This window comes from Arthrobacter sp. AIWTK1, from assembly GCF_056680535.1.
On record NZ_CM155287.1, the window covers coordinates 1,532,153 to 1,588,298 of the forward strand.

At 66.6% G+C, this 56,146-nt stretch carries 54 protein-coding genes (1 of these 54 only partly in view); 39 read left to right on the forward strand and 15 right to left on the reverse strand.

The genetic code is table 11. The annotated features are described in order from the left end of the window. Window positions 1-60 precede the first annotated feature (60 nt). Both AC1MDG_RS06995 and AC1MDG_RS07000 read right to left on the reverse strand, forming a co-directional pair. Window positions 61-945 (reverse strand): hypothetical protein, encoded by an 885-nt coding sequence (locus tag AC1MDG_RS06995; RefSeq protein WP_479808346.1) that lies wholly within the window; start codon window positions 943-945, stop codon window positions 61-63. 120 nt (window positions 946-1,065) lie between these two features. Beyond that, a complete protein-coding gene (locus AC1MDG_RS07000; RefSeq protein ID WP_043480040.1) occupies window positions 1,066-1,539 on the reverse strand; it encodes an Lrp/AsnC family transcriptional regulator in 474 nt (157 codons plus the stop codon). A gap of 196 nt (window positions 1,540-1,735) precedes the next feature. Between AC1MDG_RS07000 and pdhA the strand changes: the two genes are divergently transcribed. Genes pdhA through AC1MDG_RS07015 form a run of 3 tightly spaced genes read left to right on the forward strand, consistent with a single transcriptional unit; the run spans window position 1,736 to window position 5,309 of the window. After that, entirely contained in the window at window positions 1,736-2,914 is a 1,179-nt protein-coding gene (pdhA, locus tag AC1MDG_RS07005; protein WP_479808347.1) for a pyruvate dehydrogenase (acetyl-transferring) E1 component subunit alpha, read from the forward strand. After that, on the forward strand, window positions 2,914-3,924 hold the full coding sequence (locus tag AC1MDG_RS07010) for an alpha-ketoacid dehydrogenase subunit beta (protein WP_390250876.1): 1,011 nt from the start codon (window positions 2,914-2,916) through the stop codon (window positions 3,922-3,924). The genes pdhA and AC1MDG_RS07010 overlap by 1 nt, the downstream gene beginning before the upstream one ends. A gap of 8 nt (window positions 3,925-3,932) precedes the next feature. Then, on the forward strand, window positions 3,933-5,309 hold the full coding sequence (locus AC1MDG_RS07015; protein WP_479808348.1) for a dihydrolipoamide acetyltransferase family protein: 1,377 nt from the start codon (window positions 3,933-3,935) through the stop codon (window positions 5,307-5,309). A gap of 70 nt (window positions 5,310-5,379) precedes the next feature. Here the strand turns inward: AC1MDG_RS07015 and AC1MDG_RS07020 are convergent, their stop codons facing one another. Continuing rightward, window positions 5,380-6,057: an SACE_7040 family transcriptional regulator gene (locus AC1MDG_RS07020; RefSeq protein ID WP_479809038.1), complete on the reverse strand. Its 678-nt coding sequence runs from the start codon at window positions 6,055-6,057 to the stop codon at window positions 5,380-5,382. Window positions 6,058-6,213: 156 nt separating this feature from the next. On the opposite strand from AC1MDG_RS07020, the gene AC1MDG_RS07025 reads away from it, so the two are divergent. The 7 genes from AC1MDG_RS07025 (at window position 6,214) to AC1MDG_RS07055 (ending at window position 14,393) form a co-directional block, all read left to right on the forward strand. After that, window positions 6,214-7,821: a carboxyl transferase domain-containing protein gene (locus AC1MDG_RS07025; RefSeq protein ID WP_479808349.1), complete on the forward strand. Its 1,608-nt coding sequence runs from the start codon at window positions 6,214-6,216 to the stop codon at window positions 7,819-7,821. Between the two features lie 6 nt (window positions 7,822-7,827). Next, entirely contained in the window at window positions 7,828-10,065 is a 2,238-nt protein-coding gene (locus AC1MDG_RS07030; RefSeq protein ID WP_479808350.1) for an acetyl/propionyl/methylcrotonyl-CoA carboxylase subunit alpha, read from the forward strand. A 66-nt stretch (window positions 10,066-10,131) separates the two neighbouring features. Then, window positions 10,132-11,295 (forward strand): acyl-CoA dehydrogenase family protein, encoded by a 1,164-nt coding sequence (locus AC1MDG_RS07035; protein WP_479808351.1) that lies wholly within the window; start codon window positions 10,132-10,134, stop codon window positions 11,293-11,295. 71 nt (window positions 11,296-11,366) lie between these two features. Continuing rightward, the gene (locus AC1MDG_RS07040) at window positions 11,367-12,206 is read left to right on the forward strand and encodes a CoA transferase subunit A (protein WP_479808352.1); all 840 of its coding nucleotides are present in this window, start codon (window positions 11,367-11,369) and stop codon (window positions 12,204-12,206) included. 2 nt (window positions 12,207-12,208) lie between these two features. Then, complete coding sequence (locus AC1MDG_RS07045) at window positions 12,209-12,976, forward strand: CoA transferase subunit B (protein WP_479808353.1); 768 nt, start codon at window positions 12,209-12,211, stop codon at window positions 12,974-12,976. Beyond that, window positions 12,973-13,563 carry a MaoC family dehydratase gene (locus AC1MDG_RS07050; RefSeq protein WP_479808354.1) on the forward strand — a complete coding sequence of 197 codons (591 nt, stop codon included), beginning with the start codon at window positions 12,973-12,975 and terminating at the stop codon, window positions 13,561-13,563. Before AC1MDG_RS07045 ends, AC1MDG_RS07050 begins: the two co-directional genes overlap by 4 nt. Continuing rightward, on the forward strand, window positions 13,560-14,393 hold the full coding sequence (locus AC1MDG_RS07055) for an HpcH/HpaI aldolase/citrate lyase family protein (protein WP_479808355.1): 834 nt from the start codon (window positions 13,560-13,562) through the stop codon (window positions 14,391-14,393). Before AC1MDG_RS07050 ends, AC1MDG_RS07055 begins: the two co-directional genes overlap by 4 nt. A 97-nt stretch (window positions 14,394-14,490) precedes the next feature. Here the strand turns inward: AC1MDG_RS07055 and AC1MDG_RS07060 are convergent, their stop codons facing one another. From AC1MDG_RS07060 to AC1MDG_RS07075, 4 genes are read right to left on the reverse strand one after another with little or no spacing between them, the layout of a single operon-like run. Continuing rightward, window positions 14,491-14,883: a universal stress protein gene (locus tag AC1MDG_RS07060; protein WP_479808356.1), complete on the reverse strand. Its 393-nt coding sequence runs from the start codon at window positions 14,881-14,883 to the stop codon at window positions 14,491-14,493. 58 nt (window positions 14,884-14,941) lie between these two features. Beyond that, entirely contained in the window at window positions 14,942-16,561 is a 1,620-nt protein-coding gene (locus AC1MDG_RS07065) for a tripartite tricarboxylate transporter permease (protein ID WP_479808357.1), read from the reverse strand. Continuing rightward, a complete protein-coding gene (locus AC1MDG_RS07070; RefSeq protein ID WP_479808358.1) occupies window positions 16,561-17,073 on the reverse strand; it encodes a tripartite tricarboxylate transporter TctB family protein in 513 nt (170 codons plus the stop codon). The genes AC1MDG_RS07065 and AC1MDG_RS07070 overlap by 1 nt, the downstream gene beginning before the upstream one ends. Then, the gene (locus AC1MDG_RS07075) at window positions 17,070-18,077 is read right to left on the reverse strand and encodes a Bug family tripartite tricarboxylate transporter substrate binding protein (protein ID WP_043480059.1); all 1,008 of its coding nucleotides are present in this window, start codon (window positions 18,075-18,077) and stop codon (window positions 17,070-17,072) included. The genes AC1MDG_RS07070 and AC1MDG_RS07075 overlap by 4 nt, the downstream gene beginning before the upstream one ends. Window positions 18,078-18,344: 267 nt before the next feature. Here AC1MDG_RS07075 and AC1MDG_RS07080 point away from each other — a divergent pair, with 267 nt between their 5' ends. Both AC1MDG_RS07080 and AC1MDG_RS07085 read left to right on the forward strand, forming a co-directional pair. Next, window positions 18,345-19,925: a sensor histidine kinase gene (locus tag AC1MDG_RS07080; protein ID WP_479809039.1), complete on the forward strand. Its 1,581-nt coding sequence runs from the start codon at window positions 18,345-18,347 to the stop codon at window positions 19,923-19,925. Next, window positions 19,922-20,608 carry a response regulator gene (locus tag AC1MDG_RS07085; protein ID WP_479808359.1) on the forward strand — a complete coding sequence of 229 codons (687 nt, stop codon included), beginning with the start codon at window positions 19,922-19,924 and terminating at the stop codon, window positions 20,606-20,608. The genes AC1MDG_RS07080 and AC1MDG_RS07085 overlap by 4 nt, the downstream gene beginning before the upstream one ends. Here the strand turns inward: AC1MDG_RS07085 and AC1MDG_RS07090 are convergent. After that, window positions 20,600-22,072 (reverse strand): lipase maturation factor family protein, encoded by a 1,473-nt coding sequence (locus AC1MDG_RS07090; protein WP_479809040.1) that lies wholly within the window; start codon window positions 22,070-22,072, stop codon window positions 20,600-20,602. The genes AC1MDG_RS07085 and AC1MDG_RS07090 overlap by 9 nt on opposite strands. Before the next feature lie 88 nt (window positions 22,073-22,160). Between AC1MDG_RS07090 and dxr the strand changes: the two genes are divergently transcribed. The 11 genes from dxr to AC1MDG_RS07145 all read left to right on the forward strand — a co-directional run bounded on the left by dxr (window position 22,161) and on the right by AC1MDG_RS07145 (window position 33,774). Further along, window positions 22,161-23,345 (forward strand): 1-deoxy-D-xylulose-5-phosphate reductoisomerase, encoded by a 1,185-nt coding sequence (gene dxr, locus AC1MDG_RS07095; RefSeq protein WP_043480064.1) that lies wholly within the window; start codon window positions 22,161-22,163, stop codon window positions 23,343-23,345. An 18-nt stretch (window positions 23,346-23,363) separates the two neighbouring features. Continuing rightward, window positions 23,364-24,695 (forward strand): M50 family metallopeptidase, encoded by a 1,332-nt coding sequence (locus AC1MDG_RS07100; RefSeq protein WP_479808360.1) that lies wholly within the window; start codon window positions 23,364-23,366, stop codon window positions 24,693-24,695. Between the two features lie 105 nt (window positions 24,696-24,800). Continuing rightward, window positions 24,801-25,475 (forward strand): hypothetical protein, encoded by a 675-nt coding sequence (locus tag AC1MDG_RS07105; protein WP_043480068.1) that lies wholly within the window; start codon window positions 24,801-24,803, stop codon window positions 25,473-25,475. Beyond that, a complete protein-coding gene (locus AC1MDG_RS07110) occupies window positions 25,472-26,020 on the forward strand; it encodes a hypothetical protein (protein WP_479808361.1) in 549 nt (182 codons plus the stop codon). The genes AC1MDG_RS07105 and AC1MDG_RS07110 overlap by 4 nt, the downstream gene beginning before the upstream one ends. 42 nt (window positions 26,021-26,062) lie before the next feature. Beyond that, window positions 26,063-26,356 carry a YciI family protein gene (locus tag AC1MDG_RS07115; protein WP_043480071.1) on the forward strand — a complete coding sequence of 98 codons (294 nt, stop codon included), beginning with the start codon at window positions 26,063-26,065 and terminating at the stop codon, window positions 26,354-26,356. Window positions 26,357-26,403: 47 nt separating this feature from the next. Then, window positions 26,404-27,570, forward strand: coding sequence for a flavodoxin-dependent (E)-4-hydroxy-3-methylbut-2-enyl-diphosphate synthase (ispG, locus tag AC1MDG_RS07120; RefSeq protein WP_011691265.1), 1,167 nt, complete (start codon window positions 26,404-26,406; stop codon window positions 27,568-27,570). Continuing rightward, window positions 27,533-28,420 (forward strand): GNAT family N-acetyltransferase, encoded by an 888-nt coding sequence (locus tag AC1MDG_RS07125; protein ID WP_043480072.1) that lies wholly within the window; start codon window positions 27,533-27,535, stop codon window positions 28,418-28,420. Before ispG ends, AC1MDG_RS07125 begins: the two co-directional genes overlap by 38 nt. A gap of 41 nt (window positions 28,421-28,461) precedes the next feature. Next, complete coding sequence (locus tag AC1MDG_RS07130) at window positions 28,462-29,220, forward strand: hypothetical protein (protein WP_479808362.1); 759 nt, start codon at window positions 28,462-28,464, stop codon at window positions 29,218-29,220. 438 nt (window positions 29,221-29,658) lie between these two features. Further along, a complete protein-coding gene (locus AC1MDG_RS07135) occupies window positions 29,659-31,470 on the forward strand; it encodes a proline--tRNA ligase (protein WP_479808363.1) in 1,812 nt (603 codons plus the stop codon). An 18-nt stretch (window positions 31,471-31,488) separates the two neighbouring features. Continuing rightward, window positions 31,489-32,283 (forward strand): sulfite exporter TauE/SafE family protein, encoded by a 795-nt coding sequence (locus tag AC1MDG_RS07140; RefSeq protein WP_043480077.1) that lies wholly within the window; start codon window positions 31,489-31,491, stop codon window positions 32,281-32,283. A gap of 66 nt (window positions 32,284-32,349) precedes the next feature. Continuing rightward, window positions 32,350-33,774, forward strand: coding sequence for a pyridoxal phosphate-dependent decarboxylase family protein (locus AC1MDG_RS07145; protein WP_479808364.1), 1,425 nt, complete (start codon window positions 32,350-32,352; stop codon window positions 33,772-33,774). Here the strand turns inward: AC1MDG_RS07145 and AC1MDG_RS07150 are convergent. From AC1MDG_RS07150 to AC1MDG_RS07160, 3 genes are all read right to left on the reverse strand, one after another. Continuing rightward, window positions 33,771-34,817 carry an aminoglycoside phosphotransferase family protein gene (locus tag AC1MDG_RS07150; protein WP_479808365.1) on the reverse strand — a complete coding sequence of 349 codons (1,047 nt, stop codon included), beginning with the start codon at window positions 34,815-34,817 and terminating at the stop codon, window positions 33,771-33,773. The genes AC1MDG_RS07145 and AC1MDG_RS07150 overlap by 4 nt on opposite strands. Window positions 34,818-34,860: 43 nt before the next feature. Beyond that, window positions 34,861-35,592: a VIT1/CCC1 transporter family protein gene (locus tag AC1MDG_RS07155; protein ID WP_479808366.1), complete on the reverse strand. Its 732-nt coding sequence runs from the start codon at window positions 35,590-35,592 to the stop codon at window positions 34,861-34,863. Window positions 35,593-35,674: 82 nt separating this feature from the next. Further along, on the reverse strand, window positions 35,675-36,955 hold the full coding sequence (locus tag AC1MDG_RS07160) for a ferritin-like domain-containing protein (protein WP_479808367.1): 1,281 nt from the start codon (window positions 36,953-36,955) through the stop codon (window positions 35,675-35,677). A gap of 87 nt (window positions 36,956-37,042) precedes the next feature. On the opposite strand from AC1MDG_RS07160, the gene rimP reads away from it, so the two are divergent. The 5 genes from rimP to rbfA all read left to right on the forward strand — a co-directional run bounded on the left by rimP (window position 37,043) and on the right by rbfA (window position 43,027). Continuing rightward, entirely contained in the window at window positions 37,043-37,660 is a 618-nt protein-coding gene (rimP, locus tag AC1MDG_RS07165; protein ID WP_043480085.1) for a ribosome maturation factor RimP, read from the forward strand. After that, a complete protein-coding gene (gene nusA, locus AC1MDG_RS07170; protein WP_043480087.1) occupies window positions 37,660-38,640 on the forward strand; it encodes a transcription termination factor NusA in 981 nt (326 codons plus the stop codon). Before rimP ends, nusA begins: the two co-directional genes overlap by 1 nt. Window positions 38,641-38,868: 228 nt before the next feature. Then, window positions 38,869-39,210, forward strand: a complete 342-nt coding sequence (locus AC1MDG_RS07175; protein WP_200890971.1) for a YlxR family protein — start codon at window positions 38,869-38,871, stop codon at window positions 39,208-39,210. A 152-nt stretch (window positions 39,211-39,362) separates the two neighbouring features. Continuing rightward, window positions 39,363-42,269 (forward strand): translation initiation factor IF-2, encoded by a 2,907-nt coding sequence (infB, locus tag AC1MDG_RS07180; protein ID WP_479808368.1) that lies wholly within the window; start codon window positions 39,363-39,365, stop codon window positions 42,267-42,269. 248 nt (window positions 42,270-42,517) lie between these two features. Beyond that, window positions 42,518-43,027, forward strand: coding sequence for a 30S ribosome-binding factor RbfA (gene rbfA, locus AC1MDG_RS07185; RefSeq protein ID WP_479808369.1), 510 nt, complete (start codon window positions 42,518-42,520; stop codon window positions 43,025-43,027). Between the two features lie 67 nt (window positions 43,028-43,094). Here the strand turns inward: rbfA and AC1MDG_RS07190 are convergent, their stop codons facing one another. After that, window positions 43,095-44,207, reverse strand: a complete 1,113-nt coding sequence (locus tag AC1MDG_RS07190; RefSeq protein ID WP_479808370.1) for a ScyD/ScyE family protein — start codon at window positions 44,205-44,207, stop codon at window positions 43,095-43,097. A gap of 185 nt (window positions 44,208-44,392) precedes the next feature. Here AC1MDG_RS07190 and AC1MDG_RS07195 point away from each other — a divergent pair, with 185 nt between their 5' ends. The 3 genes from AC1MDG_RS07195 to AC1MDG_RS07205 all read left to right on the forward strand — a co-directional run bounded on the left by AC1MDG_RS07195 (window position 44,393) and on the right by AC1MDG_RS07205 (window position 45,841). Beyond that, on the forward strand, window positions 44,393-44,878 hold the full coding sequence (locus AC1MDG_RS07195) for a nucleoside deaminase (RefSeq protein ID WP_479808371.1): 486 nt from the start codon (window positions 44,393-44,395) through the stop codon (window positions 44,876-44,878). A gap of 85 nt (window positions 44,879-44,963) precedes the next feature. After that, window positions 44,964-45,437 (forward strand): thioredoxin, encoded by a 474-nt coding sequence (gene trxA / locus AC1MDG_RS07200; RefSeq protein ID WP_043480095.1) that lies wholly within the window; start codon window positions 44,964-44,966, stop codon window positions 45,435-45,437. Between the two features lie 65 nt (window positions 45,438-45,502). Next, a complete protein-coding gene (locus tag AC1MDG_RS07205; RefSeq protein WP_043480098.1) occupies window positions 45,503-45,841 on the forward strand; it encodes a CU044_2847 family protein in 339 nt (112 codons plus the stop codon). 50 nt (window positions 45,842-45,891) lie between these two features. Here the strand turns inward: AC1MDG_RS07205 and AC1MDG_RS07210 are convergent, their stop codons facing one another. Both AC1MDG_RS07210 and AC1MDG_RS07215 read right to left on the reverse strand, forming a co-directional pair. After that, window positions 45,892-46,101, reverse strand: a complete 210-nt coding sequence (locus AC1MDG_RS07210) for a hypothetical protein (RefSeq protein ID WP_043480100.1) — start codon at window positions 46,099-46,101, stop codon at window positions 45,892-45,894. A gap of 151 nt (window positions 46,102-46,252) precedes the next feature. Further along, window positions 46,253-47,407, reverse strand: a complete 1,155-nt coding sequence (locus tag AC1MDG_RS07215) for a pyridoxal phosphate-dependent aminotransferase (RefSeq protein WP_479808372.1) — start codon at window positions 47,405-47,407, stop codon at window positions 46,253-46,255. Between the two features lie 125 nt (window positions 47,408-47,532). On the opposite strand from AC1MDG_RS07215, the gene truB reads away from it, so the two are divergent. From truB to AC1MDG_RS07240, 5 genes are all read left to right on the forward strand, one after another. Continuing rightward, window positions 47,533-48,453 (forward strand): tRNA pseudouridine(55) synthase TruB, encoded by a 921-nt coding sequence (gene truB / locus AC1MDG_RS07220; RefSeq protein WP_479808373.1) that lies wholly within the window; start codon window positions 47,533-47,535, stop codon window positions 48,451-48,453. A 1-nt stretch (window position 48,454) separates the two neighbouring features. After that, complete coding sequence (locus tag AC1MDG_RS07225) at window positions 48,455-48,808, forward strand: hypothetical protein (protein ID WP_043480105.1); 354 nt, start codon at window positions 48,455-48,457, stop codon at window positions 48,806-48,808. 18 nt (window positions 48,809-48,826) lie between these two features. Further along, window positions 48,827-49,282 (forward strand): hypothetical protein, encoded by a 456-nt coding sequence (locus tag AC1MDG_RS07230; RefSeq protein ID WP_479808374.1) that lies wholly within the window; start codon window positions 48,827-48,829, stop codon window positions 49,280-49,282. A gap of 53 nt (window positions 49,283-49,335) precedes the next feature. Next, a complete protein-coding gene (locus AC1MDG_RS07235) occupies window positions 49,336-51,171 on the forward strand; it encodes an HNH endonuclease signature motif containing protein (RefSeq protein ID WP_479808375.1) in 1,836 nt (611 codons plus the stop codon). A gap of 261 nt (window positions 51,172-51,432) precedes the next feature. Beyond that, entirely contained in the window at window positions 51,433-52,026 is a 594-nt protein-coding gene (locus AC1MDG_RS07240) for a P-loop NTPase family protein (protein WP_479808376.1), read from the forward strand. An 18-nt stretch (window positions 52,027-52,044) separates the two neighbouring features. Here the strand turns inward: AC1MDG_RS07240 and AC1MDG_RS07245 are convergent, their stop codons facing one another. Beyond that, on the reverse strand, window positions 52,045-52,866 hold the full coding sequence (locus AC1MDG_RS07245; RefSeq protein ID WP_479808377.1) for a DUF937 domain-containing protein: 822 nt from the start codon (window positions 52,864-52,866) through the stop codon (window positions 52,045-52,047). Between the two features lie 232 nt (window positions 52,867-53,098). Here AC1MDG_RS07245 and AC1MDG_RS07250 point away from each other — a divergent pair, with 232 nt between their 5' ends. The 3 genes in view from AC1MDG_RS07250 to kynU are tightly spaced (at most 29 nt apart) and all read left to right on the forward strand, a layout consistent with a single transcriptional unit that may run on beyond the window. Beyond that, complete coding sequence (locus AC1MDG_RS07250; protein ID WP_479808378.1) at window positions 53,099-54,082, forward strand: bifunctional riboflavin kinase/FAD synthetase; 984 nt, start codon at window positions 53,099-53,101, stop codon at window positions 54,080-54,082. Between the two features lie 29 nt (window positions 54,083-54,111). Next, entirely contained in the window at window positions 54,112-54,966 is an 855-nt protein-coding gene (kynA, locus tag AC1MDG_RS07255; protein WP_479808379.1) for a tryptophan 2,3-dioxygenase, read from the forward strand. Then, window positions 54,963-56,146, forward strand: partial view of a kynureninase gene (gene kynU, locus AC1MDG_RS07260; RefSeq protein WP_479808380.1) — the 5' portion only. 61 nt of this gene lie beyond the right edge of the window; only the first 1,184 of its 1,245 coding nucleotides appear in the window; it begins with the start codon at window positions 54,963-54,965; its stop codon lies beyond the right edge, outside the window. Before kynA ends, kynU begins: the two co-directional genes overlap by 4 nt.

Sequence of the window (56,146 nt, forward strand, 5' to 3'; positions counted from 1 at the left end):
GGAGCTCCCGTGAATCACGGGAGCTCCTCTTGTGTCCTGCTGTTCTCAGGTAGCCGGCGTTCAGGCCCTCGGCCGCAGTTTGATGTTGATCATCTTCATGTCCTTGTTGCCGTCGAAACGGTAAGCCAGGTCTACTTCCTTGCTCGGGCAGCTGATGATCCCGGCGACGTCGGCAGCGTTGTTGCCGTTCTCGCTGCTCACCTTGAAGTCGTTGTACGTCGGCTTGCAAGTTTCGTCCAGTTCGAGGCTTTGGACTCCGGCGGCGAATTCCTCTTTGGAGAGCTTCTGCTGCAGGGCCGGGTCGAGGAAGTCGTCATATGCGGTGTCGGTGTCCCCGGCAATGACGAGCCGGGTGAAATCCTCCGCCAGACCCTTGGCTTTGGCCGTTGCGCCGCCCACCACGTTGACCAGCAGCACCACTCCCACGACGGCGAGCAGCGCCACTCCACCCACAATGCCCAGAATGATCCACAGTTTCTTGCGGCTCCTGGCCGGTGGCCGCTGGCCGGGAACGCCATAGGGCCCTGGGACGGCCGGCGCGCCGTAGGGCGCCCCGCCGTACTGCGGGTGGCCGAGCTGCGGCTGGCCGTTCTGCGGGATTCCTTGCTGCGGGTATCCTGTGCCGGGATCCGCGGACGGGGGAGGGCCGTACTGTGGCTGCCCGTGCTGTGGCTGCCCATACTGCGGTTCGCCGTAGTGGGGGCCCGCCGGCTGTCCGGGAACCCCGTGTCCGGGAACTCCGTGTCCCGGGACTTCCTGTCCGGGGGAGCCATAGTGCGGAGCGGGCGGCTGCTGGCCCGAGGGTTCATACGCCGGGAGCGGCGGCTGTTCCGGGACTCCCGGTTGAGGGGCCGCGTTCGGCGGGACGGGAGGAGGCTGCTGCCGCCGGCGCCGTTCGCCCGCGCCCGGTTCGGCAGGCTGGTACGGTTCCTGAGGATTGCTCAAGATCAAGCCTTTCCGGCAGCCGGCCTGGCCACTGCCTGATTGCACGGGCCGTTCTGGGCCGCGATTCGTTCAACTCGACCCAGCCTATAACCCCGGCGCCCCTCAGCCGGCCGCGAAACCCTACCCCTCCGCGGGGCCGCGCTCGAGCAGCGGCTGGATCCGGAACGGGATCAGCTCTCCCATGGCGAGCGCCGTATCCGTCCGGTCCACTCCTTCGCAGGCCAAAATCTTGCCATTGATGCGGAAAAGATCTTCGGCGTCCAGCGCCACCACACGCAGGAGGAGGTCCGCGGAGCCGGTCAGTCCGTAACCTTCCAGGATTTCCGGGATGCCGGCCAGGTCCACGGCAAGCTGGCCGAGTTTCTGCTGCTGGACGTGGACCGAGATGAATGCCATCAGCGGATATCCAAGGGCTGCCGGACTGATCCGCCGTTCAAAGGAGAGGAAGACGTGCTTTTTTTCCAGTTGGGCCATCCGGGCCTGCACGGTATTGCGGGAGAGCCCAAGCTTCTGCGCCAGCGCCACCACCGTCCGTTTCGGGTCCTTCGCGAGGGCGGAAAGGAGCCGAGTGTCAGTGCCATCCAAAGCTTGCATAATGCGCAAGGCTAGCACGACAGCTGACCCTAGGACAGTGCATTTTGCTCAGTTTTTTCTGGAGTGGTTGTACCCAATGAGCATTGTGAGTATGGTCACAATTATCCGGGGCAACGGCGCCCGGGCGGCTGGCGTGCACGGGGATCACGAGTTCCTGGAGCGCCGGTGACACGACGTATGAAGGTTGCGTGCAACTGTGTTTACAGACGAGTTGGGTCAGGGCGGCAACGTCACCGATGGCCCGGACAACAGTGCAGGACATCACGGCGGGGCGAGGGAGAACCTGGTCCAACTGATCACACCCGGTGGTGAGCGCGTCAGCCACCCGCAGTACGACGCCTGGGTCCGCGACGTCAGTGATGAACAGCTCGGGTCCCTGTACGAGGACCTGGTGGTCATCCGGCGGATCGACACCGAGGCCACCGCTCTCCAGCGCCAGGGCGAGCTCGGCCTCTGGCCGCCGCTGCTGGGCCAGGAGGCCGCGCAGATAGGTTCCGCGAGGGCGCTCCGCGACGACGACTTCGTGTTTTCCAGCTACCGCGAGAACGGCGTCGCGTACTGCCGCGGCGTGGACCTCAGCGACATCCTCAAGGTGTGGCGTGGCAACGCGTCGGCGGGCTGGGACCCCTACACCGTCAACATGGCCACACCGCAGATCATCATCGGAGCCCAAACCCTTCACGCGACCGGCTATGCCATGGGCATCCAAAATGACGGGGCAGACTCGGTGGCCATCACCTATTTCGGCGACGGCGCCACGAGCGAGGGCGACGTCAACGAGGCCATGGTCTTCGCCGCCAGCTTCCAGTCCCCGGTGATCTTCTTCTGCCAGAACAACCACTGGGCCATTTCCGAGCCGGTCCGCCTGCAGTCCCACATCAGGATCGCCGACCGCGCTGCGGGGTTCGGGATTCCCGGCATCCGGGTGGACGGCAATGACGTCCTCGCAGTCATGGCGGCCACACGCGAGGCACTGGAACGGGCCCGCCACGGCGGCGGCCCCACCTTCATAGAGGCAGTCACCTACAGGATGGGCCCGCACACCACTGCCGACGACCCCACCCGGTACCGGGATGCCAACGAACTGGAGGACTGGGCCGCCAAGGATCCGATTGCCCGGGTCAGGGGCCTGCTGGAACGCAAGGGCCTGCTGACGGAGGAGCTTGAGGCCAGGGTGGCCGCCAAAGCGGACGCCGTGGCCAGGGACATGCGGGCCGGCTGCATCAACATGCCGGACCCGCAACCGCTGGACATCTTCAAGCACGTCTACAGCACCCCCAACTCCTGGCTGGACCGCCAGGAGGACCACTACTCCCGCTACCTGGCGTCCTTCGGCGATCCCGCAGCCGCCAACTCAGAAGAAGGTGCTCGCTGATGACGCAGATGACCTTTGCCCGGGCCATCAACTCCGGCCTCCGCAAATCCCTTGAAAACGACCCCAAGGTCATCCTGATGGGCGAGGACATCGGCACGCTCGGCGGGGTCTTCCGCGTGACCGACGGCCTGCAAAAGGACTTCGGCAAGCACCGTGTTGTGGACACCCCGCTCGCCGAGTCCGGCATCATGGGCACCGCCGTCGGCCTGGCCTACCGCGGCTACCGGCCCGTGGTGGAAATCCAGTTCGACGGGTTCATCTATCCGGCCTTCGACCAGATCGTGTCCCAGGTGGCCAAGCTCCACTACCGCACCCAGGGCGCCGTCAAGATGCCCATCACCGTACGCGTCCCCTTCGGCGGCGGCATCGGATCCCCGGAGCACCATTCAGAGTCTCCTGAGGCGTACTTCACCCACACGTCCGGCCTGCGGGTGGTCAGCGTGTCAAACCCGCAGGATGCCCACACCATGATCCAGCAGGCGATTGCCTCGGACGATCCCGTACTGTATTTCGAACCCAAGCGCCGCTACCACGATAAAGGCGAGGTGGATGAGTCGATCGATCCAGCCACCGCCCTGTCCATGGAAAAGGCCCGCGTGGTCACCGAGGGCAAGGACGTGACGCTCGTCGCCTACGGCCCGCTGGTCAAAACCGCCAAGGACGCTGCCCTGGCAGCCGCCGATGAAGGCGTCTCCGTCGAGGTCATCGACCTGCGCTCGCTGGCCCCGGTGGACTTCGCCACCCTGGAGGCCTCGGTGCGCAAGACGGGACGGCTGGTGATCACACACGAGGCCGGCCAGTCGGGCGGGCTCGGAGCCGAAGTGGCCGCCAGCATCACCGAACGCTGCTTCTACCACTTGGAAGCGGCCCCCGTCCGGATCACCGGTTTCGACATCCCTTACCCCTATTCGAAACTTGAAATGCACCACTTGCCGGGCCTGGACAGAATTCTCGACGGTGTGGACCGTGCCCTGGGCCGTCCCAACTCCCTCAGCGGGCTGGAAGGATGAGCGCCGCCATGATCAAGGAATTCAGGCTCCCGGACCTCGGCGAAGGGCTCACGGAATCGGAAATCCTCAGCTGGAAAGTTGCTGTGGGCGACACCGTGGCCTTGAACCAGGTCATTGCGGAAGTGGAAACGGCCAAGGCCGTCGTCGAACTGCCGTCGCCGTTCGCCGGTGTGATCACGGCCCTCCACGAGCAGCCGGGAACCGTGGTGGAGGTCGGCAAGCCGATCGTTTCCTTCGAGGTTGAAGGCGACGACGGCGCCCCCTCCGCAGGAGGTCCGGCTCCGGTGGAGACCGCCAAGAGGGAACCCAACCTCGTGGGGTACGGCGCCGTCGTCGAAGGTTCGGGCCGACCGGCGAGGCGTGCGCGCACATTCGCTGCCCCGGTTGCGCCGGTGGCTGAGCCTGTCGAAACCCGGTCGCCGGTTGCGCCGGTGGCTGAGCCTGTCGAAACCCGGACCCCGGCCCCCGCACCTGCCGCCGAGCGCCCGCGGTCCACGCCGCCCGTGCGGAAGCTGGCCAAGGACCTTGGGGTTGAACTCACGGCGGTGACCGGTACCGGCGCCGGCGGGCTGATCACCCGCGACGATGTGCGGAACTTCGTGGGCGGGGGAGACCTGCCAACCGCGGCCCGGGCCCTGGCCGGCGCGGAGGCAGCGGGCAGCACCGCCAGCGCAACGCCGGAACAACGCGAAACGCGCACACCCATCAAGGGCGTCCGAAAGCTGACCGCCGCCGCCATGGTGTCCAGCGCTTTCACCGCGCCGCACGCCACCGAATTCCTGACCATCGACGTCACGCCCACCATGGAGCTGCTGGCCCGGCTCAAGGCCGGCCGCGCATTTGAGGGCTTCAAGCTGACGCCGCTGACACTCGTGGCCAAGGCTTTGTTGGTCGCCCTCCGCCGCCAGCCGTCGCTGAACTCGCGGTGGGACGACGCCAACCAGGAGATCGTGCAGTACAACTATGTGAACCTGGGCATTGCCGCGGCCACTCCCCGGGGATTGACCGTGCCGAACATCAAGGACGCCCACAGCATGTCCCTGACGGAGCTGTCCGCGGCGCTGACGGCCCTGACCGAGACTGCCCGCGCCGGCAAGACCAGCCCGGCCGAGCTCTCCGGCGGCACCATCTCCATCACAAACATCGGAGTGTTCGGCATCGACGCCGGCACACCGATCCTCAACCCCGGCGAAGCCGCCATCCTCGCCATGGGTGCCGTGCGGAAGATGCCCTGGGAGTACAAGGACGAGGTGGCACTCCGCCAGGTCATGACCCTCAGCCTCTCCTTCGACCACCGGCTGGTGGATGGGGAACAGGGGTCGCGCTTCCTGGCGGACATTGGCGCGATCCTGGCCGACCCGGGAATGGTGCTGGCAATGGTCTAGGCGGACCATTGCACCAAAACTGCCGGCTGTCCGTTCTGAGGGAACGGGCAGCCGGCAGCTTTGTCCCGGCCTACCCGCCGGGAACGGGGCTGGCCGTCACCATGAGGGCGGCGAGGGCCATGCTCTCCAGCAGCGGGCGGGCCGACTTGACCGCGACCTTCCGGCCGTGGCTTCGGACCGAGTGCGGGGTGGAGTTGATGAGGCCGAAGGCGGCGTGGGCGCGCATCCGCAGCTCGGCGGCATCCGTACCCGCATGCAGCTCCTGCAGCACCTCCACCCAAAGCTCCACGTAGTTCCGCTGCAGGGTGCGCACTGCAGCCTGGTCGTCATCGGAGAGGTTGCTGAAGTCGCGGTCCTGGACGCGGATGACGTCGGGATTGCTCAGGGCGAAGTCAACATGGAACTGAACCAGGCGGGCCAGCGCTGCGGCGGGATCACCGGCGTCCGCCACCACCCGGCGGCCGCCGTCGAGCAGTTCCTGGCTGACGCTGAGCAACAGTGCGCCCAAAACGGCTTGCTTGCCGGCGAAGTGGCGGTAGACGGCGGGGCCGCTGACGCCTGCCGCGGCGCCCAGGTCCTCCAACGAAACGCGGTTGAAGCCGTTGAGCGCGAAGAGGGCGGCCGCTGAGGACAGCAACGCCTGGCGCCGGCTCTCCTTGGCCTGGCTGCGCTGGGTCGCCTGGCTGCGTTCGGTTGCCTGGGCCCGCTGGCCCGCCGGGCTGTTTTGGGGTGTCGGGTCGCGCTCGATGATCGGCACATTTCCTCCTTGGAACTGCAAATCCTAGCAATGCAAGCGCGTGTTGGACATCACAGTTAATAGAGACTAACCTAAATCTCAGTTATGCGGTACTAACCGAATCGCTCAGGACGGCCTCGCCAAGGCGTCCGGGAACGGAAGCAGTCAATGGAGACAATCGCCAGCCAGGTGGACGCGTCAAGCGACGCCTTCGCCGCGAACCGCGAGGCCCAGCTGAGGCTGGCCAGCGAGCTGAAGGAGCGCCTCGCTACCGCCGCGCTCGGCGGTCCGGAGAAGTCCCGGGAACGGCACGTGGCGCGTGGCAAACTCCTGCCGCGCAAGCGCATCGACCAGCTGCTCGACGACGGCAGTCCCTTCCTGGAGATCGCGCCACTCGCCGCCAACGGCATGTACAACGACGACTCGCCCGGGGCCGGCGTCATTGCCGGGATCGGCCTGGTCCACGGCCGCCAGGTGCTGGTGATCTCCAACGACGCAACGGTCAAGGGCGGCACCTATTACCCGATGACGGTGAAGAAGCATCTTCGGGCGCAGGAAATCGCGCTGGAGAACCGGCTGCCCTGCATCTACCTGGTGGACTCCGGCGGGGCCTTCCTGCCGAAGCAGGACGAAGTCTTCCCGGACAAGGAGCACTTCGGCCGGATTTTCTTCAACCAGGCGAAGATGTCCGCGGCAGGAATCCCGCAGATCGCCTCCGTGATGGGCTCGTGCACCGCCGGCGGCGCCTACGTGCCGGCCATGAGCGATGAGACAGTGATCGTCCGCAACCAGGGCACCATCTTCCTGGGCGGCCCGCCGCTTGTTAAAGCCGCGATCGGCGAGATCGTCACGGCGGAGGAACTCGGCGGCGGCGAGGTGCACTCGAAAATTTCAGGCGTCACTGACCACCTGGCCGAGAACGACGAACATGCCCTGCAGATCGTCAGGGACATCGTTTCCACCCTGCCGCGGCCGGCCGGTCCCGCCTGGGAGGTGGACACCGCCGTCGAGCCCGTTGCGGACCAGGGCGAGCTGTACGGTGCCGTTCCCACGGACGTGAACGCCCAGTACGACGTCCGGGAAGTGATCGCCCGGCTGGTGGACGGCAGCCGCTTCCACGAGTTCAAGAAGAACTACGGCACCACCCTGGTCACCGGCTTCGCGAAGCTGCACGGCCACCCGGTGGGCATCGTGGCCAACAACGGCGTGCTGTTCAGCGAATCTTCCCTGAAGGGCGCCCACTTCATCGAACTCTGCGATCAGCGCGGCATCCCGCTGATCTTCCTGCAGAATCTCTCCGGTTTTATGGTCGGCAAGGACTACGAGCAGGGCGGCATCGCCAAGAACGGTGCCAAGATGGTCACCGCTGTCGCCACGGCGCGCGTGCCCAAGCTGACAGTGGTGATCGGCGGATCCTTCGGTGCAGGCAACTACTCGATGTGCGGGCGGGCCTACTCGCCGCGATTCCTGTGGATGTGGCCGGCGTCGCGGATCTCCGTGATGGGCGGCAACCAGGCTTCCGGCGTGCTCGCCACGGTCAAGCGGGACCAGTACGAGGCCCGCGGCGAGGAATGGTCCGCTGCCGACGAGGAAGCTTTCAAGGCACCCATCAGACAGCAGTACGAGGACCAGGGCAGCCCGTACTACTCCACCGCCCGCCTCTGGGACGACGGCGTGATCGACCCCGCGGACACCCGCACTGTTCTGGGACTGGCGCTCGACGTCGTCTCCCGCACCCCGCTGCCGGAGACCTCCTTCGGCCTGTTCCGGATGTGAGCCCCTGTGACTACTTCTTCTCCGACAACGCCTTCCCCGAAGCCGCTGTTCGGCGCCGTACTCGTCGCCAACCGCGGCGAGATCGCCTGCCGCGTGATCCGCACCCTGCGCTCCCTCGGCATCCGGTCAGTGGCCGTCTATAGTGACGCCGACGCCGGTGCCCGCCACGTGCGCGAAGCGGACCTTGCCGTCCGGATCGGCCCGGCGGCCGCGGCCGAAAGCTACCTCAAGATCGAGGCCATCATCCAGGCGTGCCGTGAGACCGGCGCCGAGGCCGTGCACCCGGGCTACGGCTTCCTGAGCGAGAACGTCGACTTCGCCCGCGCCCTGGAACAAGCGGGGATCACCTTCATCGGCCCGGGCGTCGAGTCGCTCAATGTCATGGGGGACAAGATCCGGTCCAAGAACCACGTGACCGGCTACGGCGTTCCCGTGGTGCCGGGCATCGCCCAACCCGGCATGACGGACGCTCAGCTGATTGAGGCCGCCGTCGGCTTCCCGCTGCTGATCAAGCCTTCCGCCGGGGGCGGCGGCAAGGGCATGCATATTGTCGAGCGTCCCGAGGAGCTGGAAGCCACCTTGGCCACGGCCCGCCGGGTCGCAGCCAGCGCCTTCGGCGACGACACCCTGTTCCTTGAGCGGCTCGTCAGCACCCCGCGGCACATCGAGGTCCAGGTCCTGGCGGACAACCATGGAAACGTCATCCACCTGGGGGAGCGCGAGTGCTCCCTGCAGCGCCGCCACCAGAAGGTCATCGAGGAAGCACCGTCCCCGCTGCTGGAATCCCTGCCCGACGGCGCCGCCGTCCGAGCGAGGATCGGCGAGGCGGCCTGCAACGCTGCCCGCAGCGTCAACTACAGCGGCGCAGGCACCGTGGAGTTCCTGGTCTCGGACAACGCCCCCGACGAGTTCTTTTTTATGGAAATGAACACGCGACTTCAGGTGGAGCACCCGGTCACCGAGATGGTCACCGGAATCGACCTCGTCGAATGGCAGGTCCGGATCGCCGCCGGTGAGGAACTCACCGTCCGCCAGGACGACGTCGTGCTTAACGGACACTCAGTGGAAGCGCGCGTCTACGCAGAAATTCCGGAACGGAACTTCCTGCCGTCCACGGGGACAGTGCTCCAGCTCGACGAAGTTCCGGGCCCAAAGCAGCGGCCCAGCGCCCCCGCCCGCAATGAAGTCGAGACGGCAGGCGGCCGCGTGCGCGTCGATTCGGCTCTTGTTCAGGGCCTTGAGATCTCCTCAAGCTATGACCCGATGATTTCCAAGGTGATCGCCTGGGGCAAGGACCGAACTGCCGCCCTGGACACCCTGGACGGGGCGCTCGCCGGGTACACCGCGCTAGGCATCGATACCAACGTCGAATACCTGCGCCTGCTCATCAACGACGCCGACGTCCGGGCCGGGCGCCTCGACACCGGGCTGATCGAACGCAAGATGCCGGACTTCAGCTTCCGGCGGGTGGGCGATTTCGAGCTCGCGGCGGCCGGACTGTACGCCGTGGCTATGGATGCGCAGAACAATCCGCTCGAGTCGGCGGGACCCTGGCAGCGCCGTGACGGTTGGCGTCTCGGCACGCATGCGCCTCGGATGGTCAGCCTGGGAACCTCCGATGGCGGCATCGGAACTGTGGGCGTGACCGGCCGCGTGGCCGAGGGGCCGGTCTTCGTATCCCTCGGCGATGGGCGTCACTGCACGGCGTCGCTGAAGTTCCTCGCGCGAAGCTACGTCGAGGTGACCCTCGACGGTGAAGTGCGCGGCTACTCCCTGGCACCGGTCTACACCGGTCCCGTCACCCCGGGCTGGGACAACCCAACCCCCGGGGCGCCCACAGAGCTCTTCCTCGGCAACGAGGGCTGGTCCTGCCGCCTCGAAGTGCTCAGCCGCGAGGCCCGGCTGGCCCGGGTCCTGGCGGCGATCGAGCGCGAGGAGGGCGCCACTGACCCGGCCGTGCGCTCGCCGATGCCCGGCACCGTGGTGTCCGTCAACGTCGGCAACGGCGCCACCGTGCAGGCCGGCCAGGTCCTGCTCTCAGTGGAGGCCATGAAGATGGAACACCAGCTCACGGCGCCGCTCGACGGCACGGTCCACATCAGCGTCCGGTCCGGCGACCTGGTCAAGGCAGACCAGGTGCTTGCCACCGTCCACCCCGCCACCGCGGCCGAACTGCCTACGGCGGAGAACGCAGCGGAGGACGCGGTGGAGGAATCCGTCATCGCCATGGGCGCGGCGGAATAGCATCCCCGCGGCAACACCCAATACATCAAACAGACCGTTACAGCGTTAAGACAAGGAAGTCCCAACATGGCTGATTTTGAGCTCAGCGAGGAATACCAGGACCTCAGCAACACCGTCCGCGAATTCGCCGACGAAGTGGTGGCCCCCGTGTCCGCAAGACACGACGCGGAACACAGCTTCCCCTACGAGGTCGTCTCCCAGATGGCGGACATGGGGCTCTTCGGCCTGCCGTTCCCGGAAGAGTTCGGCGGCATGGGCGGGGACTACTTCGCGCTGGCGCTGGCCTTGGAGCAGCTGGGCCGGGTGGACCAGTCCGTGGCCATCACACTGGAAGCCGGCGTCTCCCTTGGCGCCATGCCCGTTTACCGGTTCGGCACCGACGCCCAGAAGGAGGAATGGCTGCCCTCGCTGGCTTCCGGCAAGGCGCTCGCCGGCTTCGGCCTGACAGAACCCGAGGCCGGCTCCGACGCGGGCGGAACCAAGACCACCGCCCGGCTCGAGGGCGGTGAGTGGATCATCAACGGCAACAAGGAATTCATCACCAACTCCGGGACGGACATCACCCGCCTGGTCACCGTGACTGCTGTAACCGCCAAGCACGAGCGGCAGGACGGCAGCGTCAAGAAGGAGATCTCCACCATCCTGGTACCCACCAACACGCCCGGGTTCAAGGCGGAGAAGGCCTACAACAAGGTGGGCTGGAACGCCTCGGACACCCACCCGCTCACCCTCAAGGACGTCCATGTGCCGGAGGCGAACCTCCTCGGCGAGCAGGGCCGCGGCTACGCAAACTTCCTGTCCATCCTGGACGAGGGCCGCATCGCCATCGCGGCGCTTGCCACGGGAGCGGCACAGGGCTGCGTGGACCTGTCCGTGAAATACGCCAAGGAACGCAGCGCATTCGGGCAGAACATCGGCAAGTACCAGGCCATCGCGTTCAAGATCGCCCGCATGGAAGCACGGGCCCACACCGCCCGGCTGGCCTACTACGACGCCGCCGCCAGGATGCTGGCCGGCAAGCCGTTCAAGACCCAGGCGGCCATCGCTAAGATGGTCGCAGGTGAGGCAGCCATGGACAACGCGCGGGACGCCACCCAGGTGTTCGGCGGCTATGGCTTCATCAACGAATTCACCGTGGCACGGCACTACCGCGACTCCAAGATCCTTGAAGTGGGGGAGGGCACCACGGAGGTCCAGCTGATGCTGATCGCCCGCGAACTCGGCCTTTAGCTTCCCGCCAAAGAGCCCCGCAGGGAGCAAAACAGGGAGCGAAACAGGGAGCAAACCAGGAAGGATCGACGATGATTGACAAGGTTGTTGCCAGTGCCGAGGCCGCGGTTGCCGACATCCCCGACGGTGCCTCGCTCGCCGTCGGAGGTTTTGGACTGTGCGGCATCCCGGTTGCCCTGATCGATGCCCTCCACCGGCACGGAACCACTGGCCTGGAAACCGTTAGCAACAACTGCGGCGTGGACGACTGGGGGCTCGGGATCCTGCTGAAGGACGGCAGGATCCGCCGCACCATCAGCTCCTACGTCGGGGAAAACAAGGAATTTGCCCGGCAGTACCTCTCCGGGGAACTCGAGGTGGTCCTCACCCCGCAGGGCACGCTCGCCGAGAAACTCCGCGCCGGCGGCGCCGGCATCCCGGCGTTCTACACGCCTGCCGGTGTGGGAACCCAGGTGTCCGACGGCGGCCTGCCGCAGAAGTACGACGCCGATGGCACCATCGCCATCGCTTCGGCGCCCAAGGAGGTCCGCACCTTCAACGGCGCCGACTACGTGCTGGAGGAATCGCTGACCCCGGATTTCGGCCTGGTCCACGCCTGGAAGGGCGACCGGCACGGGAACCTTGTCTTCCACGCCACGGCCATGAACTTCAACCCGCTGTGCGCCATGGCAGGGCGAATCACCATCGCCGAGGTTGAAGAACTGGTGGAGCCGGGCGAGCTGGATCCCGAGCATGTTCACGTTCCCGGCATCTTCGTCCAGCGGGTTGTCCTCGCACCCCAAGGCGAGAAGCGCATCGAAAAGCGGACGGTCGCGGTGTCCGCCGACGGCAACCCGTCCCGAGGGTCCGGACAGCAAGCAACTGCCCAGCAAGCAACTGACCACCAAGCATCCCACCAGACAGGAGCATAGCCGTGGAATCGAACAGCACCCCGGGTGCCCCGCCCCGCCCCGAAGCCGTCCGCCACGAATACCGGCGGTCCGCCGTCGGACATCCCGAGGGCACCAGCCCCGAAACGAAGGGCTGGACCCGGAATGAGCTGGCCGCCCGGGTGGCCCGCGAACTCCGGAACGGCCAGTACGTCAACCTCGGCATCGGGATGCCCACGCTGATCCCCAACTACATCCCGGCGGACATCGAAGTGGTGCTGCACTCGGAGAACGGCATCCTGGGCGTGGGGCCGTACCCCGGCGAGGACCAGGTGGATCCGGACCTGATCAACGCCGGCAAGGAGACCGTCACCGTGAACAAGGGCGCCGCGTTCTTTGACTCCGCCGCCTCGTTCGGCATGATCCGCGGCGGCCATGTGGACGTTGCCGTGCTCGGTGCCATGGAAGTGGCCCAGAACGGGGACCTCGCCAACTGGATGATTCCGGGAAAGATGGTCAAGGGCATGGGCGGCGCCATGGACCTGGTCTTCGGCGCCAAGAGGGTGATCGTGATGATGGAGCACGTGGATCGCAACGGAAAACCCAAGATCGTGCAGCAGTGCACCCTGCCCCTCACCGGGAAGGGGTGCGTGGACCGGATCATCACCGACCTCGCCGTGATCGACGTCGTCACCGAAGGCGGTTCCTCCCGGCTCGTCCTGCGCGAACTGGCCCCGAACGTGACGGCCGAGGAAGTCGCCGCGGCCACGGGTGCGGAACTGTTCGAAGAGGACCAGGAACTGACCGTATGACCACTGCCGACGGGGTTTCGACGGACTCACCCACCGGCAGCCCCCGCGTCGTTGAACAGCGGGGCCTCTACTTCGACGAGCTGGAGGAAGGAGTGGTCTACGCCCACCGCCCGGGCCGGACGGTGACCGAGACGGACAACGTCCTGTTCACCACCATGACCATGAACACGCAGGCGCTGCACCTCGACGCTGCCTGGAGCGCCGGCCAGCCGTTCGGACAGAGGCTGGTGAACTCGATGTTCACCCTGGCAACGGTGGTGGGGCAGTCCGTTCCGCAGCTCACCCAAGGCACCATCATCGCGCAGCTGGGACTGACCGACGTGTCCTTTCCGCATCCGCTGTACCACGGCGACACCCTCTATACGGAGACGGTCATCACCGGTAAGCGGATGTCGGCGTCGCGGCCGGGGCAGGGAATCGTGACCATGCAGCATACGGGCCGGAACCAGGACGGCGTGGTGGTGGCCCTGGCGTCGCGGAGCTGCCTGATGTGGACGCGCGAGGCGCACGCTGCCGCGCAGAAAGATGCCGCGCAGAAAGAAACCGCGCAGAAAGAAACCGCCGAAAAGGGGACAATCAAAGCATGACTTTCCTGATGGGTCCCGCCCTACTCTTCTGCCCCGCCGACCGTCCCGAGCGATACCAAAAGGCCGCGGAGCGTTCCGACGCCGTGATCGTGGACCTGGAAGACGCCGTCGCTCCTGCCGACAAGCAACGCGCCCGCGGCGCCATCCTGGCCCAGCTCGGCGCCACCGGCGACGTTCCGGAGCTGGACCCCAGCCGGACGATCATCCGGATCAACCCGGCCGGCACGGAAGAGTTCGAGAAGGACCTGCACTGCCTCAAGCACACCCCGTACCGCCACGTGATGCTGGCCAAGGCCGAAAACGCCGGCCAGCTCAAGGCGCTGGAGGACTACAGCGTCATAGCGTTGTGCGAAACCGCGTTGGGGATGGTGAACGCCGCAGCCATCGCCGCCGAACCCAACGTGGTGGGCCTGATGTGGGGTGCCGAGGACCTGCTCGCGTCGCTGGGCGGGACCTCCAGCAGGAACGACGACGGCGGCTACCGGGCGGTGGCGCTGCATGCCCGGTCCACGGTGCTGCTCGCGGCCGGGGCCTTCGGCAAGGAAGCCATCGATGCGGTGTACGTCAACATTCCGGACCTTGACGGGCTGGCAGCTGAATCACGCGACGCCGTCGCCTCGGGATTCGGTTCAAAGGCCTGCATCCACCCCAGCCAGGTGTCCGTGGTCCGGGAAGCGTACGCCCCTGCGGAGTCGGACGTCGCCGCGGCCAGGGAACTCCTGGCGGCCGCCGCTGCTGCCGGCAGCGGCGTGTTCCAGTTCAACGGAAAGATGATTGACGGCCCCATCCTCAAGCACGCGGAATCCACCCTGCGGCGGGCCGGCCGCTAGCAACGCGTTTCGAGACGAAAAGCCGCAGGCCGGGAGTCGTTGGACTCCCGGCCTGCGGCTTTTCCGTGCTGCTCCGGTCATGGACTGCCGTCAGGCGTTACCCGGCCTTCACTGCCAGCACCGGGCAGTCCGCCTCAAGCAGTATCCGTTGGGACGTGCTCCCCAGGATCAGCTTGCCTACCGGCGTGCGGCGGCGCAGGCCAATCACAATCAGATCGGCATGGTGCTCCTCCGCGGCATCCAGTACCTCCAGGGCCGCATCATGGCCCCGAACGGGCTGCGTGATCACGTGGTCAATGCCCTGGTTAGCGAGCCGGTCCTCGATGCTCTGGATCTCAGGTTCCTGTGCGTACCGGTTATCCACCAGCGCATCACCCTTCGAGGAGTTGATGACCAGCAGCCTGCTGTTGCTTTTCCGCGCCTCGGCGATGGCCTGGGCCAGCGCTGCTTCGCCCTCGGGTGTCGGGACGTATCCCACCACGATCGTCATGGTTGCTCCTTGTTAGCTGTACTTGTTTGTCACTGGGTCATCGTGTGGCCGGGCCCGACTAACCGTCGCCGTGGCCGTCGCTGTGGCCGTCGCCGGACGAACCGTCGGCACGGTGGCTGGCGTGGCTGACGCTGCCGCTAACTTCCCGCGGTTCGGTTGCGCCGGAAGTGGCGGGAAGCAGTGAGCTGCGCGCCGGGCGGTTCCGGCGGATCAGCTTGAGCAGCAGCGGCCAGAGGAGGATGATCGCCACGATGACCCAGATCCCGACGGCAATCGCTTCGCTCCACAGACCGGCCGGATTGCCGGCGCTGAGCTGGAGGGTCTTGCGTAGCTGGCCTTCGAGGCGCGGCCCCAGGATCACGCCCAGGATCAGCGGCAGCACGGGCAGTCCGAAGCGCCTCATCATGAAGCCCAGCGCGCCAAGCACCAGCAGGATGACCAGGTCAAACGCCTGCAGGTTCACCGAATAGGCGCCCAGCGTGGCAAAGAACAGGATCCCGGCATAGAGGTACGGCCGCGGGAGCTGCAGGAGCTTCGCCCAGACCGGTGCCAGCGGAAGGTTGATGATCAGGAGCAGGAAGTTGCCGATGAAGAGGCTGGCAATCAGCGCCCAGACCAGCGGCCCCTCGCTGGCGAACAGCTGCGGCCCGGGCTGGATGCCGTAGGACGTGAATGCTGCCAGCATGACGGCGGCCGTGGCGTTGGTGGGAAGGCCCAGGGCAAGCATGGGGGTCAGCGTGCCCGCTGCCGCGGCGTTGTTGGCGGCTTCCGGTCCGGCAACGCCCTCAATGGCCCCGTGGCCGAATTCCTCGGGGTGCTTGGAGAGCCGTTTCTCCGTGACGTAGGACAGGAAGGTGGGGATCTCGGCGCCGCCCGCGGGGAGTGCTCCGAAGGGGAAACCGAATGCTGTACCGCGGAGCCAGGGTTTCCAGGACCGCTTCCAGTCGTCTTTGCCCATCCAGGGTTGTCCGACAGGGATGATGTTCATCGGAGTGCGGCGCAGGTGAGCCGCCACCCACAGTGCCTCTCCGACGGCGAAGATGGCTACGGCCACCACCACGATGTCAAGGCCGTCGGCCAGGAGCGGCATCCCGAAAGTGAGGCGTTGCTGGCCGGTGACCGAATCCATGCCCACAAGGCCGATTGCCAGGCCCAGGCCCAGGGACGCGAACCCGCGCAGCCGGGAGGACCCCAGCACGGCGGTGACGGCCAGCAGGGCGAGCACCATGATCGCGAAGTAGCTGGGTGAGCCCAGGCTGACGGCGAACTGGACCACGATCGGCGCGCAGACGGCGAGCAGCGTGGTACCGATGGTGCCGGCCACAAAGGAACCGATGGCGGCTGTGGCCAAAGCCTGTGCCGCCCGCCCGGCTTTCGCCATCTTGTTGCCTTCGATGGCGGTGACCACCGATGACGACTCGCCGGGTGTGTTGAGCAGGATGGAGGTGGTGGAGCCGCCGTACATGCCGCCGTAGTAGATGCCGGCGAACATGATGAAGGCGCTGGTGGGCTCCAGGGCGTAGGTGACCGGAAGCAAAAGGGCCACGGTCATGGCCGGGCCAAGGCCCGGGAGGACTCCCACGGCGGTGCCGAGGACCACGCCGATGACGGCGTAGAGGAAATTCATGGGGGTCAGCGCGGTGGCGAAACCGTCCATGAGGGAGGAGAAGACGTCCATTAGAGAATCCCTTCCAGCAAGCCCGCGGGCAATGCGATGCCAAGGCCCAGGAAGAAGCCGTAGAAGGTCAGGATGGACATGGCCAGGGAAATGAGGCCGTCGCGGACGTAGTGCCGTCCGCCGAGGGCCCATACGCTGCCCCAGAACAGCACGGTTCCGGAAATCACCCAGCCGGCCCAGTCGATGAGCAGGATGTTCGCGACGAAGGCGCCCACCAGGGGGAGTACGGTCTTCCAGTCCGCTGGGTGCGCCAGGTCAACGTCCTCGCCGCCTTCCGCCTCGCCCTTGCCGCCGCGCAGTACATTCACTGCCAGCAGCACGGCGCAGACGACGAGCAGGCCGGCCACGATGAAGGGAACCGTTTTGGGACCCACAGGGTCCGACTTGGAATAGGGTGTCGCCAGGCCGTAGGCGTCGAGGAAGACCAGGACCCCGGCCGCCCCGAGCAGGAGGGCGACCCCCAGCTCGGAGCGGCCTTTGAGCCGTGAGGCCACCGTTGGTGAGGAACTCACGCCAAGCCAAGCTTCGTGAGGACGTCCGCCACCCGCTTGTCCTGCTCCGTCAGGAAGGTCTTGAATTCGTCACCGGTGACAAAAGCGTCGGTCCAGCTGTGCGTCTTCAGCGTCTCCTTCCAGGCAGCGGTACCGTGCATCTTCTCGATGGCTGCGATGAGGGCTGCCTTGTCGGCGTCGCTGATGCCCGGAGGGGCAACGATGCCGCGCCAGTTCGTGAAGACCAGGTCGATGTTGGATTCCTTAAGGGTGGGGGCGTCAACGCCGTCCAGCCGCTCCGCGCCGCTGGTAGCCAGCACACGGACCTCGCCCGATTCAATCTGCTTCAGGTACTCACCGGCCCCCGAGGCAGCAAAGCCGAGCTTGTTGCCGAGGATGGCCGGGAGCAGGTCGCCACCGCCGTCGTAGGAAACAAAGTTGACCTTGGTGGCGTCGATCCCCACGGCTCCTGCGAGCTGCATGGGCAGCAGGTGGTCCGGGCCGCCCGGTGAGGAGCCGCCGCCGACGGCGATGGAACCCGGGTCGGCCTTCCAGGCCTTCACGAGGTCGTCGATGGTCTTGTAGGGCGAATCCTTGCTGACCATGATGGCGCCGGGCTCTTCAATGAGCTTGGCCAGCGGTGTGGTGTCCGTCAGCTTGGACGCGGACTTGTTGGTGTAGCTGGCGCCCACCACGCCCAGGCCCATCAGCATGGTGAGGTCGCCGTTGCCCTTTTCGTTGACCACGCGGGCCAGGCCAACGGTGCCGCCGGCACCGGCGAGGTTGAAGACTTCGGTGTTGGTGGCGATCTTCTCGTCGTCGAGAACCTTCGCGGCGGCACGCGCGGTGGTGTCGTAGCCGCCGCCGGGCGTGTTCGGGACCAGGATCTGCAGCCCGGTGACGGGGCCGGCAGCGGCGCTGGAGCTGCCGCTCGTGGAGCTTTTGCCGGTGGCACCGCAACCGGTGGCCATCAGGGCGATGCCGGCGGCGACGGCGGCAATTCGCAATGCGCGGTTCTGGCGCATGGTGTTCCTCTTCTCAGTAAAGTTCTTGGTAACGCTAGTCAGCAAAACTGACCGGTGCTCTGATGCTAGGCGTGGAAGTGACAGGCATCACTCTTGTGTACGCAGAGAAAGTTAAGTTCATTTCGTTCACGTTTCCGCTGTCTTACCGGACGCTCCGGACGCCGTCCCGGGGGAGCGGCTGCGCGTCCGTCCGGCAGGGTGCGCTGGGGTATAGTTCCGGTACCCCACCCACCAGAGGAAAGAACCACAGTGACTCGACGAAGAGGAATGTCCCTCGCCGGGCAGTACCTGGTCCTGCAGTTGCTGATTGTCCTGGCTGTCCTCGTCGCCGTCGTCGCCATATCCCTGGCCCAGTCGGCCGCCGCGTTTGAGCGGATCGAGGGGCGCCGCGCATTGTCCGCGGCTGAGGCGCTGGGCAGCAATCCCGCCGTCCGCGCGCTGCTTCCCTCGGCCGAACCGCGCGGAAGTGCGGCACTGTCCGCCGTCGCCGAGTCGGTACGCACCGTTTCCGGGTCCGCGCAGGTGGCACTCGCCCGGTCTGACCGCACCGTGGTGGCGTCGTCGGACCCCGGACTGCTGGGCCGGCCCCTGGAACTCGGTGCGAGCCGGGTGATGGAAGGCCGGGCCTGGACCGGCGTGGTGGGCGGAACGGCCACGCCCGTGCTTTCAGCCCACGTCCCGGTCCTTGACGACTCCGGGACCATGATCGGGATTGCGTCCATCAGCCGGAACTACCCGTCCACGTGGGAGCGGCTGGGGGATGCCGTCCCCAACCTGTTGACCTATCTGGGGGTGGCCAGCGTCCTGGGGGTTGCCGGCTCCCTGCTTCTGTCGCGCAGGGTTAAGCGCCAGACCCTCGGCATGGAGCCCAGCGAAATCTCGGGCCTGGTGGAGAACCGCGAGGCGATGCTGCACGGACTCAAGGAAGGCGTGGTGGCGCTGGACCTCCACGGACGGATCACCGTGGCCAACGACAGTGCCCGGGCGCTGCTGGGCCTGCCGGCCGACTGCGTGGGCAAGGATCTGGCCGGACTGCCCGTGGAACCGGCGCTTAAGGAAGTCCTCACCGGCGAGCAGCCCGGGCAGGACCAGATGGTGCTGGTGGGGGAGCGCCTGGTGGTGCTGAACCGGGTGCCGATCCGTTCCAGGGGCAGGGTGATGGGTTCTGTGGCCACTTTGCGTGACCGGACGGAGCTTTCATCCCTGGAACGCGAACTGGGCACAACACGGACGGCAACGGACACGCTCAGGGCGCAGGCCCATGAGTTCGCCAACCAGCTGCACGTTATTTCGGGGCTGATCCAAATCGGCGAGTACGATTCCGTGGTGCAGTTCGTCAACGGAGTCGCGGTGGACCGGACGCGCCTGAACGATGATGTGACCAGCCGCATCCAGGACCCGGCGCTCGCCGCCCTGCTGATCGCCAAATCAAGCCTTGCGGCGGAACGGGGCGTGCCGCTGCAACTGGACCCCGCGTCGTCACTCTCGCCGGTGGGCGATGAGCTCTCGCGTGACCTGACCACCGTTGTGGGGAACCTCGTGGACAACGCGCTCGACGCCGTCACGGGAGCCGCGGAAGCGTCGGTCCGGGTCCTCGTCGAGGACAGCCGCGAGGAAGTGGTGGTGACTGTCAGGGACACCGGGCCGGGCGTTGACGGCGCAGCGGCCGATGAGATCTTCCGGCAGGGATTCAGTACCAAGCAGCCCGGCCCGGCCGGCGGCCGGGGTTTCGGCCTGGCACTCTCGCGGGTGGTCTGCCGCCGGAGCGGCGGAGACCTTGCAGTGGCCAACGACGGCGGCGCCGTCTTTACGGCGAGGCTAAAGACAGGAAAGGGTACCCGGGCATGATCAACGTCCTGATCGTCGATGATGACTTCATGGTGGCGAAAGTCCACGCCGGCTTCATCCAGCGCACGCCGGGTTTCACCGTCGTCGGGGTTGCGCACACCGGAGCCCAGGCCGTGGCGGAAACCGCACGCCTGCAGCCTGACCTGGTCCTTCTGGACATCCACCTGCCCGACATCAACGGCCTGGACCTCATGGCCAGGCTGCGGGAAACGGCGCCGGAACTGGACGTACTGGTGATCAGCGCGGCCCGCGAGGTGGAAACCGTCCGCCGGGCGCTGCGCGGCGGGATCGTCCATTACCTGATCAAGCCGTTTTCGCAGGCGGACCTGCAGGAGCGGCTGGAGCACTATCGCAGCGCATACCAGGGCCTGGACCTTGCCAAGGACGTCGCCGAGCAATCCGACGTCAACCGGGTCTTCGGGCTGGAGCGCACCGAGCGCGGGGAACGGACGGAAAACCGCCTCCCCAAAGGGTGCAGCCCGGAAACACTCAGCCGGGTGGTGGACGTGCTGGAGTCCGCAGCAGCGGATCTGTCGGCGGCCGAAGTCGCGGACCTGCTGGGCACGTCACGGGTCAGCGCACGCCGTTACCTCGAGTACCTCCACGATGAGGCGAGGGTTGACGTTCACCTCAAGTACGGCGCGGGCCGTCCCGAGCGCCGCTACGAGCTCAAGTCAGCGTGACGCAGGCGGAAGGGACAACGGGGGGATGGCCTCATACAGCAGGGTCCGGATCCAGCGCTGCCCCGTCTCGCGGCGTTCCGCCCGGCTCGCGAAGCGGTAGTGGTAGCTGTGGACGCGCACCCACCGGGGGCGCGCGCCGTCGAACGGGTCCTTGCGCAGGAGCCGCAGCACAGCACGGTCGGCTTCCAGCAGCTTGGCCAGGAAAGCGTAGAACCACTCCTCGTGGACGGTGCGCAAGGGCAGGAACCACATGAGCCAGTCCAGCCGGAGATGGTAGGGAGCCCACTGCCGGGGCAGCCGGCGGACGTCGCCCGGCTTACCGCGGAAACCGTACTCCCGCCAGTCGGCGTCGTCGTCCGGCTCGTCGTCGAGGGTGCCCTCCACCACGATCTCGATCCGCATTTTTGTCACCGTGCCGAATGCCCCGTAGGTGTTCACCAGCTGCCAGCGGTTGAAGCTGGCGTTCATCAGCTGCCGGTGCTGGAGGAGGTTCCGGGCCGGCCAGTAGCTGAGCACCAGCAGGAGCAGCGTCACGGCGAGCACGACGGTGAGCCACCACACCGGGGCCTGCGTGCCGCCGGCACCGGACGCAGCGCCATACGCATGCCAGTCCAGCGGGATGACGGGAAGAACGGCGTGGGCCACCGGATCGCTCACTGCGGCGAAGGCCAGCAGGATGGCCATCCAGTTCAGCCAGGCAAAGTTTCCGCTCGCCACGAGCCATAGCTGGGTGAAGATGATGATGCCCGCGGCGATGCCGGCCAGCGGCTGTGGGGCGAAGAGGAAGAACGGCACCACCAGCTGGGCGAAGTGGTTGCCCAGGACCTCCATCCGGTGCAGCGGTTTGGGCAGCAGGTGTGCCTGCCGGCTCAACGGACCCGGCATCGGCTGCGTCTCGTGGTGGTAATACAGCGCGGTCAGGTCGCGCCACTCGCTGCCTCCGCGGATCTTGATCATCCCGGCACCGAACTCAAGCCTGAACAGCAGCCACGCCAGCAGGATCAGGATCGTCCGCGGCGGCGGGGTCTGGTCCGAGCCGAGGAACGCCACCGTGAAGCCCGCCTCCAGCAGCAGCATCTCCCAGCCGAACCCGTAGAAGGTCTGGCCCACATTGACGATCGACATGTACAGCAGCCAGAGGGCCAGGAAGGCGATCATCGGCAGCCATGGCGGTCCCAGTTGCGGAAGCCCCAGGACGAGTGTGGCCGAAATAGCCATCCCGCCCCAGCAAACCACGCGCAGCAGGCGGTCCGAGTAGCGCCAGAGGAACAGGCTGGGACGGCGGCGGCGCCTGAAACTGTCCAAGTAGTCCGGCACCGGAAGCAGGCCGCGCTCACCGAGCAGCGCAGGGAACTGGTTGCGGCAGGAGAGGAACGCCACAAAGAAGAGCATGGCAATGCCGCGCTGCAGCACCTGCCGGGCGAATTCATACTCCGGCGCGTCGAACCAGGCGGCCCATTCCACGTTGTTCACGTTACGCCTGCCGTGCACGGCGTCAATGTCCCAAGGCTCTACCGCCGGCGGGTGCGCTGACGTGCGGGATACTTAACGGATGCAGCCACGCAGAATCGTTCTCCTCGGATCCACCGGTTCCATCGGCACCCAGGCGATTGACGTCGTCGACGGCGCCCCGCACCTTTTCGAGGTTGTGGCACTGAGCGCAGGCGGCGGCAACCTGGAGCTCCTGGCCCGCCAGGCCGTCCATACGAAGGCCAAGGCCGTTGGTACGGCCAGCGGTGACGCCGCAGCCCTGCAGGACCTGATCGACGACGCCGCCCGGGCGGCCGGGCTGGCGGGCTACCGTCCCGAAATCATCACCGGGCCGGACGCGTCCACCCGGATCGCGGAGATCGAAGCCGATGTGGTGCTCAACGGCATCACCGGTTCCATCGGCCTGGCACCTACGCTGGCTGCCCTGAAATCCGGAGCCACACTTGCGCTGGCCAACAAGGAGTCGTTGATCGTCGGCGGCGCCCTGGTGAAGGCGGCCGCCCGCGACGGCCAGATCGTCCCGGTGGACTCCGAGCATTCGGCCATCGCGCAATGCCTGCGCTCCGGGACCGCGGCCGAGGTGGACCGGCTCATCCTCACGGCCTCCGGGGGGCCCTTCCGCGGCAGGACCCGGGAGGAACTCCATAACGTCTCGCCGCAGGATGCCCTCGCGCACCCCACCTGGGACATGGGCCTGATGGTCACCACCAACTCGGCCAGTCTGGTAAACAAAGGGCTGGAGGTGATCGAGGCGCACCTGCTGTTCGACATCCCGCTGGACCGCATCGACGTGGTGGTCCACCCGCAGTCCGTGGTCCATTCCATGGTGCAGTTCGTGGACGGCTCCATCATCGCCCAGGCCTCGCCGCCGGACATGCGCCTGCCCATCGCCCTCGGCCTGGGCTGGCCGGACCGGGTGCCGAAGGCGGCCGCGCCCTGCGACTGGACCCGGGCCACCAGCTGGACCTTCGAACCGCTCGATGTGGAGGCGTTCCCGGCCGTCAGCCTTGCCAAGGACGCCGCCAGGCAGGGGAGCACCTACCCCGCCGTTTTCAACGCCGCCAACGAAGAGGCCGTGATGGCCTTCCACTCCGGCCGGATCCGGTTCACGGACATTGTGGATACCATCGAAGCGGTACTCAGCGAACACCCAGGATCTTCCGGGCTGACAGTTGAGTCCGTGCTGGATGCTGAAGCGTGGGCACGAGCGCGCACCCACGAACGTTTAGCAGTGAGCAGTCTCTAGGAAGCAGCAGATCTAAGCATGAGTCCCGTCATTCTCTTCATCCTCGGTGTCGTCTTCGTGGCGATCGGCATCGCATTCTCCATTGCGCTCCATGAGGTGGGCCACCTCGTTCCGGCCAAACTGTTCAAGGTGCGCGTCACCAAGTACATGATCGGTTTCGGTCCCACCCTGTGGTCAAAGCGCAAGGGCGAGACCGAATACGGCGTCAAGGCCATCCCGCTGGGCGGCTACGTGTCCATGATCGGCATGTACCCGCCGAACAAGGACGACGGCACGGTGCGGCCTTCCAGCACCGGGATGTTCCAGACCCTCGCCACCGAGGCGCGTTCCATGGCCCACGAGGAAGTGGGGCCGGGTGACGAGAAGCGGGTCTTCTACCGGCTTCCGGTGTGGAAGAAAGTCATCGTGATGCTTGGCGGCCCCGCCATGAACCTGCTAGTCGGCGTGGCGCTGACGGCCGTGCTGCTGATGGGCTTCGGGATCAGCACCCCCACCACCACTATCGCGGACGTTTCCAAGTGCCAGGTCAAGGCCGGGGAAACCGTGGACCCGGACTCCGCCGACTGCAAGCTCACCCCCGCGGCTGCGGCGCAACTCAAACCGAACGACACCATTACGTCCTTCGACGGCAAAGCCGTCACCAGCTGGGATGAACTCACCGGCTGGATCCGGGCCTCCGCAGGCCGGGAAGTCAGCATCACCGTGGAGCGTAACGGCTCGCCTGTCACCACCACGGTGACCCCGGTGCTTTCTGCCCGGCCTGTCGTCGGCGCCGACGGCCGGCAGGCGACTGATTCAAACGGAACCCTCCAGTACCAGGAAGTCGGCTTCCTGGGGATCGGCGCCCAAACAGCGCTGGTTGCCCAGCCGGCGTCGTCCGTCCTGCCCATGGCGGGGGAGAACATCCGGCAGGTTGCCGGCGTCGTCCTTAATCTGCCCGCTCGCGTGGTGGGCGTTGCCAAGGCGGCCTTCAGCGAAGAGCCGCGCGATCCCAACGGCCCCATCAGCGTTGTGGGTGTGGGCCGGGTCGCGGGCGAGGTTGCCGCCATGGAGGAGGTTCCGCTGCAGTCCAGGCTCGCCGCGCTGGTGGGATTGCTGGCCGGGCTGAACTTCGCGCTGGCGGTGTTCAACCTGGTCCCGCTGCTGCCGCTGGACGGCGGTCACGTGGCAGGTGCTCTGTATGAGGGAGCCCGGCGGCGGCTGGCCAAGTTGTTTGGCCGGCCTGACCCCGGAGCCTTCGACATCGCCAAGCTCCTGCCCGTGACCTACGTGGTGGCTGCGCTGCTGATGGGCATGAGTGCGCTGCTGATTTACGCGGACATCGTCAAGCCCGTCAACCTGTTCGGATAATCAGCGCTCAACGGCTTCTTTCCATTAGTCAGCTCTTTTCGACTGATTTTTATAAATCAGCTTAAAACGATTGATAATAGATAATCAGTCGATTATGGTTGTCGCATGTACGTGCTCACCATCGACCAGCGGGGCAGCACAGGGGACCGGGACCGTGTGCCCGGCCTCCTGGCAGAATTGCACCGGCTCTCCTCCGCCGGCAGGTTCGAACGCTCCGTCGGCGATGAAGTCCAGGGCGTCGTCGAGAAGCCGGCGGAAGTCGTGGACATCGCCCTCCACTGCCTGCGCAGCGGCCGGTGGTACGTGGGAATCGGAGTCGGTGCTGTCGACCTGCCGTTGCCGGCGAGCCCGCGGGAAGGATCCGGGGCGGCCTTCGTGGCTGCCCGGCGGGCGGTTGAAAAGGCCAAGTCCGCGGCTGCCCACGTGCCGTTGTCCGTAGTTTCCGGCGGACTCCGCCGCGGCGGAGCGGCCACGCCTGAGGCAGGGCCCGGCCTCAGGGCCTGCGCGAACGCCGAGGCTGTCCTGCGACTCATTGGCCGGCTGGTGCAGGAACGCACGGAGGCCCAATGGAAAGTGGTGGACGCCCTCCGCAGGCTGCAGCATGACGCGTCAGCCAGGCACGGCAGCCAGAAGCTTGCGGCCGCAGAACTCGGAATCACGGAGCAATCGGTGAGCCGCGCCGTCCTGAGATCCGGCTGGCAGGAAGAATGGGCGGCGAGGCCTGCCGCCGAAATGCTCCTGGCCCTGGCCCGCGATGCAGTGCTGGAAGGACTTAGGTGAACGCTCTCTGGATTACGCTCGCCCTGCTGACGGCAGGTTTCGCGGGCTGGCCGGTCACGGCACTGGTGTTCCGGCTGGCCCGGACCATTGACGACAGGGCGGACGCTGCCAAGGCCGCCGAAGACCGCGCTGCCGACGGGTCCGCTGACGACCCCGCCGCGGATGTCACGGTGGACAAGGCGGACGCCCACCCGGAACCAGCGGACGGGGGAGCGGTCGACGCCGAGATCACCGTTGCCGCCGGCGAAACCGGAGGCGGATCCGGAAAGGCTCCGAAAGGTGCGGCAGCGGCGCCGGCGCCCACCACGCGGATCCTGCGCGGCGGAGCCATTATCGGCGTCCTGGAACGGCTGGCGGTGTGCCTGGCCATCCTGGCGGGCCAGCCCGTGGCGATCGCGTATGTGGTGGCCATCAAGGGCCTGGGGCGTTTCGCCGAGCTGAAGGAGACTCCCGTTGCCGCCGAGAGGTTCATCATCGGCACGCTGACCTCCATGCTGTGGGCCGCCGGCGTTGCCGCCCTCGCCAGGATCCTCTTCCTTGGCTGAACCGGATACATACTCGGGCGGGCATGGCGATAGGGTATCCGTATGACTGTTTTTGCTGTTGAGTACGTATACGCCGCCGAGTCCACCGAAGCACGGAACGCCGCCCGTCCGGCACACCGCGAATGGACTGCCGGGCTTGCCCGTGAAGGCGCGCTCCTGGCCAGCGGACCCTACGGTGACGGCGCCGGTGCGTTGCTGATCTTCAAGGCCGCAGACGAAAATGCGCTGAACGGCATCCTCAAGCAGGATCCCTACGCCTCGGCCGACGTCATCGCAGGCACGCGCACCACCGAATGGGACCCGGTGACCGGCCTCCTGGCCGGGCACGCCGCTTAGCCGCCGGCATCACACACCATCGAATTTCGATCTAAAGAGGAGTCCACGTGACCTCGGTCAGCCTGGGAATGCCGTCAGCACCGCCGCCCGTCCTAGCCCCGCGCAGGAAGACCCGCCAGATCAAGGTGGGCTCGGTGGGGGTCGGCTCGGATTCGCCCATCAGCGTGCAGTCGATGACCACCACGCCCACCACGGACATCAACGCCACGCTGCAGCAGATAGCTGAGCTGACGGCCTCAGGCTGCGACATCGTGCGCGTGGCCTGCCCGTCCGCGGATGACGCCGAGGCGCTGCCGATCATCGCGCGGAAGTCCCAGATCCCGGTGATTGCGGACATCCACTTCCAGCCCAAGTACGTCTTCGCCGCCATCGAAGCGGGATGCGCCGCGGTACGCGTCAACCCCGGCAACATCCGCAAGTTCGATGACCAGGTCAAGGAGATCGCCCGCGCCGCCAAGGACCACGGCACCTCCATCCGGATCGGCGTCAACGCAGGATCCCTGGAACCCGGGATCCTGAAGAAGTACGGCAAGGCGACCCCCGAGGCCCTGGTGGAGTCAGCCGTCTGGGAAGCCTCGCTGTTTGAAGAGCACGGCTTCCACGACTTCAAGATCTCCGTCAAGCACAACGACCCCGTGATCATGGTTGCCGCGTACGAGATGCTGGCTGAAAAGGGCGACTGGCCGCTCCACCTCGGCGTCACCGAAGCGGGCCCGGCCTTCCAGGGCACCATCAAGTCCGCCACCGCGTTCGGCGCGCTGCTGTCGCGGGGCATCGGCGACACCATCCGCGTTTCCCTCTCGGCTCCGCCCGTCGAGGAAATCAAGGTCGGCAACCAGATCCTGCAGTCGCTGAACCTGCGTCCCCGCAAGCTCGAAATTGTCTCCTGCCCGTCATGCGGCCGGGCCCAGGTGGACGTGTACACGCTGGCCGAACAGGTCACTGCAGGGCTGGAAGGCATGGAGATCCCGTTGCGCGTTGCCGTCATGGGCTGCGTCGTCAACGGCCCCGGCGAGGCACGCGAAGCCGACCTGGGCGTGGCCTCCGGTAACGGCAAGGGACAAATCTTTGTGAAGGGAGAGGTCATCAAGACTGTCCCCGAGAGTGAAATTGTTGAGACACTGATCGAAGAGGCCATGCGAATCGCTGAAGAGATGGGGGAGGCCGATGGCGAAGATGCTGTCAAGGGTAGCCCCGTGGTTAGCGTCTCGTAGAGAGACTGCAGGGCCCGGCATATCCATCCGGGTCCTGTCCGGGCCGGACACCGCGGAGCTGCGCGAGCTGGCCCGGACGGACGTTGTGGCCAACGTCTTCATCCTGTCGCACCTGGCCGCAACGGGAACGGCCGCGCCCACCACGGGCGGGGCCAGTATCTTTGGCGTGTTCGACGGCGACGCCCTGGTAGGCGCGTGCTGGGCCGGGGCGAACCTTGTTCCCATCCAGCTGGACGCGGAGCTCGCCGGCCCGGTTGCCGAGCATGCGCAACGCTCCGGCCGCCGCTTCGCGTCCATCTTCGGCCCCGCGGATACTGTCCTGGCGATGTACGAGCAACTGGAGCAGCTCGGGCAGCAGGCACACGAGGTCCGGGCGGACCAGCCGCTGATGAGCATCGCCGGGCCGCCGGCGGTTCAGCCCAACACCGGCCTGGGCATCGGCCAGCTCGCCGATTTCGACAGGATCCTCCCCGCCTGCGCCGCCATGTTCGAAGAAGAAGTCGGTTATTCGCCATTCCTGGGCGGCCGAGAGTTCTACAGCCGGCGCGTGGAAGGCCTCATCAGGCAGGGTCATTCCCTCGTCCACCTCGACGAAGGCGGCCAGGTCACGTTCAAGGCCGAACTGGGCGCCGTTACCCCCGATGTGACCCAGGTCCAGGGCGTCTGGATGAACCCCTCCTGCCGCGGACGCGGACTCAGCGCCGGGTACATGGCCGCAGTCGTAGTGCTGGCGCAGAAGTTGGCGCCGGTCACCAGCCTGTACGTCAATGACTACAACGCGCGGGCGAGGGCCACCTACGAACGTGTGGGCTTCCACCAGGTGGGTACGTTCGCTACAGTTCTGTTCTAGCTGGCCGCAACCGGCCGGCATTCGAACTTATTGGGGGATAAATGAATACGTCCGTTGTGCGCTTTTTAGGGGCATCTGCCGTGCTGCTGCTGGGCCTGTCCGCTTGCAGTGGACCCGCGAATACCGCGAATACCGCGGACGCCGGGGCTGCCTCGGAAACTTCCGCCGCCACGGCAACGCCAAGCCCGACTCCAACGGAAGCTGCGTTCACAATGCTGACGGCCGGCGAGTTGGCGGAGATCGCCGGAGCGGTGAAGGACTCGGAGAGCGTAGCCCTGTCGGTGATGCCCGCGGAGAAGGTCTCGCAGGCGCTGGATCAGATGGTCTCCCTCATGACCGAAGTCCAGGTGCAGCCTGCCGAATGCAATACCATCGCAACGGGCACGGCGCTCAAGCCGGACAGCAACACCACAATGGCAGTGGGCGCATCCACGTCCTCTACGGCGGAACTGACCCAGACGCTCTCGCTCCTTTCCGGCGTTGAAAAGGACAAGCTGGACCAGTCGCTTGCACAGCGCGGCAACGACATCGAAGCCTGCGGCAACATCAGCATGAATATCGGCGGAATGTCCATGACAGCGGCCACCACCAGGCTTGACAGCGGAGCCGGCACTCCCGGCGCCGTTGCCATGCAGACGGACGTCACGCTGCCCACTGGTGCCACCCAGAGCACTGTGATGACCTTCGCCGTCAAAGGCGGAGTCCTGATCTCCGCGCAGGCTTCAGGGACCGGCGTTACCTCCTCCGACCTGGCGTCGGCGGAAGCCCTGCTGGACCAGGCGGCCGCCCTCATTGACTAGCCGGCCGCCCATCCGGACACACGCGGTAACCCGGAGTCAACTGCAGAAAACTGCGTGACGACTCTTGTAATGGTGCAGTGGATCACATAGGTTCTTCCTAGCCGCGCCGAATGGGGTGCGTGCGGTCTCAGAGGGGAAATCAACAGATGGCACTGGACGTTGACCTTCCCAGCGGGCACGCCTAGCGCTTCCTCCGGACTTCTCGGTCCGACGGGCCGTAAGAGCCACGCCAAAACAGGATGACCAGCCGGTGACGGCCAGGGGCTTCCTTTAGTTCTGGCGTGGCTCTTCTCCGTCCGGAGCGGGATTTCAGCCGCCGACGCCGGCGGCCGGCCGCCGGGAACCCGGCACCCGCCGCGCCACGGTAGATTAGTACCCAGACGAATTTGCCAAGCCCGTCATCAGAACAGGCACCTCCCAAGAAACGGATTCCTACCCGTGGTCCTTCGACTTTCCAAGCTGTTCCTGCGCACCCTGCGCGAAGATCCCGCCGACGCCGAGGTGGCGAGCCACCGGCTCCTGGTCCGCGCCGGGTATATCCGCAGGGCAGCGCCGGGCATCTACACCTGGCTGCCGCTGGGCCTGAGCGTGCTGCGCAAGGTGGAAAAAGTCATCCGTGAAGAAATGACCGCCATCGGTGCCCAGGAAGTCCACTTCCCGGCGCTCCTGCCCAAGGAACCCTACGAGGCCACCAACCGCTGGACCGAGTACGGCGAGGGCATCTTCCGGCTCAAGGACCGCAAGGGCGGCGACTATCTCCTGGCCCCCACCCACGAGGAGATGTTCACCCTCCTGGTCAAGGACCTGTACTCCTCGTACAAGGACCTTCCGCTGAGCATCTACCAGATCCAGAACAAGTACCGCGACGAGGCCCGGCCCCGCGCCGGCCTGCTGCGCGGCCGCGAGTTCATCATGAAGGACTCCTACTCGTTCGACGTCGACGACGCCGGCCTGGACGCGAGCTACAACGCGCACCGTGCCGCCTACCTGAAGATCTTCGAGCGCCTCGGCCTCGAGGTGATTCCGGTGGCTGCCACTGCCGGTGCCATGGGCGGCTCCCGGAGCGAGGAATTCCTGCACCCCACCGAGATCGGCGAAGACACCTTCGTGCGGTCCGCCGGCGGCTACGCAGCCAACGTTGAAGCCGTGACCACCGTGGTCCCCGCCGAGATCGACTTCAGCAACGCGCCTGCAGCCGAGATCCGGGACACCCCGAACACCCCCACCATCGACACGCTGGTGGACGCGGCAAACCAGCTGGTTCCGCGCGATGAGAACGACGGCGGCGCCTGGACGGCCGCTGACACGCTCAAGAACGTTGTCCTCGCCGTCACCCTGCCCACGGGTGAGCGCCAGATCGTCGTCATTGGCGTGCCCGGCGACCGCGGCGTCGACCTGAAGCGGGTGGAGGCCAACATCGGCGCCTACCTGTCGGTCGCCGGTGAGATCACCGTGGAAGCCGCCGGCGAGGAAGACCTCGCCCGCAACCCCCTGATCGTCCGGGGCTACCTGGGACCGGGCATGTCGCTCGGCACCCCGCTCCTGGGCCTGGAAGGTGCAGCCAAGCTCCTGTACCTGGTGGATCCCCGCGTCGTCAGCGGCACCGCCTGGGTGACCGGCGCGAATATGGCCGGAAAGCACGTCTTCGGGCTCGTGGCCGGCCGCGACTTCGGCTGGGACGGCGTGATCGAGTGCACCGAAGTGCGCGCCGGCGACGAAGCACCGGACGGTTCCGGACCCTTGGAGACCGCACGCGGCATTGAGATGGGCCACATCTTCCAACTCGGCCGCAAGTACGCCGAAGCCCTTGAGCTGAAGGTCCTGGACCAGAACGGCAAGCAGGTCGTGGTCACCATGGGTTCCTACGGCGTGGGCGTCACCCGCGCTGTTGCCGCCCTCGCCGAATCCAACCACGACGCCAAGGGCCTGGTCTGGCCCCGGGCAGTGGCCCCTGCCGATGTCCACGTTGTGGCTGTGGGGCGGGGCGAGGAAATCTTCGCGGCCGCCGAGAAGCTCTCACACGAACTCGAAGCCGCCGGCCTCGAGGTCATCTATGACGACCGCCCCAAGGTGTCCCCGGGCGTCAAGTTCGGCGATGCTGAACTCATCGGCGTGCCCACCATCCTGGCCGTCGGCCGCGGACTGGCGGACGGCGTCGTGGAGATCAAGGACCGCCGCAGCGGTGAGGCAGAGAACGTTGCCGTTGAGAAGGCCGTTGACTACGTGGTCAACGCCGTCCGCAGCAAGTAACCCCTCCCGGCCGCAGGAGTGATCTCGGGATTCGAGTCGCTGGAGCCCGCCACTCTGATCCTCATCATCGTGGCGGGCTTCGCCGCAGGATGGATTGATGCCGTGGTGGGCGGCGGGGGGCTCATCCAGCTCCCGGCGCTGCTGCTGGTCCCGGGCATCAGCCCGGTCCAGGCCCTTGCCACCAACAAAATGGGTTCGATTTTCGGGACCACAACAAGCGCGGTGACGTACTACCGCCGCGTCCGGCCCGACCTGCGGACGGCCATACCCATGGCCGTCATTGCGCTGGCAGGCAGTTTCGGCGGCGCTGTTCTGGCCGCCACCTTGCCGGCTAGTGTTTTCAAACCCATCATCGTGGCGGCGCTGGTCGCCGTCGCGCTCTTTACGGCCTTCAAACCCAACGTCGGCGACCTGACCTCGCTCCGCCACGACGGCAGGACGCACTACGTGGTGGCCTGCCTCATTGGAGCGGCCATCGGGTTCTACGACGGCCTGATCGGACCCGGGACGGGATCGTTCCTGATCATCGCCCTCGTTTCCGCGATGGGCTACGCGTTCCTCGAAGCCAGCGCCAAGGCAAAAATTGTGAACATGGCCACGAACGCCGGCGCCCTGATCTTCTTCCTGCCGCACGGCTCGCTGTTGTGGGGCGTCGGACTCGTGCTGGGGCTCGCCAATATGGCAGGCGGCTACCTCGGGGCGCGGACCGCGGTGAAGCAGGGAAGCACCTTTATCCGCAACGTCTTCCTCGTCGTCGTCGGGGCCCTGATCCTCAAGCTGGGCTACGACATCTGGCAGGACACCTTCGCCTAAGCGCCTGCACCGAAGGGGATGCGAAAGACCCTCCCAACGGGAAGGGAGCGGGCGTACCATTCACCTATGTCAACAGGGGACGAACCCTTCCGGGACGCCTTGGACGCAGCAGCCAGGCATGCCCGTGAATGGCTGGAAAGCCAGCCCACGCGCCACGTGGGGCCACGCGCCACAGCAGGGGAGCTGGCATCCGCCTTTGGCGGCCGGATGCCCGAGGACGGCCTTCCGGCGGGTGACGTGATCGATTATCTCGCAGCCAAGGCGGAACCCGGCCTCATGGCCATGCCCTCCGGCCGCTTCTTCGGCTGGGTCATCGGCGGCACCCTGCCTGCCGCCATGGCGGCCGACTGGCTGGTGAGCGCCTGGGACCAGAATTCCTTCCTCCGGGCCGCCACGCCCGCCACCGCGGCCATCGAGGCGGCAGCCGGTCAATGGTTCCTGGAGCTGCTGGGCTTCCCGGAAGCGGCCGACGTCGGTTTCGTCACCGGGGCGACCATGGCCAACTTCGCCGGCCTGTCGGCCGCACGCTGGCGCGTCCTGGAGAAAGCCGGCTGGGACGTCAACACCGGCGGGCTTGCCGGCGCTCCGGCTGTCAGCTGCCTGGTGGGGCAGGAACGCCATGACTCGATTGATCTCGCCTTGAGGTACCTGGGCCTGGGAAGCCCCCTCGTGGTGCCCTCGGACCTGCAGGGCCGCATTGATCCGGCGGAGCTGGACTGCGCCCTGGACCGGGCCTTGGTCAATGCGTCAGGCGATGCGGGGGGACTAGCTCCTGCGCCGCCGATTGTCTGCCTGCAGGCCGGGAACGTGCACTCCGGCGCCTTCGATCCGTTTCTTGAGGCGATCACCGTTGCGAAGGCACATGGCGCCTGGGTGCATGTAGATGGTGCTTTCGGGCTCTGGGCGGCCGCGGTGCCGGAACTCGCCGCCCTCACCGCCGGGCTGCACCTGGCTGACTCGTGGGCCACCGATGCGCACAAGACACTCAACGTGCCCTACGACTGCGGCATCGTGGCCGTGCGGGACTCGGAGGCGCTGGAGGCCGCGATGAGCGTCAATCCCAGCTACATGATCCGCGATGCCGGTGCGGCGGCGGACCCCTTCCAGACCGTCCCGGAGCTCTCCCGCAGGGCACGCGGCGTCCCCGTCTGGGCGGCGCTGAAGTCCCTCGGGCGGAACGGTGTTGCCGCGCAGGTGCGCAACCTGGTCAGCCGCGCTTCGCAGCTGGCACAGCAACTGTCGGCGCTGGACGGCGTCGAAGTGCTCAACGACGTCGCCTACACGCAGGTCTCACTGGCGTTCGGCGACGACGCCACCACACGGGCCGTGACGGCACGGATCATCGAGGACGGCCACGTATGGATGTCCGGTTCCCGCTGGCAGGGGCGGGATGTCCTGCGCATTTCGGTGAGCAACTGGACAACGGACGACGCCGACGTCGAATCGGCCGTCGGTGCCGTGCGGAAAGCCCTGGCCGCGGTCCGCGGCTAGGACGACGCCCGCGCGGCTGCTTCCCCGGGTGCTGACTCCCCGGGGGCTGCTTGTCCCGGTTCGGGAAGATCGTGTGCCGCTGGGAGTCCGTCAAGGGTGCGTCCGGCGAGCGTGCTCGCCACCCAGAGGGAACTCGCGAGGTCGCCGTCGTGGTGCGGGCGGGCGGCGTACGACAGGGCGTTTTCCACCTCACGCGCAAGGCTCCATTGCCGGGCCACCTCGGCATTGAGCCCCGCTGCGGCGGTGAACTCACGGCACCTGTCCAGCAGGCCCCGGCGGGGATCGCTCCGGGGGAGGTCCCGGATGCGGTTCCACAGGATCGGGGCAACGGAGAATTCGGCCTCGCCGATCATGGGCTGCGGGTCTATTGCCGCAAAACCGCCTTGCGGCCGGGCCAGGATGTTGAGGTAGTGGAAGTCCGTGTTGACCAGGACGTCGGTGCCGGCCCGGCGGCCCACTGCTCCGCGGGTCTGGCACACCTCAAGGGCAGCCTCCAGGAGCCAGCGCGGAAAGGGTCTGCCGAGCTGTTCCCAGTCGGCTGGAAGATCATCGCTCCACTGTTCCGCGCGGGCGGCCACATGGTCGAATTCGTGCCACTCCGGGCGCTGGTCCGGCGTGAGGCTCAACTGCCGGGTCAGGCCGCCCCACACCTCCACGGCCCTTTCCATCGGAACCTCCTGGAGGGAGCAGCCGGCATCCAGCCTCTCCAGGAGCATGGAACAGGTTCCGGCGTCGGACTCAAGGAGCCGCACGGCGCCGTGTCCATCCCAGAGCCGGAGGGCGAATCGCTCCACCCGGGCTTCGTCGTGCGGGTAGGCGACCTTCAGGACTGCGGGGACACCCTGCCGGGTTACCGGTACCACCACGCCGCCATGGCCGTTCCATGGCAGCTCGCCAGGCTTCAGGTCCACCTTAAGGTCCCACCGCTCCAGGCGTCCGCAGATCAGTCCCTGAAGTGAACCCAGCCAGGCACGTCCGCCGCTGGTCCGGCTGTAGCGGCGGCTGAGGTCGGGCGGGATCGGGACATCTGCGGGCGGTTTCATCGGATCCAGCCTAACCGCCGGACCGCATGCCGTATGCGGGGAATCAGGCGACGACGCCGCTGGCGCCGAGCAGGTTGCCGATGGCGAAGGTGGCGATCAGGGCCAAGGCGCCGCCCACCACCACGCGGACGGCGGCCTTCATTTTCGACCCTCCGCCGATCCAGGCTCCCAGGGCACCTGTTGCCGCGAGTGCCACGAGCACCGCCGCGAAGGTCAGGGGAACCCGGATGTTTTCCGGCGGCAGCAGGATTGCCAGCATGGGCAGGACCGCTCCGACCAGGAAGGCAATTGCCGACGCGAAAGCGGCATGCCACGGGCTGACGATATCGGTTTCGTCAATGTGCAGCTCGGCGGACAGGTGGGCGCCCAGGGCGTCGTGGGCCGTGAGTTCCTTGGCGACGGTGCGGGCGGTCGCAGGGCTGAGACCCTTGCCCTGGTAAATGGCGGCGAGCTCCTCGAGCTCCTCTTCGGGCTGCTCCGCCAGCTCGCGCCTTTCCTTTTCGATAAGTGCCTGCTGGCTGTCCTTCTGGCTGCTGACGGACACGTACTCGCCCAGCGCCATGGAAATCGCGCCGCCCACCACGCCCGCCGCGCCGGCGACCAGGATGGGGCCGGAATCGGTGGTGACGCCGGCGACGCCCACCACGATCGCCGCTACGGAAACAATGCCGTCGTTGGCGCCGAGCACGCCGGCGCGTAGCCAGTTCAGCCGGTGGGCGATGTCGTTGTGGTGCGGTTCGTTCTCATGCTGCGTTGCTACTCGGGCGCTGTCCATGCGTATAGCAAACCACTGGTGTGCTTGCCATGCCAGTAATACGGGACTAAGGAAGGTAAGGCACGCTTTTGCCGGGCGCGGGTTACCCGGCGTCCGGCGGCGCTTGCGAAGCCCCCGGCGTGGTGGAGGCCGGGGCGGCGCTGTCCTGCGCCAGATCGGGAAGCTGTGCGGTGTCCAGCACGATGCCCGGCAGGGGTCCGGCGTCGGCGCCCCATTGCGCTGCGCGGTTGGCGGCGGCCAGCAAGCCGGAAATGGCCCATTGCCGGGTGCTGCCGTCGCTTAACGCCACCAGGTCCCCGTACACCGGAAGGGTTCCTGCTTCGAGACTGCCCAGGCCGGCCGCCGGCGATTCAAGGAACAGCGGGCTGAGCGTGTAGCCGGCCTCGCGCGGCGGAATGTCCGCGCACCGGGCCCTGCTGAGGTCCTCCGCTTCGGCGAGGACCGATTCATGCCGGGCGAGCAGCTGTGACGCCAGGCCGGCGGCAGCGCCTTCGAGGCGGGCCAGGGCCACCTGGTAGCCGTAGACCGTCTCAGCCTCGGTCTTGACCGTCATTGCCAGGGCGGATGCCGGCGTCGCCGCCCCCGCGGCCGGACCGGACGCGGCCGGAGCCGGCGGGCATGAACTTTCGCCGGCGGCCGGAGATGCGCCCGGAGAAGCAGCGGCCATAGACGCAGGGACTGGAGAAGCATCCGACGGAGATGCGGCCGGCTGCGATGCAGCGGCCGCCGCTGCAGGTGGCGATGACGGTACGGAAAGCGTGGGGAGTTCCGGGGCGGCTGCCCCCACGCCGGTCGCCAGCGAGGACGCCTGAAGAACCTGCGCGGTACCGACGGCGGCAAGCAGACGCGCCATCCCGCCGTCGGACGCTTCCGCGTCCCTGAGACGCTGGCTGCCGCTGGCGGACAAGGAGGCCACAAGCCCGGCGGGGGAGTCCGGCCCCGAGGGTTCCCCTGTCACGGGCGCGGAGGCGGAACCAGCTGCCGTGCCGGACGCGGTGGCGGAGGCGGGCGCGGAGGTGGCACCTGTGGCCGCGGGCGACGGTTCCTGGCCGGGCGCGGCCAAGGCCCTCGCCTGGGTTGTCAGCAAAGTCACAGTGCGCAGGAGCGCCTGGCGCTCGGCACCGGAAACGGAATCGGCAAGCCGGCTGCCGGCCGCGCGCAACTGCATCGTTTCGGCCAGGGCTGAGGTCCGCGCACGCTCGGAAAACGGGGGTTCCGGCGCCTCGGGCGGCGGCCCGGGTATCAGCGCCAGCCCCAGGCTGATGACCAGCACTGCCAGTGACGCCAGGATGCCGTACCGGAAATAGCGGCCCGGCCGTCGTTTTTCCTTGGTGTCGTCTTTCACAACAGACCATGTTGTCATGTCCGGCAGCAGGCGAGTGCACCATGGCGCCCATAAAATCGCTACGCTAGTACACACAACATCATCTAGCGGGAGGCGGCCGGCATCGTGAGTAATGTAGAAGCCACGACTTCATCAGACCGGACCGGGACGGGCAAGGCTGAAGCCGAGTCCGTGCATAATCCGGAGGCCGAGCGCGTCCGGACGCTGCTGGAACCCACGGTCCAAGCACACCGGCTGTACCTGGAGGACGTGTCCATTCACGTCGCCGGGGCAAACCGGGTGGTCCACGTGGTGGTGGACCTGCCGCAGGAAGAGACGGGCGGAGTAAGCCTTGACGTCATTGCGGAGATCTCCAAGGAGCTCTCCGGCATCCTGGACGGCGATCCCAGCTATGACAGCCGCCCGTACGACCTCGAGGTGTCATCGCCCGGTGTCGGACGGCCCCTGACTGAGCCGCGCCACTGGCACCGCGCCCGCGGCCGGATGGTCAAGGTGAATGTCATCCAGGGCGAGAACCTCACCGGCAGGATCCAGTCCGTTGACGACGACGGCGTGACCCTGATTCCGGAGATCGCGGCCAAAAAGGGGATGAAGCCCAAGCAGGGCGCGCCCGAAAAGATTCCTTTCGACAGGATCCGCAACGGAAAAGTCGAGATAGAGTTCAGCCACCTCGATGAGGTCGGTCTGGAAGATGAAAACAATGGACCTTCTGAGGAGGCCTGATGGATATTGACATGAGCGCACTGAGACTTCTGGAGCGTGAGCGTGAAATCCCGCTGGACCTCCTGATCCCGACCATCGAGCAGGCACTGCTGGTGGCTTACCACAAGTCTCCGGGAGCCTTCGAAAAGGCCCGCGCAGAGCTGGACCGCAAGAGCGGCCACGTAACCATCTGGGCCACTGAAATCGACGACGACGGCGCCCCCATCGGCGAGTTCGAGGACACCCCGGCCGGGTTCGGCCGCATCGCTGCCAGCACAGCACGGCAGATCATCCTCCAGCGCCTGCGCGACGCTGAGGACGACAACGTCCTGGGCCAGTTCAAGGGCCGCGAGGGCGAACTGGTGGCCGGCACCATCCAGCAGGGCAACAACCCGCACATGATCCAGGTGAACCTTGGAACGGTGGAGGCGCTGCTGCCCCCGCCCGAGCAGGTACCCGGCGAGAAATACATCCACGGCAACCGGCTCCGCGCCTTCGTGATCGACGTGCACCGCGGCACCAAGGGCCCGTCCATCACGCTGTCCCGCTCGCACCCCGGCCTGGTCCGGAAGCTCTTCGAACTGGAAGTTCCGGAGATCGCCGACCGCTCGGTGGAGATCGTGGCGCTGGCCCGCGAAGCCGGACACCGCACCAAGATCGCCGTCAAGGCCAACATCCCCGGCATCAACGCCAAGGGTGCCTGCATCGGTGAGATGGGTTCACGCGTCCGGGCCGTCATGACCGAGCTCAACGACGAAAAGATCGACATCGTCGATTTCAGTGAGGACCCGGCCACGTTCATCGCCAGCGCCTTGTCGCCGTCGAGGGTGAATTCCGTCACCATCACGGATGAGGCAACCCGCTCCGCACGTGTGGTTGTGCCGGACTACCAGCTGTCGCTTGCCATCGGCAAGGAGGGCCAGAACGCCCGCCTGGCCGCCAAGCTCACGGGCTGGCGGATCGACATCGTCTCCGACGCCGCAGTTCCGCGCGAAAACTAAACCGCCTTGGCGGACGGCCCCTCGGGCAACCCCCTGGCTGGTCCGGCCCGGTTTCCACCCGTCGTTTCGGGGCCGGGGCACCTGAGGGGCTAGAATAGACATTGACCGCGCCTCATGGCCGGTATTCGTGCGCCTTGAGCGTGCCCGCAGAATCTGCGTTCGTTACGGACCCGGAACCTGCAGGCGGGTTCGGGGCAGCAGATTTGTAGGGGCAGGAAGATACTCACCGTGGCGCTAGTGCAACACCTTGAGGATCAGCCGCAACGCACCTGCATCGGATGCCGCAAGAAGGGCCCGCGGTCTGAGTTACTCCGGCTCGTCGCCGAAGGCAACGGTTCCACCGTTGTCGTGGTGGACGAACGACGCCGGATGGCTGGCCGGGGTGCATGGCTGCACCCCAGCGAAACGTGCCTGGCGCTGGCAATCAAGCGGCGTGCGTTCGGACGTGCCCTCCCGGGCACCACCGGAACCGCCGCCGTCGAACGCCGGATAACGGCAGGCACGCAAGCCGTGGACACTCCGGTGGCCGCAGCAACAACCGTCCAACCTGAAAGCGGGTCAGAAAACTGATGGAAACCCGATGAGTTCCCAGCGATGAGTGCGCAACGATGACAACTTTGTTGCGCTCTGCAATGGGCCTTTCAGCTGCTATCGCGGCGAAGGTCCGCAGTAAGAAGTAGACGGTTCGTGCCTGGCTCGGTGCGGACCGAGACAGGAGAAATGTGGCCAAGGTCCGCGTACATGAGCTCGCTAAAGAGCTCGGTATTACTTCCAAAGATGCAGTAACCAAACTGCAGGAACTGGGCGAATTCGTTCGCTCTGCCTCTTCCACCATTGAGGCCCCCGTTGTGAGGAAACTCCGCAACGCCTACCCCGCCGCCGGCGCTTCGAAGTCCGAAGCTCCCGCAGCAGCGCCCAAGGCGCCCGCCAGCCCCTCAGCTTCCCGTCCGGCTCCCGCGCCGGGCCCGGCAGCCCCCAAGGCTCCGGAACCCAAGGCTGAAGCTCCCGCTGCGGCACCCGCTCCGTCGGCGCCCGCCCCGGCAGCAGCACCTGCTCCCGCGGCCCCCGCTGCGGCAGCTGCGCCGTCGGCCCCGGCTCCGGCCGCATCGTCCACCGGTGCAAAGCCCGGCGCACGCCCGGCACCGAAGGCTGAAGCTCCGGCTGCCCCGTCCCGCTCCGGCGGACAGGGTTCGGCACCCCGCCCGGGCGGCCCCCGCCCCGGCAACAACCCCTTCGCCACGTCCCAGGGCATGCCCCGGGGCCGCGGCGGCGACAACGAACGTCCCCCGCGTCCGGGCAATAACCCGTTCGCGCCTTCACAGGGCATGCCCCGTCCGGGCGGAAGCCGCACCGAAGGCGAACGCCCCGGCGGCCCGCGTCCCGCGGCCGGCGCCGGCGGTCCCCGTCCGGGCGCTCCGCGTCCCGGCGGCACCCAGGGTGCACGTCCCGGCGCTCCGCGTCCGGCCGGCGCTCCCGGCGCACGCCCGGGTGCAGGCGGCGGAAACCGTCCCACTCCGGGCATGATGCCCAACCGCACCGAACGTCCCGCACCCGCTGGTGCAGGCCGTCCCGGCGGCGGAGGCCGCGGTCCCGGACGCCCCGGTGGCGCACCGGGTACCGGTGGCGCTCCCGGCGCCGGTGGCGGTGCTCCGGCCGGCGGTGGCTTCGGCAAGGGTGGCCGCGGTCGCGGTGGCACCCAGGGTGCCTTCGGCAAGGGCGGCGCAGGCCGCGGCAAGCAGCGCAAGTCGAAGCGCGCCAAGCGTCAGGAACTCGAGCAGATGAGTGCTCCGTCGCTGGGTGGCGTAAGCGTGCCCCGCGGCGACGGCAACACCGTTGTGCGGCTCCGTCGCGGCTCGTCCATCACGGACTTTGCCGACAAGATCGAGGCGAACCCCGCTGCACTGGTGACCGTGCTCTTCCACCTCGGCGAAATGGCCACGGCCACGCAGTCGCTGGATGAAGAGACCTTCGCCCTGCTCGGCGAGGAGCTTGGCTACAAGCTCCAGGTTGTGTCCCCGGAGGACGAGGAGCGCGAGCTGCTCTCCGGTTTCGACATCGACTTCGACGCAGAGCTGGAAGCCGAAGGCGACGAGGAACTCGAGGCACGTCCTCCTGTTGTCACCGTTATGGGTCACGTTGACCACGGTAAGACCCGCCTGCTGGATGCCATCCGTAACTCCGACGTTGTCGCGGGCGAACACGGCGGCATCACGCAGCACATCGGTGCTTACCAGATCACCACCGCGCACGAAGGCGTCGACCGCAAGATCACCTTCATCGATACTCCGGGCCACGAGGCGTTCACCGCCATGCGTGCCCGTGGTGCGAAGGTCACCGACATCGCCATCCTGGTGGTCGCAGCGGACGACGGCGTGATGCCGCAGACCGTTGAGGCCCTCAACCACGCACAGGCGGCCAACGTGCCGATCGTCGTGGCTGTGAACAAGATCGACAAGGAAGGCGCCAACCCGGACAAGGTCCGCGGCCAGCTGACCGAGTACGGACTGGTTCCGGAAGAATACGGTGGCGACACCATGTTCGTGGAGGTCTCTGCCCGCCAGAACCTCAACATCGACGAGCTGCTCGAGGCCGTCCTGCTCACCGCAGACGCCGCCCTGGACATGCGCGCCAACCCGAACAAGGACGCCCGCGGTATTGCGATCGAAGCCAACCTGGATAAGGGCCGCGGTGCGGTTGCCACCGTCCTGGTCCAGTCCGGTACCTTGCATGTCGGCGACACCATCGTGGCAGGCACGGCCCATGGCCGCGTCCGTGCGATGTTCGACGACGACGGCAGCGTCCTGACCGAGGCCGGCCCGTCCCGCCCCGTGCAGGTGCTGGGTCTGTCCAACGTCCCGCGCGCCGGCGACACCTTCTTCGTGACCGCTGACGAGCGCACCGCCCGCCAGATCGCCGAGAAGCGTGAAGCAGCAGACCGCAACGCCGCCCTGGCCAAGCGCCGCAAGCGCATCAGCCTGGAAGACTTCGACCAGGCCGTCGCCGAAGGCAAGATCGACACCCTCAACCTCATCCTCAAGGGTGACGTGTCCGGTGCCGTGGAAGCCCTCGAAGACGCGCTGCTCAAGATCGACGTCGGCGAAGGTGTCCAGCTCCGCGTTATCCACCGCGGTGTCGGTGCGATCACGCAGAACGACGTCAACCTGGCAACGGTCGACAGCGCCGTTATTATCGGCTTCAACGTCAAGCCCGCCGAGCGTGTTGCCGAACTGGCAGACCGCGAAGGCGTGGACATGCGCTTCTACTCCGTCATCTACGCAGCAATCGATGACATTGAGATGGCCCTCAAGGGCATGCTCAAGCCGGAGTACGAAGAAGTCCAGCTTGGCACCGCCGAGGTCCGCGAAGTGTTCCGTTCCTCCAAGTTCGGCAACATCGCCGGTTCCATCGTTCGCTCGGGTGTTATCCGACGCAACACGAAGGCCCGCATCAGCCGCGACGGCAAGATCATCGGCGACAACCTCACCGTTGAGACGCTCAAGCGCTTCAAGGACGACGCCACCGAGGTCCGCACGGACTTCGAGTGTGGTATCGGTCTTGGCTCGTACAACGACATCAACGAGGGCGACATCATCGAGACCTTCGAGATGCGCGAGAAGCCGCGCGTCTAAGTTGGTTGAGCTATAACAGAGGTGCGGGGCCGTTGGATTTTTTCCGGCGGCCCCGCCCCTTCGCTGGGTGGCCACCGTCTTACGACGTCGGCCACCCAGCTTCGGCAGGCCCGATGCCACTCCCAGGCCGCCGGAAAAAATCCAACGGGAGTCCGTCGTAGACTCGCCTTAGGCGCGTGGCAATTAACCAAACGTGTGTACGGAACTCGCTATCGCGCCGTCGTACATCCAAATATTTAGGAGTGGAAATGGCTGATCCGGCACGCGCTGCCAAGTTGGCGCAGCGGATTAAGGTTGTTGTTGCAGAGGCTTTGGGCCGGAAGGTCAAGGATCCGCGGCTTGAAGGCATCACTGTTACGGATGCCCGGGTGACCAATGATCTGCAGCACGCCACGATCTACTACACCGTGTTCGGGGACCAGGTGGTCCAGGCCGATGCTGCCAAGGGCCTGGAGAAGGCCAAGGGCGTCCTCCGGCAGGAAGTCGGCCGCAACATCACCGTCCGGCTGACTCCCACCCTCGAGTTTGTGGCCGACCAGATTCCGGTCAACGCCTCCAACCTCGAAGAACTGCTCCGCGCCGCCAAGAAGCGCGACGCTGAGGTGGCCGCCCTGGCTGCCGGCGCCAAGCACGCCGGCGACGCCGATCCGTACAAGAGCGACGTTCCCGAGGACGTGGAAATCGACGAGGACGACTTCGACGAAGAGGATGAAGACCTCATCGACGACGAAGAACTTGACGAAGACGGCAACAAGTAAAACGACGTACTCCGAGTGTGGCCGGAACCGCCAAGGGTCCGGCCACACTGGTGTTTAAGGCGCTGCCTCAGCGGCGGGAGTGCCCCTTAAGGTCCACGGACACCAGTTTGCCGTCCGGGGCCTGGTTTTCTGCCGGGAGGGCATCGGTTGTGGCGTACAGCGTTGAACCCCTCAGGGCAACGTCCGCCGTCAGCTTGCCGGCCAGGACCGTCCGCTGACTGTCCTTGCCGTCTATCCTGAGCACGCCCTCACCGAACAGGGACGCGACGTAAACGTCACCGTCGTCGTCCAGCGCCAGTCCGGTGGGGGACATGACCTCATCAGCGAAAAGCCTGACCCGGCCGTTGTCCGGGTTGACCCGGTATACGGCGCCGCGGGCCCCCAGCGCGGGGTTCTCCGGTCCGCCCGGGAGCACAGACACGTACAGCCAGCCGTCCGGTCCGACGGCGACGTCCGTAGGAACGGGTTCAAAGTTATAGGTGAGGCCCACAACGCAGCCGGGGAGATTCAGCGTAGAGGCCACGTCGGCAGTGATGACGAAGGGGCGCGGCGGCAGGACAGCCAGTGTTTCAGTGTCTCCGGAGTCGGCGTCGACAGTTACGATGCTGTTGGCTCCGGCATCGGCCACATACACGGTGTCACCGGAGAGGGCGATGCCGTACGGGTGGGAGTCAACAGTCCCGGTGTACGTGGCCGGCACGTCAGGCGGTAGCTGCGCCGCGCACCCCTCCGGCAGGTCCTCGAAGCCGTACGTCACGTCGCCGTCAGCATTTTCTTCGTTCTCCAACGCTGCCAAGTCGCCAAAAGTCTTCTGTGTTCCGTCGGCAGCGATGGTCCTGACATGACCGGCCAGCGGGCGGGGATCCATGGGGCCGGCCCCCTGGCTCTCGACGAAGTAGATGGTGGCCCGGCGCTGGGCGCTGCCGGCGACGTCCCATTCCGCATCGGAATACAGGACTGTCTTGGTGCCGTCCGAAGCCACCCGGGTCAGGCGGCTGGCGAATTCCTCGCTCACAATCACCGAGCCGTCACGGCCCGTACTGACGTGCAGGGGACCCACGAGCCCGCCGGCAACGGTGACAGGCTCGGTCTTCGGCGGCGGGGCGGCGACCGCAGGGCCGGATGACAGGAAGACCGCGGCGGTGACAGCAGCCGCGGCAAGCGAAACGTGCTTTCTCATGGTGGTCTCCAAATGGACAATGACGATTACCAGGATTCATTGAGACCACGGATTCGGCTGGCGGAAGACACCGCCGCCCCCACTGCGCATATTCTATTTCTTCGCCTCCGGCCACGTCGATGGCAGCGGCAAACCGGGGCGTCCCGGTTCCCGGGAAAGCCGGGCGTACTGGCTATGATCGGAGCATGGACGCCGCACCCTCAGCCGCTGATATCCAGGAGTTCCTGGGTCAGGCCATCAACCTTGCCGTTCAGAATGTGGCCGACGGCGGTGGCCCCTTCGGGGCGCTGGTGGTCACCGCGGACGGGACCCGCCATTTTGGCGTCAACAGGGTAACGCGGGACAACGACCCCACCGCGCATGCAGAGGTTGTGGCCATTCGGACGGCGGCGGCGGGATCAGCCAATTTCGATCTCAGCGGTTCCGTGCTCTATGCAAGCTGTGAGCCGTGTCCGTTGTGCCTGGCCGCCGCGTTGTGGGCGCGGATCGACCGCGTGTACTTTGCCGCGGACAGGCACGGCGCTGCGGCCGCCGGGTTCGACGACGCCCTGTTCTACGAATATTTTGAGGGCACCCGGCCGGAACTGATGCCGGTCAGCCAAACCGATGTCACGACGTCGAACGTCCCGTTCGAAGCATGGCGCGACAACCCGGACCGCACCGAATACTGACCCTCGCTCCGGAAAGCCGGGCCGGCCGGGGCCGGCGGGACCTTCGACTCTATCCGGCTCCGGCCCGCAGGCGTCCGATTAACCCATGACTTCAGGTGCGACTGGAAAGCAGCGCGGGGCAGTGGGGCCAAGGCTCATCAGGTGCCCCGGCTGCGGGAAGACAAACAGGATTCCAGCAGCTGCTCCCGGCCGTCCCCGCTGCGGAAACTGCAGCCACGACCTGCCATGGATCGTCGACGCCGGAGACTCGGACTTTAAACGCATCGCAGAAGAATCAACCGTGCCTGCCCTGATCGACTTCTGGGCGGAATGGTGCGGCCCCTGCCGCATGGTCAGCCCGGTCCTGGACCAGCTGGCGACCGAAAAAGCGGGACGGATCAAACTGGTCAAGGTGGACGTGGACCATGCTCCAGGGCTATCAGCGAGGTTTGCGGTCCAGGCGATCCCCACGCTGATGGTGATCGTCGGCGGAATGGTGATTGCCCGGCAGGCGGGGGCCGCCCCGGCGGCGACCCTGCGGACGTGGCTGGAACATGCGCTTTCCTCCACCATGAGCTAACCAACCCAGGCTGCGTCCGGGGGAGTGTCCCGCACACAGGCACCGTTCGGCATTCGGAGGAAGAGATGACAGAAATACTGCGCTACGAAGTCGGATCCGGCGTGGTCCTGGTGGAAGCAGAGGAGAGCAGCTTCGGCGTGGAACACCCCTCGCGAGACGACCGGGGGATCCAGGACACCGGGCGCAGGCTCGAAGATGCACTCGCTGCCGTGCGTCCGGCCGCCAAGGCAGCAGCGGAAGTCCTGGGGGATCTTGCGCCGGAACACCTGGAACTTCAGTTCGGCGTGAAATTGGCCGGCGCGGCAGGGGCCATCATCGCCCGGAACGTTACTGAGGCCCACTTCATCGTCAAGATGTCATGGTCGCCCGAGCAGCCGCCACCGGAGGAAGAGATCGTGCCCTAGCGGCACCGCCTTTGCTAGCTTCGGGCCCGGTGCTAGCTTCGGGCCCGGTGCTAGCTTCGGGCCCGGCGGCCGCCGCGCACGCCCAGGCCGCCGAGAAGCGGTGATCCCATGCCCAGCAGGAAACCGAAGTCATACCAGTTACCGGCCCGTGCATTGTTGTAGAAGGGGAACTCAGCCCAAGCGCCGAACACGTGCGCGATGAGCACGATCCACGCCGTAATGCCGTTCCAGAAGCCCCACAGCAGGTCCTGCCACCACATGATGTTCCTTTCCGGTGCCGCCCCTGTGGACAGGTTAGGGCCCGGCAGGCTTCTGCACTAGGGACTCTGTGCCCCACTTGAACGTTGTTCCATTGAGTCCAGGTGGGCTTCGGCCGCGGGAGTTGCGGCGTCCAGCCGGCGATGTGCGGCGTCAGGCCCGGGAGGGCAGGCGGCCCAGGCCCTCCACGAGTTCAGACTGGGCACCGCAGAGCGCAATCCGGATCCAGCCTTCGCCGATTGACCCGAAAGCCGTGCCTGGCGCGAAGGAAACCCCGGCGTCCGCCAGGAACGTACGGACCCAGGACCGCACATCGCCGCCGCTGACGTGGGAAACATCCGCCCAGAGGTAGAACGCCCCCTGCGCCGACAGGAACGGAATGCCTTTGGACGCCAGCACAGCCGACGCCGCGTCCCGGTTGGCCCGGTAATGGGCGTGCGCGTGGCTGACGTAATCCTGCGGTCCTGTCAGCGCGGCGATCGCAGCGTACTGGGACGGCGAAGCGACGCAGGAAACGATCGACTCCATCACGTTGTTCATCTTCCGCTCCAGTCCGGGCGGGCAGATCAATGCCCCGATCCGGAGCCCCGTCAGTCCGTACGTCTTGGACAGGGTCAGCGAAGTGAAGACCCTGGCTTCCCCGGGGATATCGCTATCGAACCGGGCCGGGCTGACATGCGGCACGTCGTACGTGAAGGCCTCGTAGCACTCGTCGGAGATGATCCAGAGGTCATGGCGCCGCGCCAGGTCCACGAGGCCGCGGGTTACGTCGCCGCCCAGTACCGCACCCAGCGGATTGGATGGTGAATTCAGGATCAGCACCCTGGTCCGCGGCGTGATGAGGGCCTCAATGTCCTCGATCCTTGGCTGGAAATCATGCTCCGGGTACAGCGGGTACCTTACGGGAACTGCGTGCAGCAGCTGGCTGGTCATCCCAAACGTGGGGTAGCCCGGGTTGGGAATCAGGATTTCGTCGCCGGGGGAGAGCAGGAGGCTCATGGCGAAATGCAGGCCCTGCTGGGCGCCGTCCACAACATAGACCCGCTCGGCCCCGACGTCAACGCCATTGTGCTCGCGGAACCTGGCTGCGAAGGCTTCGCGAAGGGCAGGGATCCCGGCATTCGGCGTGTAGTTGGTTTCGTCGCGGTCCAGGCATGCCATGCCGGCTTCGAGGACATGGCGGGGGAGCTCAAAGCCTGGTTCGCCGATGCTCAACACAATGGCACCGGGGGTGCCCCACGCGGCTTCGGTGATCTCACGGATCTGGTTGACGGGGAAGTCGTGGATGTGTGCGGCAAGCTCGGGCATGTCTGCCATCCTAACCGCCCGCCGTCGGACCCCCGCGGTGGCACCGCCCGCCGTCGGACCCCCGCGGTGGCACCGCCCGCCGTCGGACGAAAAGTAGAGCCGCAGGCGCGGATATACTGGGAGGCGTGCTTTCTGGACTGGTAATAGTGGACAAGCCGCAGGGATGGACCAGCCACGATGTGGTTGGACGGATGCGGCGGCTGGCCGGCACCCGGAAAGTGGGGCATGCCGGCACGCTGGATCCCATGGCCACCGGTGTCCTCGTGCTCGGCATTAACAAGGCCACCCGCCTGCTGACGTACATCGTCGGAACATCCAAGACGTACACCGCCACCATCCGCCTCGGTGAATCGACCGTGACGGACGACGCCGAGGGCGAGGTGGTCAGCAGCCAGTCTGCCGCTGCAGTCACCGAGGAAGCCATCAGGGCCGGCGTCGCAGCACTCACCGGCGACATCCAGCAGGTCCCCAGCAGCGTTAGCGCCATCAAGGTCAATGGCGAACGGGCCTATGCCCGCGTCCGGTCCGGCGAAGACGTGAAGCTTGCCGCACGGCCGGTCACCATCCACCGTTTCGATGTCCACGCGGTCCGCCCTGAGCGTGACGGGGCAGTCCTGGACGTGGATGTCACCGTGGAATGCTCCTCCGGCACGTATATCCGTGCCCTGGCGCGCGACCTTGGTGAAGCCCTCGGGACCGGGGGCCACCTCACGGCGCTTCGAAGGACCCAGGTTGGGCCCTACACCCTTGACCAGGCCCGGACGCTGGAGCAGCTGGCCGAGGAACTGGAAGTGCTGGAGATGTCCCAGGCGGCGCGGGCGCTCATGCCGAACCGTGAGCTCAGCCAGGATGAAGCCACTGAAATCTCCTTCGGCCGGCGCATAGCCGCAGGCGCGGGCGCCGGAACACCGGAAGCTGCCACCGCAGACAATCCTGCCGCGGCCTTTGCGCCTGACGGCTCGCTGGTGGCCCTGCTGGCGGATGCCGGCGGCTACGCGAAACCCGTGCTGGTCTTTGCCCCGAGCAACGAACAGCCGGCCACATAGCGTGGACGCGTACTTCTACATCATTCTTGCCGTCGGGCTGCTTTCCACGATCATCTGCGCCGTGGCCGGGATCATGAAGAAAGCCCCGAACGACGCCACTATCCTGTCAGTGGCCGCCGTCGAACTGGCGCTCCTGGTTTACCTGGTGGGCTCGATCGTCCGCGTTTCCTCGGGAGAACAGATAGCCGGGGAACCGTGGGAGTTCTGGGGCTACCTGATCACTGCCCTGATCCTGCCGGTTGGCGCCGTTTACTGGTCCATCCTGGAGCGCACCCGGTGGAGCAACTTTGTCCTGGCTGCCGTGGGCGTCACCGCCCTGGTGATGGCCGCACGCATGAACCAGATCTGGTACTGAGTGGAAGAAGCACACGACGTGACTCCGCAAACCCCCGTCAACAAGACCGACAATGCGACCGCAAACGCCCGTTCCGCGGACACCCGGAATACCGGGCCCGGACGGCTGCTGATCGCGGTATACGCAGTTTTCGCGATCTCCGCCACTGCCCGGGCCGGCTACCAGATTCTCACCAAGTTCTCCGAAGCGCCGCTTGCGTACCTGCTCTCAGCGTTCGCGGCTTTGGTTTACGTCGTAGCCACGATCTCCCTGGCGAAGCCCGGCAGGACCTGGTTCAAGGTGTCCGTGGCTGCCGTCCTGGTGGAACTCGTAGGCGTGGTGGTGGTCGGGGCCCTGAGTATCGTCGACTCCGTCAGCTTCCCGCATGAGACTGTCTGGTCCCTCTTCGGCCGCGGCTATGCTTTCATCCCGCTTCTGCTTCCCATCCTCGGACTCGTCTGGCTGTACAGGCGGCGCCCCGCACCAAGGGCATAGTCGTTCTGACTCGGCGGGCCTAAACTGTCGGACCCCTACGGCAGAGTTATCTCATGGAAGTCATGGGGGAACTTGCAGCAGGAGGGGCGTTGCGGTGGGCCAAGCTGCCCGCCGCTGCTGCCGCTTCTGCGGCCGTGCGCAGCCGCGGCCTGCGGAGCGTCCCCGAAGTAATCCAACGCCCCGAGTCCTTAGCGTCCGACGGCGGGGGTTCCGGTGATCTGGCCGGGTGCCTTGCGCTGCTGGTGTCTTTGAGTTCGACGGCGGTTGCCGACGCTGCGGTGATGCGCTTCCGTGAGGCTGCTGACTTCGCGGCCGAAGTCGAGGAGATTTCCCGGACCCTTGAATATCTACAGATGGTTGCTGCCGGGGCTGTGGACCGGGCGCGGCGGGAGGCTTCCGCTGCTGCGCGCTCGGGTGCGGGCTCTGCTGCCGGCTGGACGACCGGGTGGGGCAACGAGGCTGCGGCGGAGGGGCCGATTGGCTGGGCTACCGGGACCGGAGGCTGGGTCACCGGGACCGCGGCCGGCGAAACGGGGACCACGGACAGCGAAACGGCGACCGCGACCAGTGCAACGGCGACCGGCCGGGAGGCTGTCAGCAGCCCGGCGGATGATGTCGGCGCGGGCGCGGGCGCGGGCGCGGGTCGGGCCGCCACCGACCGGCCAGGACACAATGATCCGGATCCGGCGGATGACGGGTGCCGGAACACCATCGAGTTCCTGCGGGCGCGGTTGCGGATCGGTGCCGCGGAAGCCCGCCGCCGCCTCGCCCTGGCCGAGGCAGTGCTGCCACGCACCGGGATCACCGGCCACGCCGAACCTCCGGAGCGGCCTGTGCTGGCCGCCGCGGTGGCGTCCGGGTCGGTGGGCTCCCGTTCCGCGACCATCATCACCCTCGCCCTGGACCGGGTCCGGCACCACGCCCCCGAAGACACCATGGCCAAGATGGAACACACCCTGACCCGCACAGCCGCGCAGAACGACACCGATTTCGTCGCCCGCGTCGCCCGGCAACTGGCTGACGCGATCGACCAGGACGGCACAGAACCCTCCGAGGAAGAACTCCGGCACCGGCAAGGCGCGTTCATCCGGAAACCCCGTCGCGGACTGCACCACCTGGAAATCTTCGCCACCCAGGACCAGTACGAACCCCTCCTGACCGTGATGAACATCGCCACCAACCCCCGCACCCGCGCCGGAATGGCTGAAGGCAACGACGGAACCGTTAATGGCGGTGATCTGGACCTGCGGACCCGGCCCCAGCAACTCCTGGACGGGCTCGTCGGCGCCGCCAAAACAGCCCTTGCCACCGGAAACCTCCCCGCTGCGGGTGGGCTGCGGCCTCAGGTCATGGTCACTATCGACTACCGCGACCTCCTCGAACGACTCGAACACGCCAGCGACCGCGCCAGTGATGGACCAGGCGGCGCCCCCGGCACCGGCACCCTAGGCTCCCGAGGCCTCCCCGGCACCGCATCTTTCACCTTCACGGGGCCGGTCACTGCGTCCACCGTCCGGAAGATCGCGTGCGACGCTGACATCATCCCGGTCCTGCTCGGCAGCCAGGGCCGCATCCTGGATATCGGCCGGACCACACGGATCTTCCCGCCCCACATCCGCAAAGCCATCACCGCACGGGACCAGGGCTGCGCCTTCCCAAACTGCACCATCCCCGCACCCTGGTGCGAAGCCCACCACATCACCTACTGGTCACACGGCGGAACCACCAGCACGGAAAACGGCACGCTGCTCTGCTCCCATCACCACCACCTGATCCACAAGGAACAGTGGCAGATCCAGGTCAAAACGGGCATCCCGTGGTTCATCCCGCCACCCCACATCGACCCACGCCAACAACCCCAACGAAACAACTACTTCAGACTCGAGTGACGCTGCCCTTGGTCTACCGGCGTGTCCTCGTGAAACGTGGTCCCACCAGACTGAATTCCGGCGGCCGGTCCGGCGGCCTCACGGCTGGCGGAAGAGAGCGAACTTCCTGAGCGGTCCGGCTTGAAGTCCGAGCTCGCGGTTCGCCAGAGCCTGCTGGAACCCAGTCCGAACGGGCTGATTCGGCTGAGTGCTATCGTTTCAAATCGCGGTGCGCCAGAGTTCGGGGGAGGCCGTACCGGCGAACAGACAGGGGAGCAGATCATGAAACCCATCCCGGTAAACCCGTCCCGTGTCCTCTTTTACGGAGTCACGGGCAGCGGCAAGTCCTCGGCGGCCCGCGCGTACGCGGCAGCGTCGGGGCTGCCCGAGTTTTCAGCAGACGACGACATTGGCTGGCTTCCCGGCTGGCAACAGCGCAGCGTCGAGCAGCAACGGCAGCTCGCGGGCGAAGTCGCGGCCCGCGAGCGCTGGGTCCTGGACAGCGCCTATGGTGTCTGGCGCGACATCGTTGTACCCCGGGCGGAACTGGTTGTCGCGTTGGATTATCCCCGTTGGCTGTCCCTGGCCAGGCTCGTGCGCCGATCGCTGCGACGAGTGATTACCAGGCAGCCCGTCTGCAATGGAAACGTTGAAACGCTCGCGAGGCTATGTGCGAGGGATTCGATCTTCTACTGGCACTTCAACTCATTCGCTAGGAAGAAACGTGTTTTCAAGGAATGGCAGGCCAGCCCGGACATGCCGCCCGTGATGGCGTTTCGCAGGCCCCGGGACCTCGACGACTGGCTGGCGGGCGTCGCAACCGCCGCTTCAGGTCCCGGAGATGCTGCTGAAGGTGACGGCCGCCCGCACCGCTAGGAGCTCGACTCAGGACTGCTACTTTTTGCCGAAGAGTCCGCCCAACAGTCCGCCGAGGCCGCCGCCGTCGTTCTTTTTCTCGTCTGGGCGGTCCTGGGAGCCGTTACCGGCGCCGTCGCCGGGAAGATCGACGTCGACCACCTCGCCTGGTACGGGCGCACCGCCCTGCGGAATCGGCTGACCGAGTGGTCCGGTGGGGGGTTGCGGCGCCCTTTCGGTCCTGGGCTCCGGGACGACCGCATCGCGGGACTGCTGGCCCCCCTGCGGGCCCCCTCCCAAAATGCCGCCGAGGATGTCTCCCAGACCTCCCTGGGCGCCCGCACCGCCTTGTGAACCGCCACCAAGAATGCCACCCAGGATGCTGCCGAGGTCGATGCCGCCGGGGCCGCCGGCCGCGTCGCCCGCTGCTCCGCCTCCCGCCTGTGCATTCCGTCCGCCGAGAATTTTGTTGGCGAGGTAGGACATCACGATGGGCGCCAGAATTGGGAGAAGCTTCCGGACGAGGTCGCCGCCCACGCCGCCCAGGTTGGCAGTGCCCGCGAGCTGGTTTGCCACCTGGTCCTGTTGCCCGCCGAAAACATGGCTGACAATCTTCTCGCCGTCGGCTGTATCCACCTGGGCGGCGTCCACGCCGCCGTCCACGAGCCCGTTCTGGTGTTGGGCCAGCGCTGATTCAAGGGACGCTGCTCCATCGGGCGCCTGCGCATTGCTCTGCATGCCGGCGAGGAGGGTGGGCACCGCAGCTTCGACGGCGGCCCGGGCGGTCTCCCTGTCCGTGCCCAGAAGACCGGCAATCTGGTCAACGGGTACCTGGTCCAAGGTCTCGCGGATGTCTGTCATAGCGCTCTCCTTCAGCCCGGCGCGGGGCCGCGGGCATCGTTGGCTTCGGCGCGCAGCTGCGCCGCCGGGTGCTGCCCTTGCATCCTAGTCGGGGACACAGACCCGCGGAAGGGCGGGGGTCGGGGCCGGCCGCGGCGTCGGTTGCGGCGGGCAATTGCGGGTAATCTTAGAGAGTTCCGGGGGCCGGCGGCTCTCCGGACGAGTCAATGGCAGGCAGTAAAAGGCGAGGTTGATGGTCCACATCTGGAACGATCCGTCCGAGGTCCCCGCGGACTTCGGCCCTACCGTTGTCACGTTTGGCAATTTCGACGGCGTACACCGCGGGCACCAGCAGGTGCTTTCCCAGCTCATCCGCACAGCGCGACTCAATGGTGCGCGTGCTGTAGCGGTGACGTTCGATCCCCACCCGGCGCAGGTACACCGGCCTGAGTCCGCCCCCGAGCTCATCATGGGCCTCGAGGACAAGCTCGTCGCCCTCGGGGAGCTGGGCCTGGATGCCGTCCTGGTGATGAAGTACTCCCTTGAGCTTGCCAGTCTGACGCCGGAAGAATTCGTGGCCGGGATCCTCGTCGGCAGCCTCAAAGCCAGCCACGTGGTGATCGGCCATGACGCACGCTTTGGCCGCGGCAACTCCGGCGACCTGTCCACCATGCAGGAGCTGGGGGAGAAGTTCGGCTTTGCCGTGCAGGTCATCAGCGAGTTCGGTTCCGAAGGTTTCCCCATCCACGACGACGGCGGCACTGACCGCCGGTGTTCGTCCACCTGGGTTCGGGAGTCCTTGCGGGACGGCGACGTCAGCACGGCCGCTGCCGTGCTGGGCAGGCCGCACCGGATGCGCGGTGAGGTGGTCCACGGCGCCGCCCGCGGCCGCGCCCTCGGATTCCCCACCGCCAACCTGGCCTCCGAAGCCAGCGGCTACATCCCGGCTGACGGCATCTACGCCGGCTGGCTCGTGGACCAGGCCGGCACCAGATGGCCGGCGGCCATCTCCGTGGGCTCCAACCCCACGTTCGACGGGGTCAGCAGGCAGGTTGAGGCGCACGTTATTGACCGCCCGGAAGAACCGGTTGAAAACTTCGATCTGTACGGCCAGACAGTAGTTGTGGAGTTCGTGGCGCGGCTGCGGGGCATGGTGGCGTACCGTGGGCCGGAGGCGCTCGTTGAACAGATGCGCCTGGACGTCGTCCAGGCCCACGACATCCTGTTCCGGCGCTGACCCCAGCCACTGGCAAGGAAGGCGCCGCTGTGTCCGTTGAGAAGAACACGAGGAAACTGGAAAAGGACATCGTCCGGGATTTCAGTTCACGGATGAGCTACGCGTCGTACCTGCAACTACCCACGCTGCTCAGCGCGCAGCAACCCGTCAGTGATCCTGAACACCACGACGAACTGCTCTTCATCATCCAGCACCAGACCACCGAGCTGTGGCTGAAGCTGGTCCTCCACGAGCTGCGCAGCGCCGCGGCATGGCTCCGCAGCGACGACCTTGGCTCCGCCTTGAAAGCAATTGCGCGCGTCAAGCACATCCAGAAAACCCTGACCGAGCAATGGTCGGTGCTGGCCACCCTGACACCCACCGAGTATTCCCAGTTCCGTGGCTTCCTGGGCAACTCGTCCGGGTTCCAGTCCAGCCAGTACCGGGCGGTGGAATTCGTCCTCGGCAACAAGAACCGCAAGATGCTTCCGGTGTTCGAATCCGATCCTGAGGCGTACCAGCAACTGAGCAACGTCCTCGAAGCGCCCAGCATTTACGACGAATTCCTCGCCTACCTCGACCGGCAGGGCTTCGATATCCCGGCATCCCTGCTGGAACGCGACGTTACCAAGGCGCACCAGTTCTGCCGCGAACTGGTGCCGGTGTTCAAGCACATCTACGAAAACGCGTCCGACAACTGGGGTGCCTACGAGGCGTGCGAGGAACTGGTGGACCTGGAAGACAACTTCCAGCTGTGGCGGTTCCGGCACCTGCGGACGGTGCAGCGGACCATCGGCATGAAGGCCGGCACCGGAGGATCCAGCGGCGCCGCGTTCCTGCAGAAGGCCTTGGAACTGACGTTCTTCCCCGAACTTTTCGCCGTCCGAACGGAGATTGGCCAGTGACCACGGTTCAAGAGACTCAAGACGCCCTGCGGCAGCGCGCCGTCGGACTTGACGCCGCAGACCCGCTGGCGGGCTACCGCGACCAGTTCATCGGAACGGACACCGATCTGTCCTACCTCGACGGGAACTCCCTGGGCCGTCCGCTCAAGCTGACCGCCACGGACATCAACAGCTTCATTCACCACAGCTGGGGAGGCCGGCTGATCCGCGGCTGGGATGAGGAATGGCTCCGGCTGCCGGAAACCATCGGCGACCAGCTGGGCAGGGCGGTGCTCGGTGCCGCGCCAGGGCAGACGATCATCGCCGACTCCACCACGGTTGTCCTCTACAAACTGATCCGCGCCGCCCTCGCCGCCGTCAAGGACCCCGCCAGGACCGAAATAGTGCTGGACACGGACAACTTTCCCACGGACCGTTACCTCCTCGAAGGCATCGCCCGGGAAGAAGGGCTGACGCTGCGCTGGATCGAGGCCGATCCCAACGCCGGGGTGACCGTCGAGCAGGTGCGCGAGGCGGTTGGATCGGCCACCGCCGTCGTGGTCCTCAGCCAGATCGCCTACCGCTCCGGCTATCTCGCCGACCTGCCGGCGATCACTGAGGCAGTGCACGACGCCGGTGCGCTGGTGGTGTGGGACCTGTGCCATTCCGCCGGCTCGGTGGAAATCGCACTGGATGCCGCAGGCGTCGACTTCGCCGCGGGCTGCACCTACAAATACCTCAACGGGGGGCCGGGCTCGCCGGCCTTCGCCTACATCAACTCCCGGCACCTCCCGGGGCTGAGCCAGCCGATCTGGGGCTGGATGGGCCGCAAGGACGCGTTCGAAATGGCGGCCGGCTACGAACCGGCTCCCGGGATCCGCGGCTTCCTCAGCGGAACGCCGGCAATTTTCGGGATGATCGCCATGCAGGGCACGCTGGACCTGATCGAAGAAGCCGGCATGTCGGCACTCCGGGAAAAATCACGGAAGCTCACGGCATTCGCGCTCGAGCTCCATGATGCCTGGCTTGCCCCGGCGGGCGTCCTGCTGGCAACGCCGCGGGATCCGGAGCGCCGGGGGAGCCATATCACCGTGGACCATCCGGACTTCCGGGAGATGACGGCCCAGCTCTGGGAGCAGGATGTCATCCCGGATTTCAGGGCACCGCACGGGATCCGGATCGGGCTCTCGCCGCTCAGCAC

What these genes read in the sequence shown, in the direction of transcription:
- AC1MDG_RS07000 (WP_043480040.1), bottom strand. Translation starts at nt 1,539, where the DNA reads ATGCAAGCTTTGGATGGCACTGACACTCGGCTCCTTTCCGCCCTCGCG.
- AC1MDG_RS07010 (WP_390250876.1), top strand. Translation starts at nt 2,914, where the DNA reads ATGACGCAGATGACCTTTGCCCGGGCCATCAACTCCGGCCTCCGCAAA.
- AC1MDG_RS07015 (WP_479808348.1), top strand. Translation starts at nt 3,933, where the DNA reads ATGATCAAGGAATTCAGGCTCCCGGACCTCGGCGAAGGGCTCACGGAA.
- AC1MDG_RS07025 (WP_479808349.1), top strand. Translation starts at nt 6,214, where the DNA reads ATGGAGACAATCGCCAGCCAGGTGGACGCGTCAAGCGACGCCTTCGCC.
- AC1MDG_RS07035 (WP_479808351.1), top strand. Translation starts at nt 10,132, where the DNA reads ATGGCTGATTTTGAGCTCAGCGAGGAATACCAGGACCTCAGCAACACC.
- AC1MDG_RS07040 (WP_479808352.1), top strand. Translation starts at nt 11,367, where the DNA reads ATGATTGACAAGGTTGTTGCCAGTGCCGAGGCCGCGGTTGCCGACATC.
- AC1MDG_RS07050 (WP_479808354.1), top strand. Translation starts at nt 12,973, where the DNA reads ATGACCACTGCCGACGGGGTTTCGACGGACTCACCCACCGGCAGCCCC.
- AC1MDG_RS07055 (WP_479808355.1), top strand. Translation starts at nt 13,560, where the DNA reads ATGACTTTCCTGATGGGTCCCGCCCTACTCTTCTGCCCCGCCGACCGT.
- AC1MDG_RS07060 (WP_479808356.1), bottom strand. Translation starts at nt 14,883, where the DNA reads ATGACGATCGTGGTGGGATACGTCCCGACACCCGAGGGCGAAGCAGCG.
- AC1MDG_RS07065 (WP_479808357.1), bottom strand. Translation starts at nt 16,561, where the DNA reads ATGGACGTCTTCTCCTCCCTCATGGACGGTTTCGCCACCGCGCTGACC.
- AC1MDG_RS07075 (WP_043480059.1), bottom strand. Translation starts at nt 18,077, where the DNA reads ATGCGCCAGAACCGCGCATTGCGAATTGCCGCCGTCGCCGCCGGCATC.
- AC1MDG_RS07080 (WP_479809039.1), top strand. Translation starts at nt 18,345, where the DNA reads ATGTCCCTCGCCGGGCAGTACCTGGTCCTGCAGTTGCTGATTGTCCTG.
- AC1MDG_RS07085 (WP_479808359.1), top strand. Translation starts at nt 19,922, where the DNA reads ATGATCAACGTCCTGATCGTCGATGATGACTTCATGGTGGCGAAAGTC.
- dxr (WP_043480064.1), top strand. Translation starts at nt 22,161, where the DNA reads ATGCAGCCACGCAGAATCGTTCTCCTCGGATCCACCGGTTCCATCGGC.
- AC1MDG_RS07100 (WP_479808360.1), top strand. Translation starts at nt 23,364, where the DNA reads ATGAGTCCCGTCATTCTCTTCATCCTCGGTGTCGTCTTCGTGGCGATC.
- AC1MDG_RS07105 (WP_043480068.1), top strand. Translation starts at nt 24,801, where the DNA reads ATGTACGTGCTCACCATCGACCAGCGGGGCAGCACAGGGGACCGGGAC.
- AC1MDG_RS07115 (WP_043480071.1), top strand. Translation starts at nt 26,063, where the DNA reads ATGACTGTTTTTGCTGTTGAGTACGTATACGCCGCCGAGTCCACCGAA.
- AC1MDG_RS07125 (WP_043480072.1), top strand. Translation starts at nt 27,533, where the DNA reads ATGCTGTCAAGGGTAGCCCCGTGGTTAGCGTCTCGTAGAGAGACTGCA.
- AC1MDG_RS07130 (WP_479808362.1), top strand. Translation starts at nt 28,462, where the DNA reads ATGAATACGTCCGTTGTGCGCTTTTTAGGGGCATCTGCCGTGCTGCTG.
- AC1MDG_RS07145 (WP_479808364.1), top strand. Translation starts at nt 32,350, where the DNA reads ATGTCAACAGGGGACGAACCCTTCCGGGACGCCTTGGACGCAGCAGCC.
- AC1MDG_RS07150 (WP_479808365.1), bottom strand. Translation starts at nt 34,817, where the DNA reads ATGAAACCGCCCGCAGATGTCCCGATCCCGCCCGACCTCAGCCGCCGC.
- AC1MDG_RS07155 (WP_479808366.1), bottom strand. Translation starts at nt 35,592, where the DNA reads ATGGACAGCGCCCGAGTAGCAACGCAGCATGAGAACGAACCGCACCAC.
- AC1MDG_RS07160 (WP_479808367.1), bottom strand. Translation starts at nt 36,955, where the DNA reads ATGACAACATGGTCTGTTGTGAAAGACGACACCAAGGAAAAACGACGG.
- nusA (WP_043480087.1), top strand. Translation starts at nt 37,660, where the DNA reads ATGGATATTGACATGAGCGCACTGAGACTTCTGGAGCGTGAGCGTGAA.
- rbfA (WP_479808369.1), top strand. Translation starts at nt 42,518, where the DNA reads ATGGCTGATCCGGCACGCGCTGCCAAGTTGGCGCAGCGGATTAAGGTT.
- AC1MDG_RS07190 (WP_479808370.1), bottom strand. Translation starts at nt 44,207, where the DNA reads ATGAGAAAGCACGTTTCGCTTGCCGCGGCTGCTGTCACCGCCGCGGTC.
- AC1MDG_RS07195 (WP_479808371.1), top strand. Translation starts at nt 44,393, where the DNA reads ATGGACGCCGCACCCTCAGCCGCTGATATCCAGGAGTTCCTGGGTCAG.
- trxA (WP_043480095.1), top strand. Translation starts at nt 44,964, where the DNA reads ATGACTTCAGGTGCGACTGGAAAGCAGCGCGGGGCAGTGGGGCCAAGG.
- AC1MDG_RS07205 (WP_043480098.1), top strand. Translation starts at nt 45,503, where the DNA reads ATGACAGAAATACTGCGCTACGAAGTCGGATCCGGCGTGGTCCTGGTG.
- AC1MDG_RS07210 (WP_043480100.1), bottom strand. Translation starts at nt 46,101, where the DNA reads ATGTGGTGGCAGGACCTGCTGTGGGGCTTCTGGAACGGCATTACGGCG.
- AC1MDG_RS07215 (WP_479808372.1), bottom strand. Translation starts at nt 47,407, where the DNA reads ATGCCCGAGCTTGCCGCACACATCCACGACTTCCCCGTCAACCAGATC.
- AC1MDG_RS07235 (WP_479808375.1), top strand. Translation starts at nt 49,336, where the DNA reads ATGGAAGTCATGGGGGAACTTGCAGCAGGAGGGGCGTTGCGGTGGGCC.
- AC1MDG_RS07240 (WP_479808376.1), top strand. Translation starts at nt 51,433, where the DNA reads ATGAAACCCATCCCGGTAAACCCGTCCCGTGTCCTCTTTTACGGAGTC.
- AC1MDG_RS07245 (WP_479808377.1), bottom strand. Translation starts at nt 52,866, where the DNA reads ATGACAGACATCCGCGAGACCTTGGACCAGGTACCCGTTGACCAGATT.
- AC1MDG_RS07250 (WP_479808378.1), top strand. Translation starts at nt 53,099, where the DNA reads ATGGTCCACATCTGGAACGATCCGTCCGAGGTCCCCGCGGACTTCGGC.